The following is a 57,671-nucleotide window of genomic DNA, read 5'->3' as shown; positions in this document are numbered from 1 at the left end:
TCAAAGATAGATGGAATAAAATGAAGGAAAAATGGTTTGTCCGCAGTTTAGCTGCTCATATTCAGGATATGCAGGAAATGGCTCCTGTTTTGAAGCAGATGACTGCGATGGTAGAACGTTATATGGATACGTTCCAGCATCGAAAAAAGGAACAGGCTATTGTTGATTTTAATGATCTGGAGCATTATTGTCTGGAGATTTTAACGGAGACAACTTCGCAGGGTGGCTTCAAGCAGGCTTCTTCCATTGCTTTACAGCTGCAAAAGCAGTTTAAAGAAGTTCTTGTGGATGAATATCAGGATACGAATCTTGTACAGGAGAGTATTTTGCAATTAGTCCGTAACCCGGAAAATAATGGAAATATGTTTATGGTTGGTGATGTAAAACAAAGTATCTATGGATTTCGTCATGCCGAGCCATCTCTGTTCATTGAAAAATATAAGCGATTTGCAGCAGACAATGATCCAGCTGAACGAATTGATCTGAACCGTAATTTCCGAAGCAGGGGCGAGGTATTGATTGGTGCCAACTATTTATTTCGCCAGCTGTTTGATGAAGAGGTCGGCGACATTGCTTATGATGAAGATGCTGAACTAATTTATGGTAATCGGATGTACGACGATTTTCCTTTTCATTCTCATCCGGAATTACTGCTGATTGATTCACCGCAAGGACAGCAGTCCAGCGAGGGAGAAGAAGCAGAGGAGGATTTAGAAAAGGCACAATTGGAAGCACGTGCCTATGCTAAAAAAATACAGGAATGGATTGGTGCTGGAGATAAGGAAAAGCCAATGCAGGTGGTTGATAAGAAGAAAGGTCAGCATAGAAACCTGATGTATCGTGACATTGTTATTTTAATGCGCTCGATGACCTGGGCTCCTGTGATTATGGATGAACTGAAAAAGCAGGGTATTCCTGTTTATGCTGAATTAACATCAGGCTATTTTGAAGCAATTGAAATCAGGGTCATGATCAGTTTATTAAAGGTTGTCGATAACCCGCGCCAGGATATTCCATTGGCAGCAGTCCTGCGTTCGCCAATTGTTGGATTAAAGGAGAATGATTTAGCTGCGATCCGTTTAGCTGATCGGCACGGAACCTTTTTTGATGCCCTTTTAGCATATATAGAAAAAGAAGATAATAATGTAACAGAGCAGCTAAAAGCATTCCAGACATTGCTGAACCGGCTAAGACGATCTGCGCAGCAGGGAGCGCTGTCCGAATTGATTTGGCAAATCTATCGGGAAACAGGTTATTATGATTTTGTCGGTGGTATTCCTGGAGGTAAACAGCGCCAGGCTAATTTACGGGCGCTGTATGATCGGGCCAGAAGTTATGAAGAGACCTCTTTCCGCGGTTTATACCGATTTTTGCGCTTTATTGAACGAATGGAGGAAGAACAAAAGGACTTAGGTGCTGCTCGTGCGCTCAGTGAGCAGGAAGATGTTGTCCGGATTATGACAATTCATAAAAGTAAAGGTTTAGAATTTCCAGTCGTTATCCTCGGCGGTATTGAAAAAGAATTTAATAGGATGGATTTAAATGAGAAGTATCTCCTGCACAAAGATTTAGGATTTGCCAGTAAATTTATCGACCCGGAGAAACGGATTCAATATTCTACCCTGTTCTATCATGCGCTGAGGGAGAGGATAAGAAGGGAACAGCTATCAGAGGAAATTCGGTTATTGTATGTTGCCTTAACCCGTGCTGAAGAAAAGCTGCTTATGGTAGGGACAGTTCATTCTGCTGAAAAGCGGAAAGCAGCGTGGTCATGGCTTGCTCATCATACAGACTGGGTTCTGCCAGCTTATTTCCGGGTTGAAGCAAAGAACTATCTCGATTGGGTGGGTCCTGCACTTATTCGTCATCCGCAGGGAGAAGTTTTGCGGGAAGAGGACATTGGTGCCAGTGTTTTATCTGATATCATGCAGGATCAATCAAAGTGGGATGTAAGCATTCATTTGAGTCAGGATATTGCCTCCTTTGAAAATCAAATACAGGAGAAGCGAGATGCGATAAAAAATCAAATCAGAAACTGGGACTTGATTGAAATGGAGCAGGAAGGCTCACATGCATGGGTTGCCGGCCGCCTTTCCTATCAGTATCCGTATCAGGAAGCTGTGCATGCACGTGCAAAACAATCTGTAACAGAGCTGAAACGCCAGCAGGAGCAAAAAGATACCTATAGTGACGAGAGAATGCTTCCTAATTTGATACATCCAATTACAAAAAGACCGAGATTTCTGCAGACGGAAAAGAAATTAACACCGGCTGAGAAAGGAACGGCGCTTCATACGGTAATGCAGCATCTTCCTTTAAAGGGGGTACTTACGACAGCAGAAGTCGAGGAATTTATTGAAAAACTGGTTCAGGAGGAGAAGATGACCGCAGCAGAAGGAGATAGTGTGTCTGCATCTGCTATTGTAGCATTTTTACAATCAGGCATTGCGCAGAAAATCTTTGCGGCGAGCAGAATCTTTAAAGAGGTGCCGTTCAGTTTAATGCTGCCGGCGGAAAAGGTATACGCTGATTGGCAGCATTCCTCGGATGAAAAAGTGTTAATTCAAGGGGTTATTGACTGCATTATCCCTTCAGGAGACGGCTGGATTATTCTTGATTATAAAACAGATATGATTACAGAAAATATTACTGGGCAATTAGAAGGGAAGCTGAGGAAACGGTATAAAACCCAGCTTGAGCTTTACCGGTATGCCATTGAAGAAATTTGGAAGCAGCCTGTTAAGGAAACATATCTCTATTTCTTTTCTAAAAGGCTTCTTATCAAAGGAGAATAGCCGTGCAACCATATCAAGGAAGTAAACGATTAGAATGGATAGATGTAGCAAGAGGCTTTGCGATTTTGGGAATATTTATGGTTAATATAGGAGCATTTTCTTCTCCTTATTTCCTCTATGGCGGGGCAGAAGAGGCATGGACATCGACCATAGATCAATTCAGCTTGATTTTTATTGATATTTTCTTTCAAGCCAGTTTTTATACATTATTCTCTATTCTTTTTGGCTTTGGTATTCAGATTCAAAAGGACAGCCTGGATAAAAAGGATATTTCTCCGTATGGCTTTTTCGGACGCAGACTGGGCGTGTTGATTGTCTTTGGCGTTATACACGCATTTGCGGTCTGGAGCGGAGATATCCTTTTCACCTATGGAACAATGGGGTTCTTGCTGCTGTTATTTTTATATAGCGGGGATAAGGTCTTAGCAGGCTGGGCAATCGGCTTGCTGGGATTTTCAACCCTCGCTTTAACGAGCCTGCAATATGTAGCAAGAGATTTTATTGATGTAAGTTACACATCAGAGATAGAGCAGGCCTTGCAGAGCTACCGCTCCAGTGATTTTTCCGTTATCCTCACGCAGAATTACCAGGATTGGCAGCTGTCCAATGGTATTTTAGGCTTTTTGCTGTTCCCATTTATTTTTCTGCCGCTGTTTTTATTCGGTATGTATCTGGCGCGTAAGAGATGGTTTCATGATCCATTTACTTATCGGGCTGTATTGAAAAAAATGTGGGTTATCTCACTCGTTGTATTTGTCTTATTTAAAATAGGACCGTATACATTTGGCAACCCTCTCTGGTTTGCCCTGGTTCAGGATAATATTGGCGGTACGGCATCAGCTGTATTTTATTTAACTTCAATGACGCTGCTGTGGCAGAAGCGCAGCTTTCGGAAAATACTTCACATACTGACGCCAATAGGAAAAATGGCGCTAACCAATTATTTACTGCAATCGATTATTTGCTTTTGGCTTTTCTACGGTGTCGGTCTAGGCTTATATGGAGAAATTCGTCCTATTCTGCAAATTGGTCTTGTGATTCTGATCTTTTGCTTGCAAATTACAGGCAGCATGATTTGGCTCCACAATTTTCAATTTGGTCCGGTTGAATGGTTATGGAGATCGGTGACATATAAAAAAATACAGCCAATGAAACGGTAATCATGGCAATTTGTTGACAAAGAAACATTATCATGTCATCTTGGAGCAGAAAATGGTATCATTGTAAACGAATTATTAGTCATTTTTGTTGGACTTTTTGAACATCATTAAATGGTGATTATAACAGGTATCTATAAAAAAGAAGGAGGGGACATAAATGACACATATGCATATTACAGCGTGGGCATTGGGGCTTATTCTCTTTATTGTTGCTTTAGCTTTATATAAGAAAAACAGCAACAAGCCTGCAACCATTGTTCATATGATTTTACGTCTTGTATATTTATTGATTATCATTTCCGGCGGATTATTAACTTGGGATTATATTCAAGGCTACAGCATGCCAACCCTTGGTGAAGCGATTGTAAAAGCTATTGCTGGATTCTGGATTGTTGTGATGATGGAAATGATATTAGTCGGCTCGAAAAAAGGAAAAGCAGTGACAGGCAAATGGGTTCAATTCTTTATTGCACTGATTATTGTTATTATTTTAGGATTCTTCCGGCTGCCAATGGGGTTTTATTTCTAAGGTAAGAACAGCCCGGGCAGTTTCAGGCGAGACGGGATTAACATGATGAAAACAATCATTTTCTGGTTACAGGATAAAATAAAGTGCCTTGGTCAACTGGTCAAGGCACTTTATTTGTTGTTCATACTGTATTTTTAAGGTAAATGTGAACGCTTTTTTACATCATTGCCATGAAGGTATGATTTTTTTAGAAAATAAGTAATAATAGAGAAGAATGAAAATGACAGCTTTGTTATCATTGGGGGAAAATTTATGATTAAAAAATTATGCATTGGACTTGCTGCTATCATTAGTATGTTTCATATACAAGCACCTGCTCATGCACAGGATAAAAATATACATAATGAAGTATTCTATCAGATATTAATTGACCGCTTTAATAATGGTGACCCAAGTATGGAAGGAGAATTAGATATTCATGACCCTTATAATTACCATGGCGGCGATTTTCAAGGAATTATAAATAAATTAGATGAATTGCAGGGTATTGGAGTTACTGCGATTTCGCTGACGCCGATGATGGAAAATAAAGAAAAGGGCTATCATGGTTACTGGATTAATGATTTTTATCAGGTTAACCCGCAGTTTGGCACAATGGAAGATTTTGAGCGGCTTGTATCAGAAGTGCATGAACGTGATATGAAAATAATTATTGATTTTGTATTTAACTATGCTGCGGATAGTCATCCATTAACAGATGATACGGATAAAGAAGATTGGTGGCTTAACGCACCAGCTTCAGATGATGAATGGCTGTCAGAAACGATTCAATTTGATTTAACAAATCCAGATGCTGCTGCGTATATGTTGGATGTTGCATTATATTGGCAGGAGGAAACAGAAATAGATGGATTTAAACTCCATGATGTGGATATAGCACCGCAAGGATTTGTGGAAGAACTGACGGCAGCTTTAAAAAAGAATCGCCCAGATTTTTATTTAATTGGTGATACAGCAGATGCTAATATGGATGAAGCAATGTATTTATTAGAAGATACATCGCTGGATCTCATTAATTATCCAGGTTTGAATCAAGTATTAAGTGAAACCCTGGCAGAGAGTGATAAAAATGTTTCGGAGGTCTATGAAATTTCGCGGGAACAGGAGATAACGGATTATTATAAGCAAATCGATGGTTTTCAGCAGAAACGTTTTACAAATGTTTTCTCAGAAAATCAACGTAATGCAGTAACTGCCTGGACGCTTGCTTTAACCTATATGTACACAACACCAGGGGCAACAATGATTACACAGGGGACAGAAATTCCAATGTACGGGGTGGATGCAGAAGAGTCACAGCGGCTTGTTCCTTTTAATAGCGGAGATGAAGATTTAAAGGAGTTTCATAAACGTATTGCTTCTTTACACAATGAGTTCCCGGCATTAAGGCTGGGAGATTTTGAATATGTCGGTTCAGAGGCGTCCTTGCTGGTATTTCGTCGCAGTTATGAAGATGAAGTGATGTATGTAGCTATTAATAATGGAAGCGAATCAGCTTATATCGATGAAACGAATTTAGAAGCCGGTATGCAGCTGACAGGTATTTTAGAGGATAATTTAGTTCGCGAAAATCAAGAAGGGAACTACCGGATTGGAATACCGAGGGAATCCGTAGAGGTATATCTTTTAGAAGAGGATAAAGGTCTTAATTGGTTATTCATTGGTTTTATTGTTTCTGTCCTTATGTTATTTGTTATTGCTGTTGTACTGTTAAAAAGAAAACAAAAGCAAAGAGAGTATGCAGAGAGTAGCAGAATGATTTGAAATATAATAGAATAAGGAATGTAATAAAAAGCATGTGTCTGATTTTATAGGCGCATGTTTTTATTACAGGATAAAATTGGTATAAAATGACTGTTTTTTCAATGAAATAATAAGTGCTATTTTGGAAGTAGCTTGTTTTAAAGATTTTCTAAAATACGTTGTATAGAAAAATTCCGGGATATAATAGTAAACATCGTACATTTTCCCTATTTATATAGTATAATAAAAGGTGACAGAACAGATATTATTTGTTTAAAGGAGGTGCTGTATATGATGGAGGAAGGTTCCTTGAAGAGAGAATTTTATTTGTTATGCAGAATCGTTGTGTTTGTTATTATTGCTATGTTCATTGTTAAAAACTTCCTTTTATCTCCTTCTGTTGTTTGGGGAGAATCTATGCAGCCTACGTTTGCTGATCAGGATAAAATTATTGTTAATAAAGTAGCTGCTATTGACCGGTTTGATGTGATTGTTTTCCAGGCTCCTGATTCTGATAACTATTATGTGAAACGAGTGATTGGTATTCCCGGTGATCATATCGAGTATAAAAATAATATATTATACTTAAATGGAGAGCTGATCGATGAGCCTTACTTACAAAAGGAAAGCAGCCCTGCCGCGTTGGGGTTTCAAACAGGTGATTTTACTTTAGAAGAACTGACTGGGTATTCAATAGTTCCTGATAACACCTATTTCGTTTTAGGAGACAACAGAGGGAACAGCAATGACAGCCGCTTCTTTGGATTATTAGATGAACAGGCAATTATTGGAGAAGTAACATTTCGTTTTTATCCGTTAAGTGATATAGGCCGTCCAAGATAAACAAGTATGTAAATGGGAAATGACATTTTACATACTTGTTTTTAATTTTTTTATGTAAATCGCTTTTATATACAAACCGTATATGAAGGCGATTTTTAGTATTTTCGTTTAATGGGTCTACAGCTTCAAATAAAATTTGTTGCTGTGTTTGACATATTGTCAACACTCCTCGTATATTAGAATAAGTACAAGAAGAACATTTGCATATAGAAGGGTCTGTATACATAGTGAGTCAACAGATAGGAGATTACATCAAAGAGCAGCTTGAGAAAAAGCAAATTTCCATGCGGGTATTAAGCAAACAGACAGATATTAATATCTCAACCATATCACGTATTATTAATCACAAGCGTAAGCCGACCAATCAGCATTTAGTGGAAATTTCTAAAGCATTGGACGTCCCTTTTGAAGAATTGCTTCAGAAAAACGGACTTCCAATCGAAACCAGAGAGAATAATATCAATGATATTCAAGCTTCTATTGTAATGATTGATCACTTTTTAAAGCAATCAGAAAATCATTATGATTCTTTTTCCATGGAAAAATTAAAACAGAAATTACATGATTATGAGCAGGATGCAGAAACAGAAGCAGGATATCGTCTCATTTTGGATAAATTTCAAAAGAAGAAAGAAAATGTGGGAGATCAAGGGGCTTATATGAAGCAGCTCACCAATTTCTTTCATCGATTTTGTCATAAGAAAGGGACGCAGAAAGAATTAGTATTAATGGGTGCTGCATTAATCTATTTTATCAGCACGGCAGACGTTATTCCTGATTACTTATTTCCAATTGGCTATTTGGATGATGCAATCGCCGTGCAGGTAGTAATGGGCTTCCTTTCTAATAAATATTCGTAATGAGGTTTTTGGGTATGAAACAAAAGAAATATAATCTGGACTACAGCATTATAACCATTTTATTCTTATTATTTTTAATCAGTTTAGCTGCTATATACAGTGGTTCAGGGCAGTATGCACAATCACAGCCCTATTATTTTGTTATCCGCCAAGCTATCTGGTATATTTTCGGTATTTTGATCATGTTGGCAGTGATTTTCTTTGACTATGAGCTTTTAAAGAAACAAGCATTTAAGCTATATGCTATTGGTGTTATTCTTTTGATGGGCGTTCATTTTTTTGGTGTTTTTCGTAACGGTTCTCAGCGCTGGCTGAATTTAGGAGTTTTTGAGATACAGCCGTCTGAATTTATGAAAATATTCCTTATCATCTATTTAGCTGTTTTATTAGAGAGGCATGGTAATCGAAAGCTATCTTTAAAAATGAGTATCCAATTAACAATCAAAGTAATTGCGGCAACATTTATTCCATTTATTTTTATATTTATGCAGCCGGATTTAGGGTCTGCCTTAATCATACTGGCCATTGCGTTTACCATGATTATTGTTTCCAGTATTTCGATTAAAGTCATTTTACCGATCCTTTTTACGATGGTGGCTTTCATTGCTGGTTTGGTCTTCTTATATGCTTATTATATAGATGTTTTTACCCGTTTATTTCAGTCGCATCAAATGGACAGGATTTATGGGTGGTTAGATCCGGCTCAATACGCATCTGATTATGGATATCAGCTTCAGCAGGCAATCATGGGGATTGGTTCAGGGCAATTAAGCGGTGCTGGATTTAATCAGGGAATGCAAATACAAAATGGAAATGTGCCGGAAGCACATACTGATTTTATTTTTACGGTCATCGGAGAGGAATATGGCTTTATCGGGGCCAGTATTTTGATTTTGCTATACTTTCTGCTTCTATATCGCATTACGAAGGTTGCTTATGAAACGGATAATTTATTCGGTGTTTATCTCTGTGTCGGTATTATTGGAATTCTTGCTTTTCAGGTTTTCCAAAATATTGCAATGACGATTGGATTAATGCCAATCACAGGCATCACACTGCCTTTTATCAGCTATGGCGGGAGCTCGCTCGTAACCAACCTGTTAATGATTGGTCTTGTAATCAGTATACAAATTCGATCTTCAAACGATTATTTATTTCGAAAAAAGGCAATTAGTGAATAAAAATAAGGTAAAAAGCTTATCGTGAAATCTTTTAGCCTTATTTATGGTTTATTGCAAATGCAGTTTGGATTCCAGATTCAATAGCACCTTCCATCCAGCCGTTGAAGCTGGACACCTGGTCACCGGCAAAATAAATTCTTCCTGCCGGCGTTTTCATTCCTTCTTCAGCTTGTGCTGCACTTAAAGTGGGATTAAGTAAGCTGAAACAGCCTGCTGAATATGGGTTTAAGCTCCAATTGAAATAAACGAGCTTTTTAAATGCTTGATAAACAACAACGCCATATATTTTTGCTAAATCCTGCAGTATATATTCGCATTTTAACTTAGGTGAAGCACTTATCCAGAGAAGGGATCTTTCTCCCCAAGTGTAACTGACAATCATCACATTTTTTCCTTTTTGACTGGGGATATAGGAAAAACCTATAGGCAGGTCAGTAATGGCATTTCCATATGAATAATCTTCCCAAAAACGATCTTGAAATTCAATACCGATTTTTAGAGAGGGAACATGATTTAATCTGCGGATGAGCTGCCATTTTTGAAAAGAAATCAATTGTTTTGGCTGAATATCGATAAATTGAAGTAAAGGAAAAGGAATGGCAGAAACAACAAAATCCCCCCGAAATGTTGTTCCTTGACTTGTGTGAACACCAACACTGGAAGCGGATGATCCGTCGATAGCGGTAACTCGTTGGTTTAAATAAGTATTTTCCTTGACATGTTGATAGATGGCTAAAGGTAATAAATCATTGCCGTTATTTATCGCAGTGAAGGTTGCATTTTTTTGTGTTAATGGCTCCAGAATAGCTGTTACTATATTTACGAAGCTGCCTTGAGGGAAAGCTTCAAAGCCTGACATAATGCCGATGAGGTACACAGCATTTTTAGAAAGAGATGGGCCGGTGGGGTTATGCAGCAGAAATTCTTCAATCGAATAATTTTTATATAGTTCCCTTAGTGCTTTTTTCTCTGCATCATCTGCCTGCTGATATTGTGTGAGAAAGGGCTGGATAGCTTCATCAAATAGCGCAGCAGCTGTTTTGCCTCTTTCTGTCGGCGGTAAAGGGATTTGTAATATATCGGGGTTTTCCTCATAGGCTTGACGTGTGGTATGGATATGATTAATGAGCAGAATGTCTTCTGGTGTTTCAGTAATAAAGGGATGCGTCTGTAAATGAAATTTATTCAGATAAGCGTGCACTAAATCATGATATGATGGAATTCGCATGGCACCGGCATTAAGATAGTTACCATCACTGAAGGGCTGCCGGATGGTAAAGATTCTGCCGCCAATTCGTTCATTTGCTTCTAAGATGGTGATATCATGCCCTGCTGATTTTAACAAACTTCCGGTAATCAGCCCGGCCAATCCTGCGCCAATAATGATAATTTTTTTCTGTTCGCCCGGATGCTTTAACCCTTCTGAGATGATTTCTAAAAAATCGGCAGGATAGCTAAGTGATTCTGTGTTTCTTTTCATTCATCAAGCACCTCTTCTTATAAGTTATTGACATTAAACTCCCCTTCCAAATGAACTCTATGATAAAATAACAATATTGATTAAAACAAATCATGATATAAAAACATATTATGTGTTATGTATAGTAAATATGTCATTAGAGTCAACAAGGAGAGGATTGGAATGAAGAAAAAAGTTGGTATTGTATTTGGGGGTAAGTCATCAGAGCATGAGGTTTCCTTACAATCAGCAAAAAATATTGTAGATGCGATTAATCTAGATAAATATGAAGTATATCTATTAGGGATTGATAAACAAGGGAACTGGCATGTCAATGACCATTCCCATTATTTAATAAATGAAGAGGATCCAAGCTTAATTGCATTGAATAAAACAGGGGAAGGAATTGCGATTGTTCCGGGAGCAGAGAAGAACCAAATTATTCAGACTGACTCGGATATAAGCATGGATCAGCTGGATGTTATCTTTCCGATTGTCCATGGCACACTTGGGGAAGATGGAAGCCTGCAGGGGATGTTAAAAATGGCAAATATTCCATTTGTCGGTTCTGACGTTCTTGGTTCAGCCATCAGCATGGATAAGGATATTGCTAAACGTTTGCTGAATGATGCGGGCTTAAACGTTGCCCGGGGATTCAGCTTCCGTAAAGCAAAGCAGGATCAAATCGTCTATCAGGATGTGGCAGCGGAATTAGGTACACCGTTATTTATTAAGCCGGCCAATCAGGGTTCTTCTGTTGGTGTACACAAGGTTGAAACTGAGGAAGAATTTAATCATGCTATTCAGGATGCATTTTTATATGATCATAAGGTTCTGGTGGAAGAGACTGTTGTCGGCAGAGAAATAGAATGCTCTGTTTTAGGGAATGAACATCCTATTGCTTCTGTACCTGGAGAGATTCTTCCAACCGTTGAATTTTACTCATATGAAGCAAAGTATATTGATGAATCCGGAGCAAGATTAGAAATTCCTGCTGTTTTGGATAAAGAAGTGGCAGAACAAATCCAGGCGACTGCCATTCAGGCTTTTGAGGCTTTACATTGTGAAGGCTTGGCGAGAGTAGATGTATTTTTAAAAGAAGATAATACAATTATTATTAATGAAATTAATACGTTGCCAGGATTTACAAAAATAAGTATGTATCCAAAACTTTGGGAAGAAAGTGGTATTTCCTATCGTGAGCTGATAGAGAAATTAATTGAATTGGCAATTGAGAGACATCAAAGAGATAAGCAATTGAAGAGCTCTATTCAAAATTAAAGATGTAAAAGGATGATTGAATGTCTAGCAATAACACAGAACGAAGCAATGTCAAAGCTTATTTACAAAGAAATTTGCCGTCACTGGTTTTTCACTTTTTCCTGACCGTGTTTGCCATGCTTATGGTACTTTTCACTAATCAGCTGCGAATGATATTTTTTGGTATTTTAATTATATATTTTTTATTTGGATTGGTTCTTAAAAATCAAGCAACGCTGGCAAAAAATATTCAATCTGTGTCCCTGATTTTTATCATTAATTTAATCATGTACACCTTGCTTCCTGTGCTGATACCTCAGGCGCTTATGTTATACTCCTTACCTTATCTTTATCTGGCGTTTATCAATGGACAATTGATTTTCTTAGCAATTATATTGCCATCTGTTTGTATGCTGACTGGTTTATATGTGAAGATACTTATTACAAACGTAAAAAAATAATAGTTATTTATCAATGGGCAAAGGGGGGCTGTCATAAAGACGCAGTTCCTCTTTGCAATAAAAGCTTTGATTTCCAGTTAGCAGATGGTTAAGAATGGGTATACTATGAATATGTATAATTGGGAAGGGAGGGAGCTGCTATTTTTAACAAACGTATACGTCACATCCAGCGTTATCGTCAAATACTTGTTGCATTTTCCCGTAACGGTTTTGGATATATTGTAAAAGAATTGGGATTGCAAAAGGTTGTTTCTTTGCCTGAAAGGGTACTGAAAGGGAAGAAGGAAATACATAGTAAAACAACCGGGGAACGGATTCGGCTTTTTCTGGAAGAGTTAGGACCAACTTTTGTCAAGCTGGGGCAAATTGCAAGTACAAGAAGTGATTTGATTCCTCAGGATATTATTAAAGAGTTAGAGAAGCTGCAGGATCAGGTCGGACAAATTCCTTATAATGAAATTCAGGAAATTATAGAAAAGGACTTGGGAGAACCGGTTCATGCTATTTTTAAAGATTTTAACCAGGAGCCTTTAGCAGCTGCATCCATAGGTCAAGTTCACCATGCTGTTTTACAGAGTGGAGAAGATGTGGCTGTGAAGGTTCAGCGTCCGAATATTGAAAAGAAAATTCATACCGATTTAGAAATTTTAATGAATTTTGCAACACTTGCAGAAACGCGTTTAGATTGGGCCTATCAATATAAAATCACCGAAATCATTAAAGAATTCAGAGCATCCATCCTGGCTGAGTTAGATTATACATTGGAAGGACGGAACGCACATAAAATTGCAATGAATTTCAAGAATGATAAAGAAGGCATCAAAGTCCCTGATGTTTATTGGGAATTTACGACAGAACGTGTCCTGACAATGGAATTTGTCAAAGGGATAAAATTGGACGAAAATGTACAGCTTATCCGGGAAGGCTATCAGCCCAAAGTGATTGCTGAAAAATTAATTCATAATTTATTTGAGCAAATATTGTTAGATGGATTTTTCCATGCAGATCCGCATCCGGGAAATGTGATGGTACTTCCGGATCATCAATTATTATTTATGGATTTTGGAATGGTCGGCCGACTTACACCGCTGATGAAGGAGCATTTGACGGATATGATTATTGCGCTGGCGCGTCAAAATACGCATGCCATCGTAAAGGCTATTTACAGAATGGGTGTGGTTCCTGATCAGGTCAATGATGACATGATGCGTGCAGATATTGAAGAGCTCCGGGATAAATATTACGATGTTCCGTTTAGTCAGGTCAGCCTGGGAGAAGCAGTGAATGATTTGTTCAGTGTTGCTTCCAAACATCAGATTCGTATTCCAGCTGATTTATCTTTAGTCGGAAAAACATTAGTAACACTGGAAGGTACGGTAGAAAGATTAGATCCGGATATCAGTATTGTTAAAATTGCGCAGCCTTTTGGAAAGAGGCTGATTAAAGAGAAATATCGACCGAAAAAAATAGCTGAGGAAGTTTATGAACAGGTTGATGATTATAAAGATATTATCCTAGATTTACCGGAGCATGTGAATGCAGTGTATAAGCTGATACGTAAAGGGAAGTTTCCCTTGGAAATATCCGTCTCCAGGGTGGATATGATTCTTAAAAAGCTCGACAGAATCAGTAATCGTTTATCTTTCAGTATTGTCTTGCTATCTTTTAGCATTATCATGGTCGGTTTAATTGTTGGATCAGCAATTGCAGGAGAGGTATCCTATTTTTGGAGTCTGCCAGTCATTGAAATTGGTTTTGTTGTTGCTGTATTGATGTTTATATGGCTTCTCTTTGCCATATTCAGGTCGGGAAGGTTTTAGAACGAAAAGCGCCCTTACAGGCTAAGAACGCGACGTCGTGTCGCAACGCCTGCACTAGCACATCGTGTGCTGGACATGGCTATTCTTGGATTAAATCATGTAAAATTTTTTACTTCCTTATTCCACAATAAAAAAGCTTATGTCTGAAGGGATTGCCCCTTTCCTGACATAAGCTTTTTCAAGTGTTCATTAAAATACTTTATCACCGTTAAAAATAGAGTTTTTAACGACAACATAATCCACGGTACGGATCGCATCTAAACGTCTGCCGCCGGCGTAAGAAATAGAGGATTGAAGATCTTGTTCCATTTCTGTCAATGTATCTTGAAGAGCACCTTTGTGCTCCACGTACATTTTTTTACCTTCCACGTTTTTCTTTTCACCTTTTTGGAATTCTGATGCAGAACCAAAGTATTCTTTCAGTTTTTTACCATCCTGTTCAATGGTCTCTCCAGGAGATTCTTCATGACCAGCAAATAGAGAGCCGATCATCACCATGGAAGCACCAAAACGTACGGATTTTGCAATATCACCGTGTGTACGGATACCGCCATCTGCAATGATTGGTTTGCTTGCAGCCTTTGCGCACCAGCGTAATGCTGCTAATTGCCAGCCGCCGGTTCCAAAGCCGGTTTTTATTTTAGTAATACATACTTTACCAGGTCCAATCCCTACTTTTGTAGCATCAGCACCGGCATTTTCAAGCTCGCGGACTGCTTCTGGTGTTCCGACATTTCCAGCAATTAAAAAGCTTTCTGGTAAGTGTTTTTTAATATGCTTAATCATTCGGATCACAGGCTCAGAATGCCCATGCGCAATATCAATAGTAATATATTCTGGAACTAAGCTGTTATTGGCAAGCTCTTCAACAAAGCTGTATTCCTCTTCCTTCACACCAACACTGATCGAAGCAAATAAATCCTGTTCATGCATCGTTTTAATAAAATCAACACGCTGTTCAGGGTTAAAGCGGTGCATAATGTAGAAATAATTATTTTTAGCTAAATATGTTGCGATATTTTCATCTATAATTGTCTGCATATTTGCAGGAACTACCGGTAATTTAAAGCTTCTTCCACCAAACTCAATGGATGTATCGCACTCTGAACGGCTATTTACAACACATTTTGCGGGAACTAATTGGATATCTTCATAATCAAATACATTTTCCATGAAATAACACTCCTAAACACGAATAAAATTTGTATTACATATTAAAAACATTCGCCTTTAGTAATTTAACCTAATAAAGATATTTTGTCAACGTTTTGAACCTTGTTAGCTGGGTTTATTTAGATAAAGAGCAGAAAAATCGCACTGATAATATTTTCTGGCGGTATTATAATGAAGAAAGAAGATTACTATGATGTAAATGATAGAGACATTCCTCATGCTCTATTTACAAAATGAACCGATTGTACAATGTAAAGGAGAGAATTATTTTTTTTAACATGAATTATTATATTTTTCTGATTAACTGCATCATTATAAGCAAGAATGAATTTAATTAAAGTTAGATTTCTTCTTCTTACTGAATTATAATAGTGTAGATAAACAGTACAGTTACCGTGAAAACCGTATTTAGCCAATGACATTTTGTGAGGTGAAATAGACAGAATCACCAATAATAAAAATACCGGTATCTGGTGCAAGCGCTTGATGTCAACGGGGAAGGAAGAGGAGAAGAGATGGGATTTAAAGAATCATTTAAAAAAGAGATGGAAAACGCGACAAAAGATATTGATTTAAGCATTTCAAAGACATGGAATTTAACATATAAGGGACATCTGATTCAAGTAAAAAATACACTGAAAGAAGAAAGTTTATTTATAGATGAAGTAGAAGTTGCTAAAAATCGAAGAAAATCAATTTGGTCACATGTTATTCCAGTTAGCAAGCTAACAGCAATGCTGACACTTGAAAATAGAGATACAAAGAAAGTTCAAGTGAAATTTAGTGGACTTGTTCAATTACATATTCAAATAAAGGTTGGACGGGAAGTTATTTTAAAAGAAAAACTGAAGCTTGAATTCATTGCTCCATGGGAACGAAAGGAACCAATTGTACCGTGGATTATCAATCAAGTCGAAAAACATGGGCAAATGATAGGTGAAAGCCTGCCGGATGAGGAATACCTTTTAGCAGAGGATGTTGATAATATAGAATCGGGATATCGTGATCTATTAGGCTATGAGGAGCCTACTCCGATGTATGTCGGGAATTTGATAAAGCTTCTCCAAAAGCAAATTGAAAATCCAACATCCGAAACCCGTAAAGCTACGTACGAAAAAGTATTAGATGAACATGTGATGGAGTACGGAGAAGAGCTTATTTATGCGTTGAAGGAATCGGCAATAGATATGGATGCTTTATATAAAGAAGCACGCTGGTTTTTAGATCATGCCGCACATCGTGAGGTAGTGAAATTTGCATTATTACTTGTTGGTTACACAAATAAACTCGAAGATGAACAGCTTTTAAAGAAGGTCGGTCTGCATGAGGAGTTTACCCGCTATGTCATATTTTCGCTATACCGCAGACAGGAACTCTTATGGGAATTAGCAGATATGTTAAAGGGCTGGGGAAAAGTGGCACTAATGCATGAGTTAACACCTTTAACAGAAGAAAGAAAAGCATGGTTTCTGAAACAGTCTTTGGAGGGGCGAACAAAACGCCAGGCTGTTGCTATCACATGTGCAGAGAAAAGTGAAATGGATGTACTATTGTACCAAAAAGAAATATCAGAGGAACAATTGAAGCAAGTAAGTGACATTTTAGCAACGTTATTGGAAGAAGATGACGGAGCTTATTTAATTGAGCAGTATGAGTATGAAGAAAATGTATTAAAAGATTACGTTCGCCATGCGAAAAAACAGGGATATTTCGAAATTTTTCCTTTAATTAAATCCTTCCTTAACGAGAGAGATTATGATATCGAATTAGGAGATAATGAAACAAAATAAAGTGAGACTTCCTATTATTAGAGCTGTAGGGCGGATTTGCCGCCCTTGTCTAAGTTCTTATCTTCACCTATTCTTTCCTGTACACGATATCCCCATCAATAATGGTCATTTCAATGCTGATATCTAATAATCCATCAGCATCCTCTAATTGAAAAGGATCAGCAGAATAAACAGTCATATCTGCAAGCTTGCCGCGAGAGATAGTTCCCTTCACTTTTTCTTCATTCGTTGTATAAGCTGCATATTTCGTAAATAGGTGAAAAGCATCCTGCATACTTATTTTTTGCTCTGGATACCAGCCGTTATGTGTCTCGCCTGGAGCTTTTCTTGTCACAGCTGCATGAATACCAAGTAGAGGATTAATCGGTTCAACAGGTGCGTCTGATCCGCCGCCGCAAATAACACCATGATCCAGCAGTGTTTTCCAGGCATAGGCATAAGGCATGCGTGCTTCCCCGAGACGATCTCTTACCCACGGATAATCACTGGCAAGAAAACGGGGCTGAATATCAACGATACGATCTGGCGTTGCAAGACGTTTTACTAAGTCTGGATTAATGACCTGTGCATGAATCAGGCGGTCTCTGTATGCGGATGCCGGAAATTGATCCAGAATATCAAGAACATTTTCTAATGCCTGATCACCAATTGCGTGAACAGCAACAGGCATTGCCAGCTCTCTGGCACGTTTTACAATGCTGTATAGGGCATCCTGTGTAAGCATTGCTTCTCCTTGTTGTCCCGGCTGGTCGGAGTATGCTTCCTTTAATAATGCGGTTCTTCTGCCAAAGGCACCGTCCGCAAATATTTTTACTGCTCCGATTTGCAGGGTATTATTGCCATAGCCGGTATACATTCCGGCTGCATAAAGGTCTTCCAAAAAATCATAATCAATCAATAAGTTTGTACGCAGACCCATTTTTTCTTCGTTTAATAACTCCTGATAGAGCCGGTAAGTTTGCTGTAACCCTCCTAAATAGGCCGGGTCATTGGAATGCACACTGGTTATTCCGTAGCCGGTCACCGTGTTGATGGTTTTACGAAGGGCATTTTTCCACGTTTCATATGATTTATTTGGAATTTGCGCTTTAAATAACGCAGATGCAGATTCAAGAATTAACCCGGTAGGCTCTCCGTTTGCATCTGTTACAATTTCACCGCCCTCTGGTAAAAACAGTGTGCTGGAATAATTAATTTGTTCCAGTGCCTTGGAGTTAACCACGGCAGCATGCTCGCATATTCTTGTCAGGAAAAGGGGATGATGGGGAGCGACAGCATCAAGCTCGGCTCTTGTTGGTAAACCGCTGTCTGTAAATAAGTTTTCATCCCACCCGGCACCAAGCAGCCATTCCCCTTTTTTCAATGTGTCCGCATGCTGTTTAATCATATTTAAAAATGTTTCTTTTTTGGTAACGCCGGTCACATCCAAGTCAATAAACTTCATTGCCTGCATAGAAAGATGGAGGTGCGTATCTGTCAATCCCGGGGTAGCAGTCTGCCCGTCAAGATCAATCACAGCATCACTTTTTGAACTCCAAAAGCTAAGCATTTGCTCAGTTGTACCCATATCTATAAAACGTCCATCCTTGATAACAACAGCATTCACTACTGGCTGAGATGATTGAAATGTATGTATGACACCATTGGTATATATCTTTATCATCGAGAGTCTCCTTATCTGAATTATCATAGGTTAAATATCGTAATAATATTAGCTGGCATAGTATTTTGAGTGATTATAATCACTTCCCAACGACCCTGACACTATAAATTACTTAATATCTGGCTTGTCAGCCGTAAATTTTGGTGAAGTGCCGTTACATTCCTTTATAAATCTGATCAGTTTAACATGTATTGATCGTTAAGCGGAATCTGTTTAAATTCTTGCTTAACAGAAAAGTATTCTCCCGTATGGGACTATTATTATATCTTATCAAAATTGTTTCATCTTGACAGCCGGAAAGATTGACATTTTCCAAAATTTTATTATATACTTGATTCAACAAAGTTGAATAATAGGAAACTGGATTGAATGATAAATAACATGTAACTGGAAATGTGCTTTTAGTTCAAAATGTCATGGTATTATTCAATCGTGCAACATCTATACTTTCTTGTTTTTATAAGTAACGAACCTTTGAGGTATATTTTCATAATTTGTAATGAAAACGCATACAACGGGAGGGGTATTGATGCGCGGGCTGCCAAGCAATGTTTATTTAAAGGAAGTCGGACCAAGAGATGGGCTGCAGAATGAGCAGCAATGGATTTCTACAGATGATAAGGTTGCATGGATTAATATGCTTTCCAAAACAGGTGTCTCAGAAGTTGAATATTCATCCTTTGTTCATCCTGAAATGATTCCTGCATTGAAGGATGCAAGGGAAGTAGGTCGGCGGATAAACCGTGAACAAGGGGTCATTTATTCTGCTCTCGTTCCGAATATGAAAGGATTGGAGCATGCCTTAGAGGCTGGTATTGATGGAGCATCCGTATTTATGTCGGCAAGCGAAACGCACAACCTTAAAAATATTAACAAACGAATACCGGATACATATCCGGTACTGGCAGAAGTGATTAAAGAAGCTAAAAATGCCGGGAAAATGGTAACGGGCTATGTCTCTACCGTATTTGATTGTCCATATGAAGGACGGATTGCGACAGAGGATGTTTTGAGGGTATGCGAAAAGTTGATTGAAAACGGTGTGGACTATCTTTCACTGGGGGATACAATTGGCACAGCTGTACCGACACAGGTGGAGAAGCTGCTTGACGGGCTCTTTCCTTATTTCCCGAAAGATAAGTTAATTCTTCATTTCCATGATACAAGAGGAATGGCAATAGCTAATATAATGACTTCACTTCATATGGGAATTACCCGATTTGATAGTACAGTCGGCGGTTTAGGAGGTTGTCCTTATGCACCGGGAGCTGCAGGCAATGTTGCAACCAATGATGTGCTGTATCTGTTAAATGGACTGGGAATTGACACAGGAATAAATGAAAAATGTATTCAGGAAGCAAGTATATACATTCAAAATAAGCTTGGAAAAACGCTGCCGAGCAGATCCGTTGCTTATTTGAAAAATGCTTAAAATATGAATGAGGACAATAGAAAAGTCTTGTCAAGCAAGTCCGGGCAAGGCTTTTTAGTGTGGCTATGAACAAGAATTTTTTACGTCAAACCAGAGTATAGATTGACTACATTTGCTTATCTAGCTTATGATTAGGTATATTAAATAGAATACGAAGGAAGACTTGACCAGGAAGGACTGAGCCACATCGAATTACATAAAATTGGTGAAAAAATTAAGTATGCCAGACGGCGGGAAAATAAAACGCAGCAGGAGATTGCAGACGCTTCCAATATTTCTAAGAGTCTCCTGTCCAAAATTGAGAATGGGCAGACGGCCTCAGCGATAGCAACTTTATCCCGGATTTGTGATGCATTGCAGATACAGCTGTCATGGGTATTAGATGATAAAGAAGAGCAGGATATTGTCATTCAGAAGAAAAGAAACCGCCCGCAAAAAGTAGGGGACGAAAGCATGGGTTATTCTTATGAAATTTTGGCCAATCGCTCGCAATATAGCGGAATCGAACCGACGATTGTGCATGTCACACCAAAATCTCAGAATCTGCGTGATGAAAAAACGTATACACATTCCCAGGATGAATTTATCTATGTGCTGGAAGGGGAAATAGAATTATTATATAACGGAACAAAGCAGCTGCTGCAAGTGGGGGACAGCGCTTATTTTGCCGGCTCCAAGCCGCATTTATTTCTGCCGGTGGGTGATCAGGAAGCAAAGGTATTAACCTGTTTTATTGACCGTGTTTAGGAAGGGAATTAATGCTAAAAAACTGCTGAAATAAATATCCCATTGTCTACGATTCAAAAAGCCTGCCATTACCATTTTAATTTGGTAGTAGCAGGCTTTGATTTTATTTCTGAAAAGAAAATGAGAATGCCAGGTTATGTTACTTTATGGTATCATCATTATCTTTGCTATTTGTTTTAGCAGCAGCTACTTCTGAAGTTGCTTGACTAACTTCTTGATTAGTCTTGCCTTTTGAAGCACCTGCCAATAATTCTTTAATATCAATTCCGGAAGTTTCTTTTAAGTTCTCCTGCAGCGTACTAATCAGATTAGTTGCATAGCTGGAAACTTTATTTGCTCCACCGTTAGCGCCATTGCTTCCAGTATCGACAACTGTAATCTTATCAATATTGGATAGTGGGCTTGCAATTTGTTTTGCATAATCAGGAAGCATTTTAATAACCATGTCAAGAATTGCTGCTTCACCATATTTTTCAAAGGCTTGCGCAACTTTTTCTTTTGCCTCAGCTTCTGCAAGACCTTTCAGGCGGATAACTTCTGCTTCAGCTTCCCCTTGAGCACGTTCTGCATCTGCTTTAGCCAGACCGTCCACACGGACTTTCTCAGCTTCTGCACGGGCAGCTGTTTCGATGCGGTATTGATTCGCATCAGCTGTTGCCATTTCTCTGGCTTTATCAGCGATTGCAGCCTGCTCAACTGCATATCTGTCTGCATCTGCTTTTTTCTTAACCTCTGAGTCATATTGCTTTTCACGACGCAGAATCTCTTTTTCTTCCAATTCAATTTGCTTTTGACGCTCAATAATTTTGATTTGCATTTCTTGTTCCGTAACTTCCTGCTTGGAACGGGCTGTTTCAAAATCATAAGCCTGGTCTGCCCGTGCTTTAGCTGTATCCTGCTCTCGTCGGTACTCGGAAGTTTTTAATTGATTTTCCTTTTCTGACTCTGCGATCTCTGTTGCCCGCTCAAGCTCAGCACGCTTCGCATCTTTGGCAGCTTCTGCCCGTTTAATTCTAGTTTCTTTTTCAGCCTCAGCAGTAGCGATATCAGCATCACGCTTTACTTGCGCAATACGCGGCTTACCAAGTGATTCTAAGTATCCATTTGTATCTCTAACATCTTTAATCGTGAAAGATACGATAATTAATCCCATTTTAGCCAAGTCATTTGAAGCCACCCGCTGTACTTCCTGGGAGAACTTGTCACGGTTTTTATAGATTTCTTCTACCGTCATGGAACCAAGGATAGAACGTAAATGTCCTTCCAATACTTCTTTAGCTTCCAGCTCCCGGTCCTGCTTTGATTTTCCAAGGAATTGTTCCGCTGCTGTAGCAATTTCACCGATAGATCCACCTATTTTTATAATTGCTGTACCATCTGCTAAAACAGGAACACCTTGTTCAGTGTAGACTTCCGGAGTAGTTACCTCCAATTTACTGGATAATAGACTAAGTGGTTCTGCCTGTTGAAAAACAGGAACGACGAATGTTCCGCCACCGCGAATAATTTTAATTTTATTGCCGGCTTCATCGACATGAACATTCTTTCCACCCAGATAACTACCTGTAACAATGAGCGCTTCATCAGGTCCTGCTGTACGGTACTTTGTTACAAATAAACCGAGCAATGCCAATAAAAGCGCAGCCGCTACAATAATAACAATCCATAGCTCTGACATGTTTTTCCTCCTCCAAATTTTCTTTTTCAGACTGTAGCCTGAATGCATCCACCAGCATTCCCTTTATTTAAAAGGGAATGAAGCTTCATTATATGTGAAAAGCTAATACATGATTAGCTAATCCAACGATTGATAAGGGCTGACATAGAAAACACCGTCTTTAATCTCAATAATCAAAACACGCTCATTTTGAGAGATTGCTTCGTTATCATAGCTGACAGCCGGTTTTGAAATAACCCCGCTTTTCCATTGTACCATTACTTCTCCATAGCCATCGACTGGAATAGATACAATGGTTGTTCCTACACTGCCGATAAGAGCATCCTCAGAATATCCCCATGATTGTTCCGCGGATCTGATCGGAACAAGAACAAATAGATGCAGGAGAGTGACAAAAATAATACTTAATACAGAAGAAATTATAAGAATGATGGAGCTTGACCAGCTCATGAACCATTCAAGAACATATCCAATCGCAGATAAAAAAATAAAAAATGAGAGAACAAGCACTGGATGTAAGAAAGGAATGGATTCAAAAATACCATCTAATAAATCTCCAAACAGTAACACAACTACCGTTAAAATTGCTGCTATAATCAGTATCCATAAATATAAATCCTGTATGGCATAACCAAATAATGTCAATATGTACCCTCCCTTGTTCTTTGTCTTACTTATATGTACGATGCCCTTGCTGATTTAGTTTCAATTTTTTTGACGGGAGATGGTTTTCCTATATTATTATAATAAAACAGAGGCTCCTTTAAGAAAAGAGCCTCTTTTACTATTTATTACAGTTTCACTGACAATTAGCTTACTAGCAGAGAACTTAAAAAATAAGAAAAAGTAGTAAGCAGGGAGTTAACAGCCAGTATTAATCCGGTTTTTTATTTTATCACGGATAGGTGATTGTCAATCTCCCTTGGAATGAAATCTCATTTTATGTTAATTATCTAAAAGAACTAGCTGATTCATCAGTTCATCTAATTCTTGGCTGCAGTTTACAGTTTCTTTGGCTCCCAGACCATTTTTTTGTGCTTGTTGTAACATTTCGCTTCTCTTTTGAACAATTGATAGTACAATGGTTTCTCTATTGTACATATCAAGATTTTCTTCATCCTTCATATTCTATACGATACACCTTTCTTAGTCTTATTTGGCTGCAATGAATAACATTAGTAAAGTATTGTCATTTAAAGAGGGTATTCAAAAAGTCCCCAAATGATAAACAGCGAAGTAATAACCTTCTATGTCGCCTGGGCAACAGAGAAGTCACGACACGACATAAAAATCCCGTTCGTAAAACCACGTCGCTCTGATTTTTTGCTTCAATTTTGTCCACTTTTTGAACACGCACTTAAAGCACCAAAAGAATTATCGCAAAAAGAGAAAAAAAATGGAATACCTTCGACAAAACTAGAAATTATATTATTTTTTTCGACAAACAATTTGAAGTTAATAACTTAGATTGTACTTTTTAATTTTCTGATATAAGGTAACACGTGATATTCCAAGCTGTTTAGCAGCTTTTGACTTATTGCCATTACATAATTCCAAAGCCTGTTCAATGGATATTTTTTCCATACTTTCCTTCTCCAGCGGGAGTGTCTCTGTACGGGATAAGGGAGCATTTGAAACTGAAACAGGAAGAAAACTTAATACATCCTGCTTTGTTAGAGTTATTCCTTCATGCAAGATGATGATTCTTTCCATCAGATTTCTAATTTCTCTTATATTTCCAGGCCAATGATATTGCTGCAGGACCTCCAGTGTTTCTGCTGGTATATCAGGGACAGAAGTTTGATATTTAGCAGCAAATTGCTTTAAAAAGGTTTTTGTCAGTATGCTGATGTCTTTTTTTCTGTCACGTAAAGGAGGCATGGTTAATTGAATGACATTCAATCGATAAAATAAATCCGATCTGAACTTATTCTCCTCCATTAATTTCTCTAAATTTTGATTTGTCGCAGCTATAAATCGGACATCAATTTGTTTTCCGCGAGAGTCGCCAATCCGGTAAATGCGATTTTCCTGCAGGACGCGGAGCAGCTTCACCTGCATATCTAAGGGGAGCTCACCAACTTCATCCAAAAAAACAGTCCCGCCATCAGCTATTTCGATTTTCCCGGCTTTCCCCCCTTTTTCTGCACCGGTAAAGGATCCGCTTTCATATCCGAATAACTCACTTTCGAACAACGCTTGCGGGATGGCACCGCAATTGACAGGAATAAAAGGTGCATGCTTTCTTTTACTGGCATCATGAATGGCTCTGGCGCATATTTCTTTCCCTGTACCACTTTCTCCAAGAATTAATGTGGTTGCATCCGTGCCGGCTGTTTTACTGGCAAGCCGAATCATTTGATGGAGTGCCTGACTGTCTCCTTTTAATTTCGCAAAAGGGGAACTGGACGAAGCAGGAGTCATTTTTTGCTTTAGTTCCTGCAGCTCTTGAGACGTGCTTTCTAAATTGTCATTCAGTTTCACAATATGTGTAATATCACGTTCAATCGAAATAACACCAATTAATGTATTTTCCTGATTGAAGACAGGAGAAGAATTTACTACAACATGCTTATCTTTTCTTGGTCTGTGGTAGGCGTTTTTGACTGGCTTCATTGTGTTTAACACTTTCATTACCATAAGGTCATCATGAGAAAAAAAGTTGGTAATAGGCTGATTGATAATTTCTTCTCTAGTAATTTGATATGTTTGCTCTGCGGCATTGTTCCAATAGATTACTTGTTTTTCTGTGTTAACAATAGTAATGGCGTCATCTTCCGACTGTAATAATTCCTCAAAGAAAAAAATCTCATTCATATGCTCACCTCTAAAGTGTAAAGGAAATTGTAAACCATATATACGATATCTGTAAGTTTACTTTACACTATTGTAAATAAAACGAATAGGAAATAGCAATAGAAAAATCCAAGATTGAAATCGCTTCCATTGTTCGTAAGCTTTCAGGCTGTTTTTTCACGTATAATTTTAAAACTGGCATGTTTTTTGCATGTAATTGGTATAGGACGGAATTAAATTATTTCATAGGAGGTATTTTCATGGTATTGCCATTTAAACATGAACCATTTACAAATTTTAAGGTGGAGGAGAACAGGAGAGAACTTGAGGCAGCTATACAATCCGTTCGTACAGAGCTGGGCAAGGAATACCCGCTAGTGATTGATGGAGAAAAAATCTACACAGAGGATAAATTGGTATCTATCAATTCAGCTGATAAAGAAGAAGTGGTTGGAAAAGTTTCTAAGGCAACAACGGAGCATGTAGAACAGGCTTTTGCAGCTGCAGTAAAAGCTTTTGAGACGTGGAGAAAAGTACCTGCTGAGGATCGCGCCCATGTTTTATTCCGTGCAGCAGCAATTGTCCGCCGTCGTAAGCATGAATTTTCTGCATGGCTGATTCAGGATGCTGGAAAACCGTGGGATCAAGCAGACGGTGATATTGCAGAAGGGATTGACTTCTTAGAATATTACGGTCGACAGATGCTGGAGCTCGATCAGGGGAAACATGTGGAAGATCGTTTCACGGAAAATAATAAATACTTTTATAAAGCAATGGGACCAGGGGTTGTTATCCCACCATGGAATTTTGCTTTTGCTATTGTGTGTGGAACGGTTGCTGCGCCAGTCGTTGCCGGCAATCCTGTCTTGCTGAAGCCTTCTGAAAATACACCAGTCATTGCATATAAGCTTGTAGAAGTACTAGAAGAAGCTGGCCTGCCAAATGGTGTATTAAATTTTGTACCTGGAGATCCGAAAGAAATTGGAGATTATCTGGTGGATCATAAAGACACGCATTTTATTAACTTTACTGGCTCAAGAGCAACGGGAGTTCGTATTTTTGAACGCGCAGCTAAAATTCAAGAAGGGCAGCAGCACCTAAAGCGCGTGATTGCAGAAATGGGAGGAAAAGATACGATTATCGTTGATGAAACGGCAGATTTAGATTTGGCTGCTGAATCCATTGTTTATTCAGCGTTCGGCTTTTCCGGACAAAAATGCTCTGCATGTTCCCGGGCGATTATTCATGAGCGTGTCTATGATGAGGTTTTAGAAAAATCAATCGAAATTGCAAAGACATTAACGGTTGGCAATCCATCAGAAGGCAATGTGTACATGGCTTCTGTAATTAACCAGGCACAATTTGATAAAATTAAAAACTATATTGAAATCGGCAAAGAAGAAGGAGAGCTCGTTTTTGGAGGAGAAACGGATGACTCCAAAGGTTACTTCGTTTATCCAACCATTTTCAAGGATGTCGATCCTAAAGCGCGTATTATGCAGGAGGAAATTTTTGGACCTGTGGTTGCTTTTGCAAAGGCAAAGGACTTCGATGAATTGTTAGAGATTGCCAACAATACAGAGTATGGTCTGACTGGTGCTGTTATTTCTACCAATCGCACCCATTTAGAACGTGCCCGCGAAGACTTCCATGTTGGAAATCTCTATTTTAACCGCGGCTGTACTGCTGCAATTGTCGGTTATCAGCCATTTGGCGGCTTTAAAATGTCAGGAACAGATTCCAAAGCAGGAGGGCCGGATTATCTTCAGCATTTCCTGGAGGCAAAAATCGTATCAGAACAATTTTAATTAATGAAGACTTCGCTATGAGCAGAAAAAAATCATTTTTTCTGCTCATAGCGAATGATTTAAACCATTTTTTGGTTAGGGGATTAAAGAAACGTGACGAATTCTTAACATGAAGGAGTTTGTTGGAAGATTGGGGGAGATGGATGATGGCAAGTCTGGCAAAGGATTTCTTCATAGGACTTTCAAATAATGATTTCTTAAATAAAAGTGCCAGAAAGTTTGGAACACGCTTTGGGGCGGAGCGCTTTGTTGCAGGTACTGTTTTCGATGCAATTATTCCTACTATAAGAGAGTTGAATCAAAAGCAGATAGCTTGTACAATGGATCACCTTGGCGAGTTTGTAACAGATAGACAGGAAGCGGAGCATGCAAAAGAGAAAATTATCGATATGCTTCATCAAATTCATAATGAGAAATTGGATTGTCATGTTTCGATCAAGCTGACGCAGTTAGGACTGGATATTGAAGAGGCTTTTTGCATACAAAATGTGGAGCAGATTTTAGAAGTGGCTCATGCATGTGATATTTTTGTGAATATCGATATGGAGAAGTATATTCATTACGACAGGACACTGAAGATTCTCAAGCTGCTTCGTAAAAGCTATCTCAATGTTGGTACTGTCATACAGACGTACTTATATGATGCAGAAAAAGATATAAGCGATCTTGAGGATGTGCGTTTGCGTATCGTTAAAGGAGCCTACAAGGAAGACAGTGCTGTAGCATATTCCTCCAAAGCAGCAATTGATAAAAATTTTCTGGTAATAGCGAAGAAGAGATTGCTTGGAAAAACTTTTACATCCATTGCAACACATGATCATCATATTATCAATGAACTGAAAAAGTTTATAGAAGAACATCAAATTTCAAAGGATCATTTTGAGTTTCAAATGCTCTATGGCTTTCGAGTGGATATGCAGCATCAATTGGTAAAAGAGGGGTATAAATTTTGTACTTACATTCCATTTGGGGAGGATTGGTTCGGATACTTTATGCGCCGGTTGGCAGAGCGGCCGCAGAACTTGAATTTACTTATCAAGGATATTTTTTATACAGAGGATAATAAGCTTAAAAAACAGCCAATTATTATTGGAGCAGCTGCACTGACAATGTTATTATACTTGAGAAAGCGAAAATAGTAGCAATAGGCAGCAGTAGATTATATAGATTTTGTGGCTGTTAAAGCTATGGATTGTTTCTAATACAGCCTTTTTTCAACTTTCATCATCAGAGATAAATGGACGAATGAACAAATTAAAAGTTACAAGTTTATACTGGCTGCGCTGCTATATATTGTACTGCTGATAAGGGGGAAGGAAGGATGTCAGAAACAACTTATCAAATTATGGCGATCATATTGTACTTTTTAATAATGATTGCTATCGGTTTTTATTCTTATCGTAAAACAGCAAGCCTAAATGATTATATGCTGGGAGGAAGGAGTTTAGGTCCAGTTACATCTGCGCTGAGTGCTGGCGCTTCTGATATGTCCCAATGGCTGTTGATGGGGCTTCCTGGTGCTATCTATATAGCTGGTTTAGCTGAGGGATGGATGGCAATTGGTCTGTCCATCGGCGCTTGGGTAAACTGGTTAATAATCGCTCCCAGGCTCAGAACCTATACAGAGGTTTCTAATAACTCCATCACGATTCCAAGCTACCTCGATAATCGCTTTAAAAATAATACGAAGGTATTACGAATTGCATCAGGTATTGTCATTTTGCTATATTTTACGTTTTATGTTTCTTCCGGGATGGTTGCTGGAGGTGTGTTCTTCCAAAGCGCCTTTGATGTAAATTATCATACCGGCTTAATTACCGTGGCGGCAGTAACGATCATATATACACTTGTAGGTGGATTTCTTGCAGTTAGTTTTACAGATGTAGTGCAAGGGACAATGATGTTTTTAGCACTTATTCTTGTACCGGCATTTACAATTATTTCCCTTGGGGGTGTCAGTGAAACCGTAACTATTGTTCAAGATGTTAATCCGGATATATTGAGCTTTTTTGCTGCTGCATCAGCAACCGGGATTATTTCATCTTTAGCATGGGGGCTTGGTTATTTTGGACAGCCGCATATTATTGTTCGCTTTATGGCAATCAAGTCTGTGAAAGAAACCACTTTCGCCCGCCGGATAGGAATTAGCTGGATGGTCATTTCACTGGTTGGAGCCGCTGCAACGGCGATATCCGGTTTTGCGTTTTTTCATGCCAATCCGGATTTAACCCTGGCTGATCCCGAAGCCGTATTTATTGTTTTAGGGCAATTATTATTTCATCCGTTTATAGCTGGACTTCTGCTGGCAGCTGTTCTTGCTGCAATTATGAGTACCGTATCTTCACAGCTTCTGGTAACTTCATCTGCACTGGTAGAAGATATATTCAAAGCTGTTTTTAACGCAGATGCTAAGGATAAAACCTATGTTCATTTGGGGAGAATTGCGGTTTTAGCTGTTTCGCTAGTTGCTATGATATTTGCCTGGCAGCAGAATGATACGATATTAGGGCTTGTTTCCTTTGCTTGGGCGGGCTTTGGTGCTTCATTCGGTCCTATTGTACTGCTTTCATTATTTTGGAGAAAAACAACCGGAGCTGGAGCGCTTTGGGGAATGATTGTCGGTGCAGTTGTTGTATTTGCATGGGGTTACTCTCCATTGTCCGATTATTTGTATGAGATTGTGCCTGGATTTATTCTGAGTACAGCGGTTATTATCCTGGTCAGCCGTAAGACGTATAAAACAAATAAAGAAATTGAAGCGGAATTTGATGAAACGATGAACAGGCTGAAAAATTATAAGGATAGGTAAGGAAAGACAAGGCTAAAGCTAACCGAATTGAATAAAAGGTATAGATCCTCAGAGGGTAATACTAAGATAATTGTTAATTACTTTACTGGCATTTGCAATCAAAAGAACATCATGATATATATTTTTAACTATATTCCAGTTAAATGCGTTCTATAAGAATCCGAATCAGGATACTACCAGTATAATCCTGATTATTTAATGAAGCTTATGAGCATCGTTTTTTGATTTACAAAAGCTTTTATTGTATAATTTGTTAAACTATTGTTTATAAAGGAAAAGTTGACTTTTGTGAATGTTTGAGTCATGGAAAAGCATAGACGCATTTTATATTTTGGGTAGCTGTAAACTTAAACGACCGCCTGCATCAGCTGGTGGTCGTTTAAGTTAGAGCATTTACTTCATTTCTATTTTTGCATGAATGTATTCTAAAATGATAGAGAGTTGTGGTTAGATTGAATGAAGCATTTAAAGCTATTATAGAAAATATCGATGAAGGTGTTATCATTGTGAATGATGAGCTCATCTTTAATTATGCAAATAAGGCCAGCAATGCGTTCGGACTTAATTATAAAAAAGTTATTGGAAAATCTATTTTTGATGTTTTTCCATATTTAAAAAAAGAAAATAGCACAATGGTTCAAGTTTTGGAAACAAAACAGCCAATTATTGATAGAAGACAAACATTTTATACATATCAGGGAGAACGGAAGACAACCATTACATCTACTTATCCTATTTTTTCAGATGAAAAGGTGATCGGTGTATTTGAATTGTTTCGTGACATAACTACTGTAGAAGCATTAAATAATGAATTACATAATCTGCAGGCGGAAAGACAAATACGAATACCAGCCAAAAAATATCATCCCGGCTCCGCATTTATTGGAGAAAGTAAAGCAATTCGTAACATAAAATCCAATTTATCTGTTTATACAGGAAGTCTATCCCCTATCTTTATTTATGGAGAAACAGGTACTGGAAAAGAAGTGCTAGTAAAAGCTATTCATAAAAAAATGCAGGGAGAACAGAAAATACCTTTAATCACGCAAAACTGTGCAGCTATTCCTGAAAATCTGCTGGAATCTTATTTATTTGGAACCACTAAAGGAAGCTATACAGATGCCTTGGATCGAAAAGGGTTATTTGAACTCGCTAATGGCGGTATATTGTTTTTGGATGAAATTAATTCGCTTCCACTAAATTTACAAGCAAAACTTTTACGTGTTTTACAGGATCAGCGTATCCGAAAAGTTGGAGACACTAGAGATTTTGACGTTCAAGTAAAACTGATTGTTGCCTCTAACCGAAAACCGCAGGAGTTGCTTGCTGAAGGATTCATCCGAGAGGATTTCTATTACCGGCTGAATGTATTAAATATTGAAATTCCACCGCTCCGTGAGCGAAAAGAAGATATCTCGCTGCTGGTAAACCAGTTTATTCAGCATTTTAATGATTTATTTTCTAAACAGGTAACGGGTATTTCCTCTTTGGCGCTAAAGAAACTCATCGATTATGATTGGCCCGGTAATATCCGTGAGCTTCAGAATGTCATTGAACGCATAATGAATACCAGACAAAACGGAGCAATTGAGGCAGAGGATATTGAATTTGACATCTTTCTTAACCGGGCACACCTCGTTCATCAAAATTATTCTCAACAGCCTATTACCTGCAAACAGGCCAAAAAATCGCTTAAATCTGTCGTGGAAGAGATTGAAACGGATTATATCAAGAAGGAATTACAACAAACAAATGGTAACATATCGCAAGCAGCCAGAAATTTAGATATTCCTCAACAGACATTAAGTAATAAAGTGAAAAAATATGGTTTAGAACGTTTTATACTGGAGGTGAAGCTACTCAAAAAAGAGTAATTACTTATAATCTTAAAAAAATTTTGGTGATTTTGTCTTCATACCTTTAAGAAATCTTGATCTTTCAAGGTTTTTTATTTTGGCATACTTTTTGCATGTGTTATATAAAAAGAATTTGAAGGAGTTGTGTCAAATGAACAAATATGAATATACCATTTTACCAGAATATTCCCCGTTGTATCCTAAGCTTCCTTACCGCTATCACGATTATCAAAAAGTAAGCGTTTATTGCCGTGGTAATAAAGAAGCTTTACAACGTTTTTTGCCAAAGGAATTTGAATTAACCTCAGATGTTTTTGAAATATTTATATTACAAAATAATAAAATTGACGGTTTAGACAATTATAGTGAAGGCGGTGTTGTTATTCAGTGTGCATATAAAGGTAATAAAGGGGCATGTGTTGCTTTTGAATATGTAGACAAAGATGATGCACTATGTGCCGGTCGTGAAATCTGGGGGTACCCTAAGAAAATGGGTGAAGTTGAATTTAATGGAGATGAGCATAAACTCAGCGGCAGTGTATCACGAAGAGGGAAAAAGATTATTGATATTACCTTTGAAGCAACTCAAGAAGAAATAGAAATTCCTGTACTCAGTCCTAGACTGCAAGTCAAACGAATGCCGCATCCAGAAGTTGAAGGAACAGATATTAATCATATTCTGCAAAATGTATTAGAAGATGCTGAAGTAAAAAAACAGGTATTTGGAAGAGCTGTATTAAACATTGAAAAATCGGAAAAAGACCCGTTATACCGGCTAGGTGTTCAAGAAGTTATTGGTGCGGTATATTTAGAGGGTGCTTTTACGTTGACCTATGGAAAAGTAATCGCCAGCCTTTAAGATTAAAAGCAATTTGCTTTTTTAAGGTTTTACGGGCTGCCTTAAAAGCATAGAAAAAAGTCTGTTTCTATCTAAATATTACTAGTTTTTTCTGTATTTTTTATTATGGGAAGGAGAATTTCTATGGGACAGAGTCTACTTATCTTATTCCTATATGTCATTATTCCAATTAGCGGATTTGCAGCCACCTTTTTACTGAACCAAAGAGCAAGGAAAAGGAGGCAATAATTTATGCTTACTGTATTTATTGTTTATCTGTTTATTGTATTTTTCGTTGGTGTTTTTTCAGAACGCTTTATTAGTAAAAGTGAAGAAGGATTCTATCTGGGAGATCGTAATTTTGGCCCAATAACAACAGCGATTAGTTCTGGAGCTACGGATTCAAGCGGCTGGGTTTTTATTGGTGCAGCAGGAACGGCATATCTGACTGGAATTGCAACCATGTGGATGCTTCCTGGATTTATCATCGGATATTTGTTGAATTGGTTCGTTGTTGGACCAAGATTACGGAAACAGGGTGAAAAGATGGGCGCTTTAAGCATACCGGATTATTTTAGTAAGCGGCTAGATAATGATTCTAGTCAACTTATTCGAATTATATCTAGTATGGTAATTATTATTTTCTTTGTTGCTACCATGGCTTCTCAGTTAACAGCAGCCGGGAAAACATTAGATGCCACTATTTCTTTTGATTATAATTGGGGTCTTATTTTATCAGCTGCTTTTGTTATCGGCTATTCCATCTTTGGCGGTTATCGTGCGGTTGTATTAACCGATTTGGTCCAGGGGCTTATTATGCTTACTGTTCTGCTCTTGTTTCCGTTATATATGATTTTTATTGAATTAGGTGGTCCGATCAGTTTTTTCCAGACCCTTGAATCTATTGATCCTTTACTCGTCTCATCATTTGGCGGAGCTACTGGTGCAGCAGGGTTTGGTGTGTTTATCGGCTTGTTTGGATTTGGAATAGGGGAGCCGGGACAGCCGCATATTACACAGCGTTTTCTTTCTGCAAAAGATGATAAAACAATTTCCCAAGGGGCTTACATTGCCATGTTTTGGGTTATTGTTATCATGACAGGTTCAAACTTATTAGGTCTTATAGGGAGAATTATGGTTCCAGGCTTAGATGATCCAGAATATGTATTTCCCACTTTAACGATTGATACGATGCATCCAATTATTGCAGGGATTATATTGGCAGCTATTTTCGCCGCAATTCAATCTACATTTTCATCTATTATTATGGTATCTACACAGGCATTTGCAAGCGATTTACTGAAAGGGGCGTTTAAGAAGTCTTATTCTGAAAAACAGCTTTTACGAATTTCCCGGGCTACCATGATTGTTCTAGGAATAATTGCTACCTCTGTTGCGTTATTAAATATTCAATCTGTATTTGCACTTGTTCTATACGCTTGGGCGGGACTTGCTGCAAGTTTTGGTCCTTTACTCATTGCATTGCTTTATACAGATAAAATTACCAGACAGGGGGCGTTAGCTTCTATTTTAGCTGGAACACTCGTCACAATTATATGGATTAACACACCTTGGGTTACTTACCTGTATGAGTTAATTCCGGCAGCGGCTGTATCTGCAATTGTATTATTTGTAGTAAGTAAATTAACTCGCAAAAGATAAAGGAGGAAAAGAAAATGAAAAAGAATTATTCGAATGTTCCTGTTCATTCGCCGTTATTTCCAGATCCATTTGTTCCTTATCAATGTAAGGGTTATGTATCTATGTACGCCGTTTTGGAAGTTAATAAGAAAGAAATCGAACAAACCCTTTCTTATACTCCTTTTGATTATGTAGATAATAAAATTGTTGTATCTATCAGTGACTTTTCCAATACAGATAAACTTTCTTATATGGATTGTGCTATTGTTGTTCCAGTCCAATATAAAGGTAAGACTGGGGGCTATTATATATATGAATACGAAAATCAGGATGCAGCAATTGCAGCAGGAAGAGATTTATGGGGATATCCTAAAAAATATGCTGCGATTACTCTAAAAGAAAGCAATGGAGCCTTTTATGGAGAAGCAGTAAAAGACGGACAAGCCATTATTAAGTTAAGTGGTGATTTTAATCATACAGTGGGTAGCCTGGCTGAACCAATCACCACACCACATCTTAATATTCGAACAATCCCAAAACCGACCGGAGGGATTCAATTTCAGGAAATCATTGAACGGGATACATCGCCGGACTTTGTTTTGTATGAAAAACGTTATACTAACGATATTCAGCTGACTCTCCAGTCTTCCAAAACAGATTTGTTAAATAGGCTAGAGCCGCTGCAAATACTGGGAGGTGGCCTGATTAAAGGAGATTTTTATGCTACGGAGGAGAATGGATGGGGAAAAGTTCTCGACACAATAATTTACTAATCTATAATATCTATTAAACTACTGCATTTCAGAAAACACACATTTGGCCAGCAATTGGAAAATGTGTGTTTTTTTCAAATCTAAATCGCTATGCAGCCTATTTTTATCAATAATTTCTGGAATCATTGCACAGACTCATTCAATTATAACTGCAAGTGAATTTCCAAAACAGAAGATAGGCCAGGCTGGAAGACCGAAAAGGAGGAGTCATGAATGTATGCTTTATTAGAAGGAAAGTGTTCCTTAGTAACCGGGGCAGCATCAGGAATCGGAAAAGAAATTGTAAGAAGGTTTGCTCAAGAGGGATCAGTGGTTATTCTTGCCGATATTGATAAAGAAAAATGTATTGAGGTAAAAGAAAGTTTGGTTCAAGATGGATATCATGCATATGCCTATTGCTGTGATGTTTCAAACGATTTGAATGTGCGAGCCTTATTTCATCAAATAAAAAAAGATATCGGTAAAGTGGATATAGTGGTAAGTAATGCGGGAGTCGACCAGGTAAAAGCAATTCATGAAACGTCCTTTGAAGATTGGCAAAAAGTAATAGACATAAATTTATCCGGGCTTTTTTTAACAAATAAGTATGCTATTGAGGCTTTTTTAGATGAGGGGAAAGGGGTTATTGTTAATATATCCTCCATTATTGGTTTAGTAGGACAAAAATCTATTACAAGCTATGCAGCATCAAAAGGTGGGGTAAGCAATCTTACGAGAAGTTTGGCAGTAACTTATGCAGAGCATAATATTCGTATCAATGCAGTTTGTCCAGGATATGTGGATACACCATTGTTAAAAATGTTAACACCTGAAATGCGGGAAGAACGAATAAAAAAGCATCCTATGAAAAGAATGGGGAAAGCAAAAGAGATTGCCGATGCCTGCATATTTTTAGCTTCTGATCTTTCTTCATTTATAACAGGAGTTAATTTACCTGTCGATGGAGGCTACACAGCACAATAGGTTAGAATTAGGTCATTCTTGAAGAGGATAACTTAACAAAATGCTTTTATATGTATCTTTTTTAAATAGATGATACAATAGGCTAATATATAAAGAAAGCTTTAGAGGAAGGATGCATTCAAATGAGTAAATATTTTGGCTACGCAGGAACATACACAAGAAAGACAAGTCAGGGAATATACCGGTTTAGCTTGGATACAGAGAAGGAGCAGCTGTCTGCTTCTGAGGTAGCAGCAGAGCTTGGAAGCCCTACTTACATTAATTTTAATGAAAATCAGAATTATTTATATGCTGTTGCACAGGAGGATGGTATGGGGGGAATAAATGCTTTCCGTGTTGATAAAACCACTGGTGAGTTACTACCGGTCAATGGTCAATTAGTGGAAGGGAATCCTCCATGCTATGTAGAGGCAGCGGAGAATATTGTGGTGACATCCAATTATCATAAAGGTGACATTGGACTTCATTTCACAAATGAAAATGGAGAAGTAGAGCAGGGACATTTTACAAAGCATGAAGGAAACGGTCCACATGAAAGACAGGAAAAGCCGCATGTTCATTTCTCTGGATTTACACCAGATAAAAAATATATTGTTGCGGCTGATTTAGGAACAGACCGTCTGGTAACCTATAAGGTAGCAGATTCCTCCTTACAAGAAGTAAGTACTTTTCATGCAAAACCTGGGAGTGGACCGAGACATATTGTTTTTCATCCGAATAAACAGGTAGCTTATCTGCTGACAGAGCTTTCCACGGAGGTTATTGTTTTAGATTACAATAAGGAGACAGGTGAATTTACGGAGAAACAGACGATTCTTGCAAAACCTGCTGATTTTACAGAAACGAATGATGCAAGCGCCATTCATATTACATCGGATGGAAAATTCCTTTATACAGGAAATCGTGGCCACAACAGTATTGCTTCTTTCAAAGTGGATCCGGAAAGTGGAGAGCTTACTTTCATCAACTTTACACCGTCCGGGGGAGAGTGGCCGAGAGATTTTGTGTTAGATCCGACTGAGAAATTTCTGATCGCGTCTAATCAGAATACAGGTAATGTCGTATTGTTTAAACGAGATGCAGAAACAGGAAAATTAGAGCAGACAGATCAGATGATTGATGTTCCTGAAGTAGTTTGTGTGAAGTTCCTTTCATAACAACTGTATGATTACGTAATGACATAAAAAACTTCCTTTTGCTGAAGAGTGTAAACTCTCTGCGAAAGGAAGTTTTCATTTTAACGCTGTTCTAATCTTGCAATCCGTTCATCCAGTGGCGGATGGGAAGATAATGCTTTTAGCAAGCTGGATTTATTACTGATTTTCATCGTTTGGATAGCAGTATCGTTTGTATGATCGTCCGCTTCTGCACGATTAATATAAGCTTTTAAAGAGTGTAAAGCATGTGTCATTTTATCTTTTCCTGCTAAATCAGCACCGCCTCGGTCAGCATGGTATTCGCGATGTCTGGAATAAGCACTGACAACAAAGCTTCCTAAGATAGAGAATAAGATTTGGAAAATAATGATAGCAGCAAATTGAACGATCCACTGCAGCTCGGAGCGTACAAATCTGGAAACAACCATGGCAGCAATCCGGGATAAGAAGACGACAAATGTATTGATAATTCCTTGTAATAAAGTCATTGTCACCATATCTCCATTTGCAATGTGAGCCACCTCGTGTGCAATGACTCCTTCAACTGCGTCATCATCCATACTATCCAGCAATCCTTGTGAAACAGCTACTAGAGAGCGCTTTTTGCTTGGACCTGTTGCAAATGCATTTACCTCATGAGAAGGATAGATACCAACTTCAGGTGTATGTGTCAGCCCGGCTGCACGGGATAAACGTTCTACTTTTTCATAGACTGCACGTTCCTGACTGCTGATAACGTTGTTCGGGTCAATTATTTTCACTTTCATCATAGTCTTAGCCATCCAACGGGACATTCCTAAAGAGATAAACGAGCCGGTAAAGCCTACAATGATACTAAAAACCATAAGCGAAGGATAATTAATTCCACCATCTGAACGATAGCTTGGTCCAATATCAAATATACTTGTAATAATGGACCAAATAATGACAATGGTTGTCATCACTAAAATGTTTGTTAAAATAAATAAAAGCACTCTTTTCCCCATAAATAACCTCCTGATGAATTTTCTATACTTTAAATCATATCATATTTCAATTTATATCCTAAACTATTATCTTACTTTAGGATATAAATTTTTTAATTATAGAATATCTGTAAATACTGTAAACGTATTCAATTGCTGATATAATAGAAGAGAATGATGGTAGAAAGGCGGGGGTTTTTATGTGTACATTTCAATGGAACAGTACTGATGAATTACGTCAGCTTTTAAATGAGCTTGTCAGCTGGAAGAGCATCAGCCTTTCGGAAGGAGAGAAACAATTTCCCAGAAAATTATATGCAAAGCTTCAGGATTTAGATTATTTTCATGAGCATCCTGCTTACTTAAAATTACATGAGGCGGATCAGCGCCGGAAGCTTTTAACTGCTTTATATAAGCATCCTGATGCTACACAGACCATTTGTCTGATTAGCCATTTTGACACGGTGAATACAGAAGAATATGGTTCATTGGAGCCGCTGGCAACACAGCCGGAGGAGCTTACAAAAATATATCTGGAGCAGAAGGACACATTTTCCAGAGATATTCGTGCAGATATTGAATCGGGAGACTTTTTATTTGGACGCGGGACAATGGACATGAAGATGGGGCTGGTTATGCATATGAGTTTGATGGAACAGGCCAGTATAGAGGGGTGGCCTATTAATCTGCTTTTACTAACTGTTCCTGATGAAGAGGTGAATTCGGCGGGAATGCGCTATGCAATACCTGTACTTACAGATTTACAAAAGCAGCATGATTTAACATATACGTTGTTTTTAAATAGCGAGCCGACATTCCGGCATGATCCCCAAGACAACACACATTATATTTACAGCGGGACAATTGGAAAGGTGTTGGCAGGAGCTTTATTCTACGGAAAGGAAACGCATGCAGGCGAGCCTTTAAGTGGAATGACGTCTCCATTTATAGCTTCCTTTTTAACAAGGGAGATGGAATGGAATCCCATCTTTCAGGAAACGGTGCTTGGGGAAACTGCCCCGCTGCCGGTAACGCTGCAGCAAACAGATTTACGTTTGCGTTATTCTACACAAACGCCATATCGTTCATCTGCTTTATATAATATTTTTCTTTTGGAAAGGACTGCGGAAGAAGCATTCGCATTATTTGAACTTGTAGCGAAGCAATCTGCTGCACAATGTAATGAGAAGTATAAACAGATTTGTCAGGATAATCAGGTCCAGCCAATCGGTCATGTAAAAGTGATTCCTTATAAAGATTTATTGGAGTATGCAGAGAGCAAATTGGGCAAGGAATTCATTGATGAATTAAAAAAAGATATTCATTATCATGATACCTATGATGACAGGGAAAAATCGCTGCGGATTACAGACAGTTTAATGATTCACTGCCAGGAGCTCGCTCCAGCCATTGTAATTTTATTTGCACCACCTTATTACCCGGCTGTTAATTCCAGCGGTGATGACTTGATAGAATTTTGTGTGGACTTCGTTGAAAAAGAGGCGAAAAAACAATTTCAATTGGAAATAAAACGAAGCCATTTTTTAAATGGTATTTGTGATTTAAGCTATGTTAACTATCAAGGCAACGGTAAGGATCTGCATGCTTATGAGGAAAATACGCCAGTTTGGGGTGACTCGTATGAGCTGCCATTTACACTTATGCGTGACCTGAATGCACCTGTTTTGAATGTGGGTCCGTTTGGCCGTGATGCGCATAAACGGACAGAAAGGCTGCACATTGCAAATGCTTTTGAGCAATTCCCATATTTAATACGTAAGCTTATTTTGCAAATTTCACAAAAATGAAGCCAAATTGTCATAAGTTTATAGATTTTGCCATTAAAAAATGAAAAGAAATGATTTATAATTAAAGTGAAACTTCATTCAGTGAGGGGGGCTTTTCATCCCCACTGAATGGGAATGGGACTGCGATTAATCGTCCCACCCAAACCGCTGTTAGTACCACAAGGGCATGACCTGAAGGCCCTCGAACCAATCGGACCATGATTGGCTGACTTCCATTTAGAATTTTATTCTCCCTCGATTCTTGAAGTGGGAGTCCTACAGCCAGTTACTGCGATAAAATGAGACTGGAGGTGTTGTTCTATGAATTTCGCAAACATAGGTGTGCCAGGTTTGATATTGATTGTTGTACTTGCCTTAATTATTTTTGGCCCTAAAAAACTGCCGGAAATCGGGAAAGCTGCCGGACAAACCTTACGGGAATTCAAGAATTCAGCAAATAATATCATGTCTGAGGAAGACAAAAAGAGTGAGATAAAAGAACATAAGGATGAATCTGAAAATGATTCATCAAAATAAGTGGGACAAGGCGCATTATGCTACATCAGGCGCCTTGTTTTTAATTTAAAATGCGAATGTTTTTGGCGGAACGAGTAACTTCAGTCCCTAAGGAAAAAATAAACATAAAAAATGCTTGTAAAGAGGTTAATGCAATATCTTTACAAGCGCTATCACCACGATCTGTTTTCTTAGCTAATCGTACGTAAAAAGCTAGTTAATTATAGGGAAGAGGAGGAAAGGATTTGTCTACCATGGTATCGTTAGAATCCCCAATAAGAAGTGCCTACAATAATTAGTAATATGAACAGGACTACCAGTAAAGCAAAACCTCCACCAAATTCATTGTATTTACTCATTTTCTACACCTCCTATATGTTTAATATATGATCTGTTTTTTTGTTTGAGCGGGTATTTGTCTAGAAAAAAGGATTTTCACCTGAGGATATCGAATTAAACAACAAGTACAAAATATGTCAGCTGAGGTGAAATGGATGGAGAAACTAAATGATTTTTTGATGAACATCTGCAAAAACGACGGAAGCATCCTTGGACTGAGCATCCGCTCTGGTAAAAGCGGAGAGAGTCTGTATGATTATCTTGCATCAACACGTCTTCAGCCAGCCTCCAATTTAAAAATACTGACAGCTGTTGCAGCATTAAGGAAATTAGGACCTGATTACACCTTTCAAACGGAAGTTTACATAGATGGAGAAATAATCAATGAACAGAGCCGTGGGAATGTATATTTGGTTGGCAAAGGAGATCCGACCTTACAAGTAAACGATTATATCCAATTTGCAGCTTCTCTAAAAGAAAATGGGATAAAACGAATCTTGGGAGACTTTATACTTGATGACAGCTGGTATGATGATGTCCGCTGGTCTCAAGATCTGATCTGGGTGGATCAGCAATATGCATATGGAGCAGAAGTGTCAGCTTTAACGCTGGCTCCAGATGCAGACTATGATACGAATGCAATTAAATTTATGATCACTCCGGGAAAATTGGGCGCTGCTCCAAGTATAGATATCCTGCCACACAGCGAAGGAATCACAATAACAAATGAGGCATTAACAACGGAAGTAGCAGATGAAGAAGAGTTGATTGTACAGCGGAATGATGCTGGGAATCACTTTGTTATCTCTGGAAAAATTGGAGTCAGAGCAGAGCAGCAAGAAGTATATATGGCTATCAAAGGAATTGAAAATTATATCGCAAAAACCATGAATCAAGCATTAAACCATGTTGGCATTGTTTTAGAGGGACAAATAAAAAGGGGAAAAGCAAAGACGGCTGCAAAATGCATTTACCGGCAGCAGTCGTTACCATTATCAAAAATCATTATTCCATTTATGAAGCTGAGCAATAACGGGATAGGTGAGATGCTCACAAAAGAATTAGGGCGTGTTACATTCGGTGACGGCTCATGGGAATCTGGAATAACAGCTGTAAAAGAAAATTTAGCATCCTATCATATGAATTTAGATACCATCCAGTTAAAGGATGGTTCAGGAATTTCAGCAGCTAACCTCATCCCCGCTGAAGAACTGACACGTTTACTGTTTAATATTCAGCAGGAAAAATGGTTCCCTGCATTTTTGTCCAGTTTACCAATATCTGGGGAATCGGATAAAATGGTCGGCGGAACATTACGTGATCGCATGAAAGGATTAGAGGTTCAGGCAAAAACAGGTACAATTGAGGGAGTCAGCACACTTTCCGGATATGTAACAGCTCTAAATGGAGAACGGCTTATTTTTTCCATCTTATTTAATCATTTATTAGATTCAGATAAAGGAAAAGCGTTAGAGGATGAACTGGTTGCAATATTGGCTGAGATAAAGTGAAACTTCATTCAATGGGAGTATCTCCATATATCCCCGCCACTTTACAGCGTCAATAATAAATCGGTATCTCTCTTTAAATTAAGCTTCATTTCATGTTTTTTTCATGACCTTACCATAGTTTTACCACATTTCCATGCTAAAGTGAAACTAAGATAAAATAATGGAATGAAAAAGCAGAAAAAACAGCTTTCATTTCAATCAATATCACTTTGATTCTTGTAATGAATATGTCAAACAATTAAGGAGAATGAATATGACAGTGCATATTTACGGAGTATCTTGCTCATCTACAAGAAAAGCGAGACAATGGTTTCGCAAAAATGGAATTGCTTATAAGGAAAGAAATATTTTACATCAACCATTGACTATTGACGAATTAAAAAATATTTTACAAATGACAGTAGAAGGTACAGATGAAATTTTATCAACCCGCTCTAAAATTTTTAAGGAGCTTAATTTGAATGTAGAGGAGCTATCGCTGCAAACGCTACTGAGATTGATTCACAAGTATCCGAGATTGCTAAAAAGTCCAATTTTAGTTGATGAAAAAAGATTCCAGGTTGGTTATCATGAGGAAGATATTCGTCAATTTTTACCCCGAAAAACGAGACAGTTGCAATGGTTACAATGGAAAGTAGATTTAGGCTTAATGAAAGGGTAATTTAGATTAACCTTAATTAAACCTTAAATATTGGTATTGGCAATAAAAACGGATTTTTTAATATGCTGAACAATACCAAAAAATACGCAAAACGGAAAAATATTTTTCACCTTTACTAAAACGAGGCTGCTTTTATTATAAGCTGCCTCGTTTTTTTACTGTTTACCACACAGAAACGATACATTGATATTATACTTTGCTGACAACTTGCAAAGCCTGCTCGATATCCGCTTTTAAATCATCCGCATCCTCCACTCCTACAGAGAAACGAAGAAGGTCATCACCAATTCCCCGGCTGATTCTTTCCTCTTTGGGCATGTCTGCATGTGTTTGTGTTGTAGGGTAGGTGATAAAACTTTCTACACCGCCTAAGCTTTCTGCAAATACAATTAAGTTTAAATTAGCTAAAAATGATTTTACCTGATTGGCATCCTTTAAACAAAATGAAATCATACCGCCTTTATTAGGATAATAAACTTGGCGAATGGCTGGGTGTTCTTGCAGATAAGCAGCCAGCTGCTGTGCATTTTCTTCATGGCGCTGCATACGGAGAGCAAGTGTTTTTAATCCGCGGATAAGCAGCCAGCTGTCTGACGGAGATAATGTAGCCCCGGAAGCATTGTGCATTTCAAATAATCTTTCTGATAAAGCTGGCGTTTTGGTAACAACAAGGCCAGCCAAAATGTCATTATGACCACCTATATATTTTGTTGCACTATGCACTACGATATCTGCGCCAAGCGTAATAGGCTGCTGTAAGTAAGGTGTTAAAAATGTATTATCAACAATTAGCAGCAGGTTATGCCTTTTAGCCAGGTTAGCATATTTTTGAATATCTACCTCCTGCAGTAATGGATTCGTCGGTGTTTCCAAGAAGATGGCTTTCGTATTTTCGTTAATACATCGCTCTGTTTGCGCAACATCTTGACAATCATCATAGGTGACAGAAATATTGTATGCTTTTTCAAAATGATCAAAAATACGGAAGGTTCCTCCATAAATATCCTTTGTCGCAATAAGGTGATCGCCCAGACGAAATAAAGAAGAAAGAATTAATTGAATAGCAGCCATGCCCGAACTGCAGGCGAAAGCAGCATCTCCCTCTTCTAATTTTGCGAATCCCTCTTCTAATACAGATCTGGTCGGGTTTTTGGTACGGGTATAATCATAACCTGTGGAATGCCCAATTTCCTGATGCTGATAAGCTGTGGACAGGTAAATAGGAGTGTTTATTGCCCCAGTCCGTTCATCTGTTTTGTTTCCTAATTGTACTAATGCTGTTTCTAATTTACTCATTTTCCTTCAGCTCCTCATTAGAAAAACCTGAATTCCCTCTTTTTTATGGCTTTGCAGTTTTTCTTATGTTTTCAATGTAAAATAAATAAAACCCTTCTTATTCCAGAGATAAGAAGGGTATGCTATCGAAATGATACATATCTTATCTTAAAGGGAAAATCCCTTCTGGAATTAGCACCTTGCAATAGGCTGGTTGCTGAGACATCATTGGGCCAGTCCCTCCGTCTCTCTGGATAAGAATTAACAATATTTATTAAATTGTAATTACATTAACTGTACAAGAGCCAGAAAAAAAAATCAAGCATTATTTTTAAAATGAGAGTCTGAAAGTTTATTGCTGTCAGATCAACCTTTGTAAAGGCTGTAAAGAAACGGAATGGAAAAAACACGAAAAAGTATTTGAAAAGACCTTAGATGAAGATTACAATGGTAGTGACAATATCGTTAAATTCATGTAAACTAGAAACTTGCCTTATTTGGATTATACAGGTCTGAAATAAAAAGGGTGAAAATACAAACGTAGCATGACTATATTAAAAAAAGGAAGAAGATATATGCGCAGAAAAAAGCTATTATTGGTTAATGTTTCTATATTAGCGGGCTGCATTATTATTGTTGGTTTAGGGATATATAATGAAAATCGTTCTGTAGAATATTTGATGGAGATGACGCCGCAGGTGAGCGAAGGCGGGAATGGACAAACTGGCGAAAGTGTAGAGATTTTTACTACTGCTTGGAAGAATCAGTTATTGACAAATAATGAACAAATTTATCAGCAGAACAGTATAGATTATCGTAATATTCTTCAACGGGATGACAATGAAGCGGGAGCGCAGGAAGAAAATTATCCGATTCAAGAAACAGAGGTAAAAGAGGAAAACTATGTAACTCAAGAAACAGAAATACAAAGTGAAACCTATACAAATCAGGAAGTAGAGATTCAGGGAACAGAAAAGGAAAGCGATGTGGTTTTGGAAGAAGAAACTGAAAAAAATAGTTCGCAACGATTAGCATCTTCCGAAAAGCAAAACAAATCTGAGGGGGATAATCATTCTTCCAGTTCTAATGAATCTAAATCAGATCGTGATTCCAAATCTGACAGTAACATGGAAGATAAACCGGATGAAAAGCCAAACAACCCATCAAAACCATCGAAAGAAATTGAGAATAAAGATGAAGAGGCTTCGGGTCAGGAGCCTAAAGAAGATAATGAGAACGTAGATAATGAAAATACGGTTCCGGAAGAAAAGGATTCTGAAGGAAAAGAAAATAAGGAAGAAAGTGACAATGAAGAAACAGAAGATACAGAAAGTGATAACGGAAATCCAGAAGAAAAGTTAATAGAAGATAGTGAAAAACCTAAAAAGAATAAGATGGATACTGCTTCTGTATTTTCTGAGTAAATTATAAAGCAGACATTCTCTTGCTGCCTTAATAAAAAATGAAAACAATAAAAACCTAAAAAAACTGCGAATTTACTTTACCTTTAGCAAATTTGCAGTTTTTTTATGTCTTTTTAAACCATAGTGGGAGGATTTTTTGCTGCTTTAAGTATAGAGAATTTAAGGATAAGTGCAACGCTTTTCATGGGGTGAGTAACCGCAAATGTTTTCGATGGGACAAGTAATCGTAAAAGCACTTCGGTGGGGCGAGTAATCACAGCCCTAGCCCCGGTCAGTCCCAATTAAAGCAATCCTGCGTCTTTCAGGCTCCCCCCTGTCAAGTTTTCTTTAAGAAATTATAATGAAAATTAGCCTAATCCAACAAAATTTGATATTATAATAGGTGCAGTGACTATTAATCGTGATAGTTCGAGATTACATTTTATTTATGGAAGATAGAAAGGATGGAAGATGAATTATGAGTAAACCAAAAGTAGTTGTGCTTGGTGCAGGCTATGCCGGATTAGTAGCAACAAGACGTTTAACTCAACAGCTGTCTCCGGAAGAAGCTGAAATTGTTTTAATTAACAAACATAATTATCATTATGAAAGTACATGGTTACATGAAGTAGCAGCAGGTACGATTAATCCTAACCAGGCCCGTTTTATGTTGACAGATGTTGTGAACCCTAAGCGTGTTCGCTTAATCTATGATACAGTAACAGAGGTAAAACGTGAGGATAAGCGTGTTGTTCTTGAAAACAGTGAAGTAGCTTATGACTACCTTGTATTTGCACTAGGATTTGTATCTAATACATTTGGCATTCCAGGAATGGCAGAGCATGCTTATGCAATTACTGACATAGATTCCAGCCGCCTTATCGCTGAACATATTGAATATCAATTTGCTCAGTATTCTTCAAGCGAAGAAAAACGTGATGAACAGATTGCAATCGTAGTCGGCGGTGGCGGTTTCACAGGTATTGAATTTGTTGGAGAGCTTGCAGATAAAGTACCTGAGTTATGTAAAAAATATGATATTGACCGCAGCAAAGCAAGAATCATTAACGTAGAAGCTGCTCCGTCTATCTTACCTATGTTCGATGAAGATTTAGTTTCTTATGGAAAACAATCTTTAGAAAATCGCGGTGTTGAATTCCGTATTGGTACACCAATTAAAGAATGTACGGAAGAAGGATTCGTTGTTGGTGAGGATAATGAATTAATCAAGGCCGGTACGGTTGTTTGGACTGGTGGAGTAACTGGTAACCCGGTATTAGCTGAATCGGGCTTTGAATTGTTTAGAGGAAAAGTAAATGTTGGATTAGATTTACGTCCGGAAGGGGAAGAGGATATCTTTATTCTTGGAGATTGCTCTTGGACAATGGATCCGGAAACAGGAAGACCATTCCCTCCAACTGGTCAGTTAGCTGTACAAGAAGGTGCAAAAGCAGCTGATAACATTGTTGCATTAATCCGTGATGAGATGATTACAGATTTTGTTTTCTCTAATAAAGGTACAGTGGCATCACTTGGTTTATCTGAAGGTATTGGAAATGTACTTGATGGTAAAAAGCTAAGCGGTAAAGCGGCAGCAGCGATGAAAAAAGTTGTTGATGACCGTACCCTATTCTTAGTCGGTGGTGTAAAAACTTTACTTAAAAAAGGTAAATTCCGTCCATTCTAAGAACAGATTGACATCATCGTTAAGATTTTTTTAATAAATCACTCCACAGGAGGTAAGAGATATGAAAAATGTATTTTGTTATGTTTTACTTGCTCTGACAGCCTTAGTTGGTTATCGGATTGCAAGTGAATATTTAGAAGATAATAGGGATTTTAGATAAGCTTTAAAAAATTGTCAGAATCGATTTCTGGCAATTTTTTTGTATAAAGACTGCTCTTTTCAATAATTACATAGCAAATTTTTTAATCTGATTCACTGCATAGAAATGAAGCACCTTAAACATACTAAGACTTAAGGGGTGTGTCAGTATGCGAGTGATTGTATTGCTTTTGATATTTTTATTTCTTTTATTTCCTCATACATCTCATGCTGCGGTGATGGAGTTTTATGATGAACAGGATGGCACTTGGCTTATTGATTTGAAGCCTTATATATTGGAAGTGGATGAAGCACTATTGAATTGGAATCATATTCAGGATTTAACAAAGCATATGCAGCAGCAAGTTTTTAAAGAGCCGGAAAATGCTTACATTGACGACAATGGGGAAATCGTAAAGGAAAAACCAGGGTCTGCGCTCGATGTAAATAAATTTCACGATCTGATTAATGAGGCGTACTATAGTGAAGTGAATAAACGGCTTCATGTTCCCAAACAAACCGTTCCGGCACGTGTTAACGAAGCGCTTCTAAAGGAAATTAAAGAGCAGCAGCTAAATCGTTTTACAACAAGATTTAGAGAGGGAAATGTAGAAAGGACACGCAACATTGAGCTTGCTGCCGCGGCCATTAATAATACAGTTATTTTCCCGGGAGAGCATTTTTCTTTCAATGAAATTGTTGGAGAGAGAACGCGAGAAAGAGGCTATCTGCCAGCTCCGGTCATTGTAAAAGGAGAGTTTAGCGAGGATATTGGAGGAGGTATCTGTCAAGTATCCTCGACGCTGTTTAATGCAGTAGACCTTCAAGGAATTGAAATAACAGAACGTTATGCGCATAGCCGGGAGGTTCCCTATGTACCAAAGGGAAGAGATGCCACGGTAAGCTGGTGGGGACCGGATTTTGCGTTCCGGAATAAATATAATCAACCTGTGCTTATTCAAGCAGCGGCTAAAGAAGGAGAGATGACAGTCGCTATTTATACGAGTAACGATGCTTCCCTTTTTCAGGCAAAAAGCCCGTGATTTTACGATAAAATCACGGGCTTGCTGTTTATTATCCTCTCGAAAGGAAAGCTTCAATAATTATTCTGCTTTTTGTAATTCTAATTCAAAGTTAATTTTTACATCCTCACCCACAAGAACTCCACCAGTCTCGAGGGAAGCATTCCAGGTTAAACCAAATTCTTTACGGTTAATGCTTGTGGAGCCGCTGAATCCTGCAACCGTGCTGCCGCTCATTGGATCTTTGCTCTGTCCTTCAAAAACAACGTCTAAAGTGACAGCTTTTGTAGTTCCTTTCAATGTTAAATCACCAGTTACCTCGTAGTTATTACCGGCTTTTTTGATATCTGTTGCAGTAAAAGTGATTTTTGGATAGTTTTCTGCATCAAAGAAATCCGCTGACCGAAGATGATCATCACGATCTTTGTTGCGAGTGTTGATGCTTGATACATCTATCGTGACTTCAATATCTGCAGTTGATAAATCTTCTGCATCTGCACTTATTTTTGCATCGAAGCTGTCAAATGTCCCTTTTGCTTTTGAAATCATCATATGCTTTACAGAAAATCCCACTTCACTATGTGCTGTGTCTAAATTCCAATTTACTTTTGTCATAAATGCATCCTCCTAAAAATATTAGTTACTTACTTTGTGTTACCTAGTGTAGAATAATAAACAAATAAAGTCAAGTATATTTAATTAAAAATATTTTAAATACATATATAACCATACCCGAATAATTAATAATAAAACGTCTAAAGGTTGAAGCCGTTCCTAAAAACTTCATTTTTAAATAATAATATATAGGGGTTGTAAAGGAGGGAGAAAAAAGTGGACAAAGGTACTGTGATTAGTATTATAGCCGTGATTATCGCAGCAACAAATCAAGTTCTTGTGCTATTTGATAAGTCACCAATGCTTATCGATAGTACCCTTATAGAGCAAGGATTATCTGCCATATTCACAATCGTGACGGTTTTCATTGCATGGATGAGACGGAAGAAAGCGTCTATGGCTAAGCCGAAAGAGAAAAACAGCAAAAAGAAATAACAAGAACTCTAAGAATATAGCCTGTAATAGATAAAATGTCTTTACAGGCTTTTTTAATGATTTTGACCAAAAATTTCGTTATACTAAATATTAGGTAATAGAATAAAAAGAGGAGGAGAAGCGATTGGTTAAAAAGCTACAGCAATCATGGGATTTAGATGTTATTTTTCCAGGCCAAAGTAATTCCGGGGATTTTCGTCAATTTGTCGATGAGGTTAGCGCGGAGATTGAGAAGTTAACGGAAGACATTAACTATTTGGATGCCAACGGAACGGCAGAAGCCTGGACGGAAGTTTTAGAAAATTTAGAGTTAATTACCAAGAAGTCACGTGAAATGGGAGCATTTATCAGTTGTTTGAGTGCGCAGGATGTAACGGATAAACAAGCGGAGATATATGTTGCAAAAAGAGAACAGATAGCAGCTGCAAACAGTGCGCTTACAAAAATAGTTGATCAAAAGCTGGGAGCAATTACGGAAGCAAATTGGAAGCTGTTATTAGAACAAGAAACAATAAAGCCGCTTCAGTTTATTTTAACAGAAAGAAGAGAACGGGCTCGTGAGCAATTATCTAAAAATGAAGAGATTTTAATCGGGGATTTAGCAGTGGATGGCTACCATGCCTGGAATCAAATGTATGGAGCAATTGTCGGTAATATGAGAATTGAGATCGAAGAAGATGGAAAGGTTCAAAGCTATTCCGTCGGGCAGGCTTCTAATAAATTATCAACATCAGATCGTAAGCAGAGAGAATATGTTTTCCGGCAAATAAGTGATGCCTGGAAAGCAAATGAAAGCTTATTTGGTCAGACGTTAAATCATTTGGCCGGTTTTCGCCTGCAAACATATAAGCACTACGGATGGGATAATGTTTTAAAGGAACCATTAGCGAAAAATCGAATGCAGGAAGAAACATTAAATGTGATGTGGGGAGCAATCGAAAAGCATAAACCATTATTTACAGCATACTTAAATCAAAAAGCTGGTCTATTAGGTTTGAATAAATTAAGCATTTTTGATGTGAATGCTCCTATTCAAGCAAAAATGGAGAAGAAAAGCTACGATGAAGGTGCAGCCTTTATTGTGGAACAATTCCGCAGCTTCAGCCCGAAAATGGCAGATTTTGCACAAATGGCATTTGATAAACGCTGGGTTGAAGCAGAAGATCGAGCCGGAAAACGTCCGGGCGGATTCTGTACAAGCTTTCCATTCAGCGGGCAAACGCGTATTTTTATGACATACTCAGGAACACCTTCTAATATAGCTACATTGGCTCATGAATTGGGGCATGCCTATCATCAGCATGTGATGAATGATGTGAATGGCTTAAATCAGGGATATGCCATGAATGTGGCAGAAACGGCTTCTACCTTTGCTGAGATGATTGTTGCGGATGCATCCGTGAAAATGGCAGAATCAGATGAAGAAAAGCTGACCTTGCTAGAGGATAAAGCTTCCCGCAGTATAGCTTTCTTTATGAATATCCATGCACGCTTCTTATTTGAAAAACAATTCTATGAAGAGCGGAAGCATGGTATGGTCAGTACGGACCGGTTAAATGAGCTGATGATAGAGGCGCAAAAAGAGGCTTATTGTGAAAGTTTATCTGAATATGATCCGCATTTCTGGGCATCTAAGCTGCATTTTCATATTACAGGTGTTCCGTTTTATAATTTTCCTTATACATTTGGTTATTTATTTAGCCAGGGGATCTATGCATTTGCGAAGGATTATGATGGAGACTTTGAAGAGAGATATATAGCTTTATTAAGGGATACCGGTCGAATGACAGTAGAAGAGCTTGCAGCAAAGCATCTGCAGGTTGATTTAACAAAGCCTGGTTTTTGGGAAAATGCCATAGAAATATGCAAGCAGGATGTTGAGGAGTTTTTAGAGTTGGCCAAGCAGCTTGAAAACTAATACAACTCTATTGCGATTTATCATAAAGTGATTTATACTGAATCTATACAAAAAAGTGAATAAAAAAAGCCTGCAAGGGGAGCCTTTGGCTGAGAGTGAACATTTTTTAGTGTTCTGACCCTTTGAACCTGTTAGTTAGCGCTAGCGTAGGGATTGTGGACTTTTTGATGGATATAAAAGTAATGTGTGAGCGGAGTTTAAGATATTCTGTAAGAGATTATTTCTTGGAAGAATGTCACCATCAAGAAGACTCCCTTGGCATTACTTTTTTGTTGTCTGAAAAAGATTGTTCTATATAGATGGGGGAGAGATAATTGAAAAATAAAACGCTTTTTTTGGTGGAGGTAGCTATTTTTACAGCATTGGCATTATTATTGGATATTTTACCGTTAGGATTTAAGATTTGGCCTCAAGGAGGTTCTGTTTCTTTTGCGATGATTCCTATTTTTATCGTTGCCTTCCGATGGGGGCTTAAAGGAGGCTTGCTGTCAGGGTTTCTCTGGGGTGTTTTACAGGTAGCAACAGGTACAGCTTATATATTACATCCTGTCCAGGGAATTATTGAATATGGGCTGGCGTTTACTGTTGTTGGGCTGGCTGGAGTCCTTTCCAAACAAGTTATTGACAGCATTAAAAAGAAACAGATGAAGAAATCTTTTACTTATATTTTAATCGGTGTATTTTTGGGGTCAGCTGCACGCTTTATTTGTCACTACATTGCCGGAATGGTTTTCTTTGGCTCAGCAGTAGAAGGGCAGCCAGCCTGGCTTTATTCATTAATCTATAATTCGTCTTACATGATTCCATCCTTTATTTTGAGTCTTGTTATTGTGTTTCTTCTGTTTTATAAACAGCCGAGAACATTAGTAGGAAAAATATAAGGAAAGAAAAACTCTCTCTCACAAAATCCTGCAGCATGCATTGCTTCAGGATTCTTTTGTCTTTATTCCAATTTTATCACAGAGAACCCTCTGTAAAATTCCAGCTTGCAAATAGAGAAGGAAAATCAAACTATTTTGAAGGGAGGTCAGGTGAGCTAATCTCCTGATTCACTTAGGCTAAGTGGTTTTAATGGGTGATTAATCGCAAATGTTTTCGGCGGGACGAGTAATCGCAGTCCCAGTCCCAATCAGTGGGAGAAGAACGAAAGCCATCACTTAATAAAGTTTCAATTTGTTTTAGTGAATTAAGAGAGGTTAAAAAGCTTGGCTTATCTGAATGGTTTTGTTAAGTTTTATTAACATTCACTTATGGAATAGGCTATCTGTGCGAATAATGGTAGAATAAAGGAAATACAAGAAATGAAATAAAAGCTTAGTTCTCTGATTCTCATTCAGCAGAAAAAAATAAGGGACTTTGAGAAGGTATTTTTATCAATGAGATCGTATATATGTAAAGAGGGGGATTTTCCAAATGGGAAAACAAATTCTAATTGTGGATGATGAGCAATCGATTGTTACTTTACTAAAATATAATATGGAAAATGCCGGATTTACGACGGATGTAGCATACGATGGAGAAGAAGCTTATCAAAAAGCTACCACAGACAGCTATGAATTAATTATCTTAGATTTAATGCTTCCGAAATTAGATGGAGTGGAAGTGTGCAGGAAATTAAGAAAGCACGATATTGATACACCGATATTGATGCTGACTGCAAGGGATGAAGAAATCGATAAAATCCTTGGATTGGAGCTTGGAGCTGATGATTATTTGACAAAGCCGTTCAGCCCCAAAGAGGTCATTGCCCGTGTGAAAGCAATTATCCGAAGAACAAAACGTCCAGCCGAAAACCATTATCAGGCACTCCGGATAAAGGATTTAACGATTTACCCGGAGCGTTACGAAGCAGAAATGAATGGAGAATTAATTACTTTTACCCGAAAAGAGTTTGAACTTCTATATTATTTGGCTAAAAATAAGGGAAAGGTGATTTCCAGAGATCAATTACTCAGCAGTGTATGGGATTATGATTTTGTTGGTGATACGAGAATAGTAGATGTTCATGTAAGTCATCTGAGGGATAAAATTGAACCAAATTCCAAAAAACCTGTTTATATTAAAACAGTCCGCGGATTAGGTTATAAATTGGAGGAGCCGGTTTAAATGAAGATATTGTTTTCAAAAACCCTGTTTCCAAATATACTTGGTATCACGATTGTCCTGGTACTATCCGGGTGGTTAATGGTACAGGCTGAAGGAAACTGGATATTTATCATAGCTATTATTTTAGTAGAGTTTTTAGTGATTTCTATTATATTTATGCAATTCTATAATAAATACACAAGACCGCTTAAAAAAGCCTCAAAAACGGTAAATGAATTGATTAAGGGAAATTATTCTGCCCGTTTTTATAATGCTAATAGTGATGAAATGGAACAATTAAGTAAAAATGTCAATAAATTAGCACGAAATATGAATGAAATCACGATTCAGGAACAAATGCAGGCAGAGCAATTAACCTCTATTATTGATAACATGAAAAACGGACTCGTTCTTATTGATGAAAAAGGATATGTTCATTTAGTGAATCGCGGATTCCTGGAGATGTTTCATGGAAAAGAGAAACAATATCGTGGTCATTTATATTATGAAGTATTTGAAAATGAAGCAATGCACGACGTGGTGCAAAAAACATTTTTGTATGAAAAGCCAGTCAAGGAACAATTCAAAAATAAGCGTGGTTTAACGAAAAATTACATGGAAGTTATCGCCGCACCGATTTTTAATGAGCATAATATGATAAAGGGTGCAGTACTGGTTATTTATGATATTACAGAATTAAAGCGGCTAGAAAAGATGCGTAAAGATTTTGTTGCGAATGTTTCTCATGAGCTTCGTACACCGATTACCTCTATACGCGGTTTTGCAGAAACATTGAAGGAAAAGCAGCATGACGAAAAGGCAGCTGAAGAATTTATTGAGATTATATATAAAGAAAGTCACCGGTTACAATTACTCATTGAAGATTTGTTGGAGCTATCCCGATTAGAAAGAGAAGGTGTTCAACTGGAGAAAGAAGATTTTAATGTGAAACAAATGATAGATGCCGTTCTGCCGGCTTTAGAGAAAAAAGCAGAGAAAAAAGAACTGCAGTTAACCACATCTGTTTCCCGGGATATGAATATTTTTGCGGATGCTGAAAAGTTGAAGCAAGTTGTCATCAATTTGCTGGACAACGCGATTAACTATACGCCGGCTGGAGGAAGCGTAAATTTAAACGTCTCTGAAGAAAAGAATCGAGTTCATTTTTCCATTGAGGATACGGGAATTGGCATCGAGCAAAAAGCGATTCCAAGAGTATTTGAACGTTTTTACAGAGTCGATAAAGACAGAAGCCGGAATACAGGCGGCACTGGTCTCGGTCTTGCAATCGTGAAGCATATTGTCGAGGTTCATCAAGGTGAAATTGTTGTGGAAAGTGAAATGAATAAAGGAACCACTGTTCATGTATATATTCCAAAAAATTAAGTCATCACTTCATAGTGGTGGCTTTTCTGTTACTAAAAAGCTTGTAAAATTGGTAAGGGAAAGCATCAGAAGCAGACATATTCGCTAAAGGGCAAAACGGCTTCCTGCTACATACAAACGGAAAAAAATATTCGATCAGAACTTCAGCTGACCTTTTGTACATAGTTATGCTGAAATCAAAGATTGGTTATCCTGTTTAATATGAAATGGTGCGCATTATGCAGTTCTCTATAAACATGATAAAATAATATTACTCAGATGATAGATAAAGGAGACGGAATTATGACCAAAAAGCTAATTCTAATTGATGGCAACAGCATTATTTACCGCGCTTTTTTTGCATTGCCGCTGTTGAATAATGAAAAAGGTGTTTATACCAATGCAGTCTATGGTTTCACAACGATGCTGCTCAGAATTTTAGAGGAAGAGAAGCCGACACATATGCTCGTCGCTTTTGATGCAGGGAAAACAACATTCCGCCACCAAACCTATAAAGAATACAAAGGCGGACGTCAAAAAACCCCTCCGGAGCTTTCCGAACAATTTCCTGTCCTGAAAGAGTTGCTCGATGCTTTTGATATTAAGCATTATCAGCTGGATCAGTATGAAGCAGATGATATTATTGGAACCTTATCCAAGCAGGCAGATAATAAGGATTGGGAAGTTACGGTTATCTCTGGTGATAAAGATTTATTACAGCTTGTATCGAAGCATGTAACGGTAAGTGTGACCAAAAAAGGAATCAGTGAAATGGAAAAGTATACACCAGTCTATCTGCTTGAGAAAATGCAGGTTACACCTGAACAAATTACGGATTTAAAAGGATTGATGGGTGATAGCTCAGATAATATCCCCGGCGTACCTGGTGTAGGGGAAAAAACAGCAACAAAGCTATTAACGCAATTTAATACGTTAGAGCAGGTTTATGAACATTTAGATGAAGTTAGCGGAAAAAAATTAAAGGAAAATTTAACCACGTATCATGATGATGCCTTGATGAGTAAAGATTTAGCAACAATTAATCGAAACTCTCCGATAACGGTCAATCTAGAGGATGTCATTTATGAAGGCTATTCCACAGGATCTGTCCGAAACATGTTTATGGATTTAGGATTCCAGTCGCTGCTGACACGACTTTCCGGTTCAGAGGAAGCGGAAGAAGAAGCGGTGGAACATCAAGAAATTCAATATGATCTGGTAAGCGAGGTAACGGAAGAAATTTTCTCAGATGAAGATGTACTCGTTATAGAAATGCTGGGTGAAAATTATCATACAGCCCGGATAGAAGGAATTGGCATTGTCAATGAAAATAAAAAAAGCTTTATTCCTACTGCTGTTGCAGTGGAATCTTCTGTTTTCAAAGCATGGGCAGAAAATCCTCAGAAAAAGAAAATTGTATTTGATGCAAAGCAGACAAAAGTTGCCCTGTTGCGTAATGATATTCAAATCGAAGGGATTGTATTTGATGCCCTGCTTGCTTCTTATTTAATTAATCCGGCTGAAAATAATCATGACATTCCTGCTATTGCGAGCAGAAAGGGAATTTATGATGTCTCCTTTGATGAAGAGGTGTATGGTAAAGGTGCAAAACAGAAAGTTCCCGAAGAAGCGGTCCTTAGTGAACATGTGGTGCGAAAAACAGATGCTTTGCTTAAGTTATACCCTGATATGGAGCAGGAATTAGAGGAAAATGAACAGGCAAGCTTGTTAAAGGAATTAGAAATGCCGCTTGCCTTGATTCTTGCTGAAATGGAGCACCAGGGGGTTTTAGTGGATGTTGATCGTCTGAAGAAAATGGGAGATGATCTCAAAGAAAGACTTACTAATTTAGAAAAAGAAATATATGCATTAGCTGGTAAAGAATTTAATCTTAATTCCCCGAAGCAGTTGGGTCCTGTACTATTTGAAGATTTGGGGCTTCCGGTAATTAAAAAAACAAAAACAGGCTATTCTACGGCAGCTGATGTGCTGGAACAGCTTGCTGATCAGCATGACATTATCCCGAAATTACTTTTGTACCGTCAGTTGGGTAAGCTGCAATCAACTTATATTGAGGGCTTACAGAAGGTAGTTCGTAAGGATACGCATAAAATTCATACCCGTTTTAATCAGGCTTTGACACAAACAGGCCGCTTGAGCTCTGTAGACCCTAATCTGCAAAATATTCCAATTCGTTTAGAGGAAGGCAGAAAAATAAGAGAAGCGTTCGTTCCATCTCAAAAAGGGTGGAAGATGTTTGCTGCTGACTATTCGCAAATCGAATTACGGGTACTCGCTCATATTGCGGGTGATGAGAAATTGATTGCTGCCTTTAAAAATGATTTAGATATTCATACACAGACAGCAATGGACGTTTTCCATGTTGACAGGGATGAGGTTACATCGAATATGCGCCGCCAGGCAAAGGCTGTTAACTTTGGTATTGTGTATGGAATCAGTGATTATGGGCTATCCCAAAACTTGGGGATTACAAGAAAAGAAGCGAAGCAATTCATTGAACGGTATTTTAACAGCTACCCAAGTGTGAAGGAGTATATGGATGATATTGTGACAGAAGCGAAGCAGAAAGGCTACGTATCTACTTTAATGAATCGCCGACGCTATTTACCGGATATTACAAGCCGAAACTTTAATGTACGCAGCTTTGCGGAAAGAACAGCGATGAATACACCGATCCAGGGCAGTGCAGCGGA

The 57,671-nt window shown here is 38.0% G+C and carries 46 protein-coding genes and 2 riboswitches (2 of these 48 only partly in view); of the genes, 35 read left to right on the top strand and 11 right to left on the bottom strand.

Annotated features, from left to right (window positions below; all coding sequences use genetic code 11):
* The 7 genes from addA to rodA all read left to right on the top strand — a co-directional run.
* On the top strand, positions 1 to 2,795 hold the 3' portion of the coding sequence (gene addA, locus FLK20_RS01960) for a helicase-exonuclease AddAB subunit AddA (RefSeq protein WP_152654873.1). Its footprint begins 919 nt before the window's first position; 2,795 of the gene's 3,714 nt are visible here — the last part of the coding sequence; its start codon lies off the left edge, out of view; the stop codon is at positions 2,793 to 2,795.
* Between the two features lie 2 nt (positions 2,796 to 2,797).
* Positions 2,798 to 3,955 (top strand): DUF418 domain-containing protein, encoded by a 1,158-nt coding sequence (locus tag FLK20_RS01955; RefSeq protein ID WP_227994814.1) that lies wholly within the window; start codon positions 2,798 to 2,800, stop codon positions 3,953 to 3,955.
* Positions 3,956 to 4,112: 157 nt separating this feature from the next.
* Positions 4,113 to 4,484: a YisL family protein gene (locus tag FLK20_RS01950; protein WP_152654871.1), complete on the top strand. Its 372-nt coding sequence runs from the start codon at positions 4,113 to 4,115 to the stop codon at positions 4,482 to 4,484.
* A 252-nt stretch (positions 4,485 to 4,736) separates the two neighbouring features.
* On the top strand, positions 4,737 to 6,248 hold the full coding sequence (locus FLK20_RS01945) for an alpha-amylase family glycosyl hydrolase (protein ID WP_152654870.1): 1,512 nt from the start codon (positions 4,737 to 4,739) through the stop codon (positions 6,246 to 6,248).
* 270 nt (positions 6,249 to 6,518) lie between these two features.
* Positions 6,519 to 7,070 carry a signal peptidase I gene (gene lepB / locus FLK20_RS01940; RefSeq protein ID WP_227994813.1) on the top strand — a complete coding sequence of 184 codons (552 nt, stop codon included), beginning with the start codon at positions 6,519 to 6,521 and terminating at the stop codon, positions 7,068 to 7,070.
* A 227-nt stretch (positions 7,071 to 7,297) separates the two neighbouring features.
* Complete coding sequence (locus FLK20_RS01935) at positions 7,298 to 7,930, top strand: DUF1232 domain-containing protein (RefSeq protein WP_152654869.1); 633 nt, start codon at positions 7,298 to 7,300, stop codon at positions 7,928 to 7,930.
* A gap of 14 nt (positions 7,931 to 7,944) precedes the next feature.
* Positions 7,945 to 9,111 carry a rod shape-determining protein RodA gene (gene rodA, locus FLK20_RS01930; RefSeq protein ID WP_152654868.1) on the top strand — a complete coding sequence of 389 codons (1,167 nt, stop codon included), beginning with the start codon at positions 7,945 to 7,947 and terminating at the stop codon, positions 9,109 to 9,111.
* Positions 9,112 to 9,148: 37 nt separating this feature from the next.
* On the opposite strand, the gene FLK20_RS01925 is transcribed toward rodA, so the two are convergent.
* Positions 9,149 to 10,591, bottom strand: coding sequence for a flavin monoamine oxidase family protein (locus FLK20_RS01925; RefSeq protein WP_152654867.1), 1,443 nt, complete (start codon positions 10,589 to 10,591; stop codon positions 9,149 to 9,151).
* Between the two features lie 162 nt (positions 10,592 to 10,753).
* On the opposite strand from FLK20_RS01925, the gene ddlA reads away from it, so the two are divergent.
* The 3 genes from ddlA to FLK20_RS01910 all read left to right on the top strand — a co-directional run bounded on the left by ddlA (position 10,754) and on the right by FLK20_RS01910 (position 14,111).
* Entirely contained in the window at positions 10,754 to 11,851 is a 1,098-nt protein-coding gene (gene ddlA / locus FLK20_RS01920; protein ID WP_152654866.1) for a D-alanine--D-alanine ligase, read from the top strand.
* Positions 11,852 to 11,871: 20 nt separating this feature from the next.
* On the top strand, positions 11,872 to 12,291 hold the full coding sequence (locus tag FLK20_RS01915) for a hypothetical protein (protein WP_152654865.1): 420 nt from the start codon (positions 11,872 to 11,874) through the stop codon (positions 12,289 to 12,291).
* A 140-nt stretch (positions 12,292 to 12,431) separates the two neighbouring features.
* Positions 12,432 to 14,111 carry an ABC1 kinase family protein gene (locus FLK20_RS01910; RefSeq protein ID WP_194165501.1) on the top strand — a complete coding sequence of 560 codons (1,680 nt, stop codon included), beginning with the start codon at positions 12,432 to 12,434 and terminating at the stop codon, positions 14,109 to 14,111.
* 189 nt (positions 14,112 to 14,300) lie between these two features.
* Here FLK20_RS01910 and guaC read toward each other — a convergent pair whose 3' ends face one another.
* A complete protein-coding gene (guaC, locus tag FLK20_RS01905) occupies positions 14,301 to 15,284 on the bottom strand; it encodes a GMP reductase (protein ID WP_152654864.1) in 984 nt (327 codons plus the stop codon).
* 515 nt (positions 15,285 to 15,799) lie between these two features.
* Here guaC and FLK20_RS01900 point away from each other — a divergent pair.
* Positions 15,800 to 17,074, top strand: a complete 1,275-nt coding sequence (locus FLK20_RS01900; protein WP_152654863.1) for a hypothetical protein — start codon at positions 15,800 to 15,802, stop codon at positions 17,072 to 17,074.
* A gap of 67 nt (positions 17,075 to 17,141) precedes the next feature.
* On the opposite strand, the gene FLK20_RS01895 is transcribed toward FLK20_RS01900, so the two are convergent.
* A complete protein-coding gene (locus tag FLK20_RS01895) occupies positions 17,142 to 18,737 on the bottom strand; it encodes an amidohydrolase (RefSeq protein ID WP_152654862.1) in 1,596 nt (531 codons plus the stop codon).
* Between the two features lie 529 nt (positions 18,738 to 19,266).
* On the opposite strand from FLK20_RS01895, the gene FLK20_RS01890 reads away from it, so the two are divergent.
* Complete coding sequence (locus FLK20_RS01890; RefSeq protein WP_152654861.1) at positions 19,267 to 20,169, top strand: hydroxymethylglutaryl-CoA lyase; 903 nt, start codon at positions 19,267 to 19,269, stop codon at positions 20,167 to 20,169.
* A 144-nt stretch (positions 20,170 to 20,313) separates the two neighbouring features.
* The gene (locus FLK20_RS01885) at positions 20,314 to 20,916 is read left to right on the top strand and encodes a helix-turn-helix domain-containing protein (protein WP_370453152.1); all 603 of its coding nucleotides are present in this window, start codon (positions 20,314 to 20,316) and stop codon (positions 20,914 to 20,916) included.
* Positions 20,917 to 21,055: 139 nt separating this feature from the next.
* Here the strand turns inward: FLK20_RS01885 and FLK20_RS01880 are convergent, their stop codons facing one another.
* The 4 genes from FLK20_RS01880 to FLK20_RS01865 all read right to left on the bottom strand — a co-directional run bounded on the left by FLK20_RS01880 (position 21,056) and on the right by FLK20_RS01865 (position 25,411).
* The gene (locus tag FLK20_RS01880; protein ID WP_152654859.1) at positions 21,056 to 22,594 is read right to left on the bottom strand and encodes a flotillin lipid rafts scaffold protein FloT; all 1,539 of its coding nucleotides are present in this window, start codon (positions 22,592 to 22,594) and stop codon (positions 21,056 to 21,058) included.
* A 117-nt stretch (positions 22,595 to 22,711) separates the two neighbouring features.
* Positions 22,712 to 23,239, bottom strand: coding sequence for an NfeD family membrane protein (locus FLK20_RS01875; protein WP_152654858.1), 528 nt, complete (start codon positions 23,237 to 23,239; stop codon positions 22,712 to 22,714).
* 300 nt (positions 23,240 to 23,539) lie between these two features.
* Positions 23,540 to 23,719, bottom strand: coding sequence for an aspartyl-phosphate phosphatase Spo0E family protein (locus FLK20_RS01870; RefSeq protein WP_227994812.1), 180 nt, complete (start codon positions 23,717 to 23,719; stop codon positions 23,540 to 23,542).
* A 330-nt stretch (positions 23,720 to 24,049) separates the two neighbouring features.
* On the bottom strand, positions 24,050 to 25,411 hold the full coding sequence (locus tag FLK20_RS01865; protein ID WP_152654857.1) for a sigma-54 interaction domain-containing protein: 1,362 nt from the start codon (positions 25,409 to 25,411) through the stop codon (positions 24,050 to 24,052).
* 239 nt (positions 25,412 to 25,650) lie between these two features.
* Here FLK20_RS01865 and pruA point away from each other — a divergent pair, with 239 nt between their 5' ends.
* The 9 genes from pruA (at position 25,651) to FLK20_RS01820 (ending at position 37,235) form a co-directional block, all read left to right on the top strand.
* Positions 25,651 to 27,198: an L-glutamate gamma-semialdehyde dehydrogenase gene (pruA, locus tag FLK20_RS01860; protein WP_152654856.1), complete on the top strand. Its 1,548-nt coding sequence runs from the start codon at positions 25,651 to 25,653 to the stop codon at positions 27,196 to 27,198.
* A gap of 146 nt (positions 27,199 to 27,344) precedes the next feature.
* A complete protein-coding gene (locus FLK20_RS01855; RefSeq protein ID WP_152654991.1) occupies positions 27,345 to 28,337 on the top strand; it encodes a proline dehydrogenase family protein in 993 nt (330 codons plus the stop codon).
* 182 nt (positions 28,338 to 28,519) lie between these two features.
* A complete protein-coding gene (gene putP / locus FLK20_RS01850) occupies positions 28,520 to 30,007 on the top strand; it encodes a sodium/proline symporter PutP (protein WP_152654855.1) in 1,488 nt (495 codons plus the stop codon).
* A gap of 452 nt (positions 30,008 to 30,459) precedes the next feature.
* The gene (locus tag FLK20_RS01845; protein ID WP_194165492.1) at positions 30,460 to 31,881 is read left to right on the top strand and encodes a sigma-54 interaction domain-containing protein; all 1,422 of its coding nucleotides are present in this window, start codon (positions 30,460 to 30,462) and stop codon (positions 31,879 to 31,881) included.
* A 133-nt stretch (positions 31,882 to 32,014) separates the two neighbouring features.
* A complete protein-coding gene (locus FLK20_RS01840) occupies positions 32,015 to 32,722 on the top strand; it encodes an acetoacetate decarboxylase family protein (RefSeq protein ID WP_152654853.1) in 708 nt (235 codons plus the stop codon).
* Positions 32,723 to 32,953: 231 nt separating this feature from the next.
* Complete coding sequence (locus FLK20_RS01835) at positions 32,954 to 34,363, top strand: sodium/proline symporter (protein ID WP_152654852.1); 1,410 nt, start codon at positions 32,954 to 32,956, stop codon at positions 34,361 to 34,363.
* 14 nt (positions 34,364 to 34,377) lie between these two features.
* On the top strand, positions 34,378 to 35,115 hold the full coding sequence (locus tag FLK20_RS01830) for an acetoacetate decarboxylase family protein (RefSeq protein ID WP_152654851.1): 738 nt from the start codon (positions 34,378 to 34,380) through the stop codon (positions 35,113 to 35,115).
* A 213-nt stretch (positions 35,116 to 35,328) separates the two neighbouring features.
* The gene (locus tag FLK20_RS01825) at positions 35,329 to 36,078 is read left to right on the top strand and encodes an SDR family NAD(P)-dependent oxidoreductase (RefSeq protein ID WP_152654850.1); all 750 of its coding nucleotides are present in this window, start codon (positions 35,329 to 35,331) and stop codon (positions 36,076 to 36,078) included.
* Positions 36,079 to 36,200: 122 nt separating this feature from the next.
* Positions 36,201 to 37,235: a lactonase family protein gene (locus FLK20_RS01820; RefSeq protein ID WP_152654849.1), complete on the top strand. Its 1,035-nt coding sequence runs from the start codon at positions 36,201 to 36,203 to the stop codon at positions 37,233 to 37,235.
* Between the two features lie 80 nt (positions 37,236 to 37,315).
* Here FLK20_RS01820 and htpX read toward each other — a convergent pair whose 3' ends face one another.
* Positions 37,316 to 38,221 (bottom strand): protease HtpX, encoded by a 906-nt coding sequence (gene htpX / locus FLK20_RS01815; protein ID WP_152654848.1) that lies wholly within the window; start codon positions 38,219 to 38,221, stop codon positions 37,316 to 37,318.
* 179 nt (positions 38,222 to 38,400) lie between these two features.
* On the opposite strand from htpX, the gene FLK20_RS01810 reads away from it, so the two are divergent.
* Together FLK20_RS01810 and FLK20_RS01805 are read left to right on the top strand one after the other, a co-directional pair.
* A complete protein-coding gene (locus tag FLK20_RS01810) occupies positions 38,401 to 40,008 on the top strand; it encodes a M20/M25/M40 family metallo-hydrolase (protein ID WP_152654847.1) in 1,608 nt (535 codons plus the stop codon).
* A 300-nt stretch (positions 40,009 to 40,308) separates the two neighbouring features.
* Positions 40,309 to 40,524 carry a twin-arginine translocase TatA/TatE family subunit gene (locus FLK20_RS01805; RefSeq protein WP_152654846.1) on the top strand — a complete coding sequence of 72 codons (216 nt, stop codon included), beginning with the start codon at positions 40,309 to 40,311 and terminating at the stop codon, positions 40,522 to 40,524.
* Between the two features lie 242 nt (positions 40,525 to 40,766).
* On the opposite strand, the gene FLK20_RS01800 is transcribed toward FLK20_RS01805, so the two are convergent.
* A complete protein-coding gene (locus FLK20_RS01800) occupies positions 40,767 to 40,862 on the bottom strand; it encodes a YjcZ family sporulation protein (RefSeq protein ID WP_074435689.1) in 96 nt (31 codons plus the stop codon).
* Between the two features lie 135 nt (positions 40,863 to 40,997).
* Between FLK20_RS01800 and dacB the strand changes: the two genes are divergently transcribed.
* A complete protein-coding gene (gene dacB / locus FLK20_RS01795) occupies positions 40,998 to 42,353 on the top strand; it encodes a D-alanyl-D-alanine carboxypeptidase/D-alanyl-D-alanine endopeptidase (protein ID WP_152654845.1) in 1,356 nt (451 codons plus the stop codon).
* A 253-nt stretch (positions 42,354 to 42,606) separates the two neighbouring features.
* The gene (locus tag FLK20_RS01790; protein ID WP_152654844.1) at positions 42,607 to 43,014 is read left to right on the top strand and encodes a Spx/MgsR family RNA polymerase-binding regulatory protein; all 408 of its coding nucleotides are present in this window, start codon (positions 42,607 to 42,609) and stop codon (positions 43,012 to 43,014) included.
* A gap of 189 nt (positions 43,015 to 43,203) precedes the next feature.
* On the opposite strand, the gene FLK20_RS01785 is transcribed toward FLK20_RS01790, so the two are convergent.
* Complete coding sequence (locus FLK20_RS01785; RefSeq protein WP_152654843.1) at positions 43,204 to 44,310, bottom strand: methionine biosynthesis PLP-dependent protein; 1,107 nt, start codon at positions 44,308 to 44,310, stop codon at positions 43,204 to 43,206.
* Between the two features lie 139 nt (positions 44,311 to 44,449).
* Positions 44,450 to 44,550: riboswitch (SAM riboswitch) on the bottom strand.
* A 314-nt stretch (positions 44,551 to 44,864) separates the two neighbouring features.
* Between FLK20_RS01785 and FLK20_RS01780 the strand changes: the two genes are divergently transcribed.
* The 3 genes from FLK20_RS01780 to FLK20_RS01770 all read left to right on the top strand — a co-directional run bounded on the left by FLK20_RS01780 (position 44,865) and on the right by FLK20_RS01770 (position 48,560).
* The gene (locus FLK20_RS01780) at positions 44,865 to 45,713 is read left to right on the top strand and encodes a hypothetical protein (protein ID WP_152654842.1); all 849 of its coding nucleotides are present in this window, start codon (positions 44,865 to 44,867) and stop codon (positions 45,711 to 45,713) included.
* Positions 45,714 to 46,170: 457 nt separating this feature from the next.
* Positions 46,171 to 47,379: an NAD(P)/FAD-dependent oxidoreductase gene (locus FLK20_RS01775; RefSeq protein ID WP_152654841.1), complete on the top strand. Its 1,209-nt coding sequence runs from the start codon at positions 46,171 to 46,173 to the stop codon at positions 47,377 to 47,379.
* 308 nt (positions 47,380 to 47,687) lie between these two features.
* Entirely contained in the window at positions 47,688 to 48,560 is an 873-nt protein-coding gene (locus FLK20_RS01770; protein ID WP_152654840.1) for a VanW family protein, read from the top strand.
* A 60-nt stretch (positions 48,561 to 48,620) separates the two neighbouring features.
* Here FLK20_RS01770 and FLK20_RS01765 read toward each other — a convergent pair whose 3' ends face one another.
* On the bottom strand, positions 48,621 to 49,154 hold the full coding sequence (locus tag FLK20_RS01765) for a YceI family protein (RefSeq protein ID WP_152654839.1): 534 nt from the start codon (positions 49,152 to 49,154) through the stop codon (positions 48,621 to 48,623).
* A 216-nt stretch (positions 49,155 to 49,370) separates the two neighbouring features.
* Here FLK20_RS01765 and FLK20_RS01760 point away from each other — a divergent pair, with 216 nt between their 5' ends.
* From FLK20_RS01760 to polA, 6 genes are all read left to right on the top strand, one after another.
* Positions 49,371 to 49,589 carry a phage holin gene (locus FLK20_RS01760; RefSeq protein ID WP_152654838.1) on the top strand — a complete coding sequence of 73 codons (219 nt, stop codon included), beginning with the start codon at positions 49,371 to 49,373 and terminating at the stop codon, positions 49,587 to 49,589.
* A gap of 124 nt (positions 49,590 to 49,713) precedes the next feature.
* A complete protein-coding gene (locus FLK20_RS01755; protein ID WP_152654837.1) occupies positions 49,714 to 51,507 on the top strand; it encodes a M3 family oligoendopeptidase in 1,794 nt (597 codons plus the stop codon).
* A gap of 65 nt (positions 51,508 to 51,572) precedes the next feature.
* Positions 51,573 to 51,678, top strand: a riboswitch (TPP riboswitch).
* Between the two features lie 143 nt (positions 51,679 to 51,821).
* Positions 51,822 to 52,388, top strand: a complete 567-nt coding sequence (gene thiT / locus FLK20_RS01750; RefSeq protein WP_152654836.1) for an energy-coupled thiamine transporter ThiT — start codon at positions 51,822 to 51,824, stop codon at positions 52,386 to 52,388.
* 532 nt (positions 52,389 to 52,920) lie between these two features.
* Positions 52,921 to 53,613, top strand: a complete 693-nt coding sequence (locus FLK20_RS01745; RefSeq protein WP_152654835.1) for a response regulator transcription factor — start codon at positions 52,921 to 52,923, stop codon at positions 53,611 to 53,613.
* Positions 53,614 to 54,978 carry a two-component system histidine kinase PnpS gene (gene pnpS / locus FLK20_RS01740; protein WP_152654834.1) on the top strand — a complete coding sequence of 455 codons (1,365 nt, stop codon included), beginning with the start codon at positions 53,614 to 53,616 and terminating at the stop codon, positions 54,976 to 54,978. It abuts the gene before it with no gap.
* 282 nt (positions 54,979 to 55,260) lie between these two features.
* Positions 55,261 to 57,671, top strand: partial view of a DNA polymerase I gene (gene polA, locus FLK20_RS01735; RefSeq protein WP_152654833.1) — the 5' portion only. The gene runs 226 nt beyond the window's last position; only the first 2,411 of its 2,637 coding nucleotides appear in the window; the start codon lies at positions 55,261 to 55,263; its stop codon lies beyond the right edge, outside the window.

The organism is Oceanobacillus sp. CFH 90083, from assembly GCF_009389585.1.
In the GTDB taxonomy this organism is placed as follows: Bacteria; Bacillota; Bacilli; order Bacillales; family Amphibacillaceae; genus Oceanobacillus.
This window is presented reverse-complemented; position numbering and strand designations above follow the sequence as displayed.

Coding starts and splice junctions, on each gene's coding strand:
- FLK20_RS01775 (WP_152654841.1), top strand. CDS start 46,171: ATGAGTAAACCAAAAGTAGTTGTGCTTGGTGCAGGCTATGCCGGATTA.
- FLK20_RS01805 (WP_152654846.1), top strand. CDS start 40,309: ATGAATTTCGCAAACATAGGTGTGCCAGGTTTGATATTGATTGTTGTA.
- FLK20_RS01870 (WP_227994812.1), bottom strand. CDS start 23,719: ATGAAGGATGAAGAAAATCTTGATATGTACAATAGAGAAACCATTGTA.
- pruA (WP_152654856.1), top strand. CDS start 25,651: ATGGTATTGCCATTTAAACATGAACCATTTACAAATTTTAAGGTGGAG.
- FLK20_RS01880 (WP_152654859.1), bottom strand. CDS start 22,594: ATGTCAGAGCTATGGATTGTTATTATTGTAGCGGCTGCGCTTTTATTG.
- FLK20_RS01950 (WP_152654871.1), top strand. CDS start 4,113: ATGACACATATGCATATTACAGCGTGGGCATTGGGGCTTATTCTCTTT.
- ddlA (WP_152654866.1), top strand. CDS start 10,754: ATGAAGAAAAAAGTTGGTATTGTATTTGGGGGTAAGTCATCAGAGCAT.
- FLK20_RS01855 (WP_152654991.1), top strand. CDS start 27,345: ATGGCAAGTCTGGCAAAGGATTTCTTCATAGGACTTTCAAATAATGAT.
- FLK20_RS01785 (WP_152654843.1), bottom strand. CDS start 44,310: ATGAGTAAATTAGAAACAGCATTAGTACAATTAGGAAACAAAACAGAT.
- FLK20_RS01925 (WP_152654867.1), bottom strand. CDS start 10,591: ATGAAAAGAAACACAGAATCACTTAGCTATCCTGCCGATTTTTTAGAA.
- FLK20_RS01915 (WP_152654865.1), top strand. CDS start 11,872: ATGTCTAGCAATAACACAGAACGAAGCAATGTCAAAGCTTATTTACAA.
- FLK20_RS01835 (WP_152654852.1), top strand. CDS start 32,954: ATGCTTACTGTATTTATTGTTTATCTGTTTATTGTATTTTTCGTTGGT.
- FLK20_RS01895 (WP_152654862.1), bottom strand. CDS start 18,737: ATGATAAAGATATATACCAATGGTGTCATACATACATTTCAATCATCT.
- FLK20_RS01745 (WP_152654835.1), top strand. CDS start 52,921: ATGGGAAAACAAATTCTAATTGTGGATGATGAGCAATCGATTGTTACT.
- FLK20_RS01890 (WP_152654861.1), top strand. CDS start 19,267: ATGCGCGGGCTGCCAAGCAATGTTTATTTAAAGGAAGTCGGACCAAGA.
- pnpS (WP_152654834.1), top strand. CDS start 53,614: ATGAAGATATTGTTTTCAAAAACCCTGTTTCCAAATATACTTGGTATC.
- FLK20_RS01810 (WP_152654847.1), top strand. CDS start 38,401: ATGTGTACATTTCAATGGAACAGTACTGATGAATTACGTCAGCTTTTA.
- FLK20_RS01820 (WP_152654849.1), top strand. CDS start 36,201: ATGAGTAAATATTTTGGCTACGCAGGAACATACACAAGAAAGACAAGT.
- FLK20_RS01945 (WP_152654870.1), top strand. CDS start 4,737: ATGATTAAAAAATTATGCATTGGACTTGCTGCTATCATTAGTATGTTT.
- FLK20_RS01825 (WP_152654850.1), top strand. CDS start 35,329: ATGTATGCTTTATTAGAAGGAAAGTGTTCCTTAGTAACCGGGGCAGCA.
- guaC (WP_152654864.1), bottom strand. CDS start 15,284: ATGGAAAATGTATTTGATTATGAAGATATCCAATTAGTTCCCGCAAAA.
- FLK20_RS01865 (WP_152654857.1), bottom strand. CDS start 25,411: ATGAATGAGATTTTTTTCTTTGAGGAATTATTACAGTCGGAAGATGAC.
- putP (WP_152654855.1), top strand. CDS start 28,520: ATGTCAGAAACAACTTATCAAATTATGGCGATCATATTGTACTTTTTA.
- rodA (WP_152654868.1), top strand. CDS start 7,945: ATGAAACAAAAGAAATATAATCTGGACTACAGCATTATAACCATTTTA.
- lepB (WP_227994813.1), top strand. CDS start 6,519: ATGATGGAGGAAGGTTCCTTGAAGAGAGAATTTTATTTGTTATGCAGA.
- FLK20_RS01800 (WP_074435689.1), bottom strand. CDS start 40,862: ATGAGTAAATACAATGAATTTGGTGGAGGTTTTGCTTTACTGGTAGTC.
- FLK20_RS01840 (WP_152654853.1), top strand. CDS start 32,015: ATGAACAAATATGAATATACCATTTTACCAGAATATTCCCCGTTGTAT.
- FLK20_RS01765 (WP_152654839.1), bottom strand. CDS start 49,154: ATGACAAAAGTAAATTGGAATTTAGACACAGCACATAGTGAAGTGGGA.
- FLK20_RS01790 (WP_152654844.1), top strand. CDS start 42,607: ATGACAGTGCATATTTACGGAGTATCTTGCTCATCTACAAGAAAAGCG.
- htpX (WP_152654848.1), bottom strand. CDS start 38,221: ATGGGGAAAAGAGTGCTTTTATTTATTTTAACAAACATTTTAGTGATG.
- FLK20_RS01780 (WP_152654842.1), top strand. CDS start 44,865: ATGCGCAGAAAAAAGCTATTATTGGTTAATGTTTCTATATTAGCGGGC.
- FLK20_RS01830 (WP_152654851.1), top strand. CDS start 34,378: ATGAAAAAGAATTATTCGAATGTTCCTGTTCATTCGCCGTTATTTCCA.
- FLK20_RS01900 (WP_152654863.1), top strand. CDS start 15,800: ATGGGATTTAAAGAATCATTTAAAAAAGAGATGGAAAACGCGACAAAA.
- FLK20_RS01770 (WP_152654840.1), top strand. CDS start 47,688: ATGCGAGTGATTGTATTGCTTTTGATATTTTTATTTCTTTTATTTCCT.
- dacB (WP_152654845.1), top strand. CDS start 40,998: ATGGAGAAACTAAATGATTTTTTGATGAACATCTGCAAAAACGACGGA.